This is a genomic window from Kocuria rosea subsp. polaris, assembly GCF_001483755.1.
In the GTDB taxonomy this organism is placed as follows: domain Bacteria; phylum Actinomycetota; class Actinomycetes; order Actinomycetales; family Micrococcaceae; genus Kocuria; species Kocuria cellulosilytica.
On sequence record NZ_LQBK01000004.1, the window covers coordinates 55687 to 109109 of the forward strand.

Here is a 53423-nt window from a genome sequence, read left to right on the forward strand (position 1 = left end):
CGACCGGACTCCGAACGGACCCGCTCAGGGCGGCCCGGCCGGCGGCGGGCGCCCGGACGGGCAGCCGGGCGCACCGGGGGCGGCGGACCGTCCCGGCGACGTGCCCGGCACCGGGGGACCGGACCGGGGCCCCCGCCACTGAGCGGGTCCCCGGGCCGCACCGGACCCCGCCCGCCGTGCGCTCGGAGCACGGCGGGCGGGGTCCGTCGTCGTCCCGGAGTTCTCAGCGCACCAGGGACGCGTAGACCACGTAGTTGTCGTCGAACTCCCCGGTCGCCGGGTCGTAGCCGTCGCAGGTGATCAGCCGCAGCTCGGGCCCCTCCGTGTTGCCGTAGACCTCCAGGGTGGGGAAGTCCTCCTTGCCGTACTGCTCCCCGCGGTCGACGGCGAAGACCGCGGTGGTGCCGTCCTGGCGGGCCACCTCGATCCTGTCCCCGGGCTGAAGGGCGCGCAGGTCCGCGAAGACCCCGGGGCGGCCGCCGCCGGTGGCGTTGACGTGGCCGAGCAGCACGGCCGGGCCCCGCTCCCCGGGGGCGGGCGAGCCGGTGTACCAGCTCGCCGGGGCGCCGGGTCCTTCGGGCGGGACCTCGAGCGAGCCGTTGTCCCGCAGACCCAGGTGCAGCAGCTCGGACGCGGCGCCGATCGCGGGGATGGTCAGGGACCGGGGGGCGGCGACGTCCGGCGCCGGTGCCGAGGTGGTGGGGGCGGCCGCCGGAGCCGTCCGGCCGGCGGACGACGGACCGCTCGCCGGGGCGGGGGCGGTCCGGGCGGCCGGGGAGCTCGCCGCCGCGGACGGCGCCGGGGCGGTGGCCCCTGCCTCGGGGGCGGCGCCGCCGGCGCACCCGGAGAGCAGGAGGGCGGTGGCCGCCGCGCAGGTCAGCAGGCCTGCGCGGCGGCCGGTGTCGGAGCCCGTCATGGGAGGTGATGCCTCTTCGGGGTCGCCGGCCGGGGTCAGGCCCGGGCGCGGCGGCGGGCCGCCAGCGCGGAACCGGCCAGGGCCAGGGCTCCGGCGCCGGCCACGGCGATGCCGGCGGCAGCGCCGTGCTCGGAGGCGGTCTCCACCCCGGTGTCGGCCCCGCCCTCGGGCATGGCCCCCATCTGCGAGGCGGCCAGGGTGCCGCACGCCGCCGGGAGGGTGGCGGCCAGGGGCAGCTCCTCGTTCAGCGAGCTCATCTTCTCGGCGGCGGCGGCCGGCAGCTTCGCCGGGTCCACGCCGTGGACGACCACGACCGCGGTGCCGTTCTGCAGGGACTCGGCGGTGGCCGGGTCCAGCTCGAGGGTCCGCTCGTAGGTGTAGGCGGACCCGCCCGGGAAGCGCTCCACGGCCAGGGCCGAGTCGGGGCCGGTGTCGCCCTCGGTGGTCAGGGACGTGCCGATCATGCCGTAGAACGGGTGGCCCTCCGGGGTGGAGACCACGCCGTCGCCGTCCGTGTCGGCGCTGGGGGGCGGGCACACGCCCTGGGCGGCGATGTGGATGTGCTGGGCGTGCGGGAAGGGGCCGTCCATGAACGTCTCGGCCGCGCCGGACACGTTCATGGTGACGGTGGCCTCGGTGCCGTGGACGTCGACCATCACGTCACCGGTGGTGCCGGAGCCGTTGAGGGATCCCAGGGCGGCCTGGCCGGACCACATGTCGGCATCGTGGGCGGAGGCGGGGGCCGCGGACATGGTGAGGGCGCCGAGGGCCAGGGTGGGGACTGTGAGGAGCATGGACTTGCGCATCAGATTCTCTCCTGTGTCGTACCGGGGGTCGTGCCGTGTGCGCACTTTCGGTGTGTGCACGGTGAGTTCGCCGCCGGACGCAGCCCGGACGGGTGCCGCGGGAAAAAACTTTCCCCGCGCGCCGGGACGGGTCGTGGACCCCGTCCGCTGCCCGCCCCGCGACGAACAGGAGTCGTGGAGACAGCGAGTGTGTCGGGCGCACCACCCCCGCCCGGTGTGGCAGGGTGCAGTGCGACACTGCACCCGCCCGGGTCCCGGGCGCGGTGCTGCTCCCCGAGTGGACTGCGAGACCGTGTGAGCGACAGACCCACCGGCCGGATCGGCGGCGCCCCGGTTCCCGCCCCCGGGCGGGCCGAGGAACAGGCCGAGCTGCTGCGCCGTGCCGCGGACGGGGACGAGGACGCCTTCGCCCGGCTGTACGATGCGACGTCCGGGACCGTCCACGGTCTCGTGCTGCGGCTGGTCCGCTCCCCGGAGCTGGCCGCCGAGGTGGTCCAGGAGGTGTATCTGATGGCCTGGCAGCAGGCGGGGCGCTTCGACGCCGCCCGCGGCACGGCCCTGGCGTGGCTGTGCACCATGGCCCACCGCCGCGGGGTGGACCGGATCCGGCAGCACCAGCGGGACCGGGACCGGGACCAGCAGTACGAGTCCCGCCGGGCCGAGACCCCGTCCGACTCGACCTGGAGCGAGGTGGAGCAGTCCCTGGACTCCGAGGAGGTGCGGGCTCGGCTCGGTGAGCTCAGCCCGCTCCAGCGGGAGGCCGTCTGTCTGGTGTACTACCGGGGGTACAGCCACCGCCAGGTCGCGGAGCACCTGGCCGTCCCGCTGGGCACGGCGAAGGCCAGGATCCGGGACGGGCTCAACAATCTCAGATCGGCACTGGGGGTGCGGCAGTGAAGGACGGCCAGGGGGACGACCGGACGGACGACGTCCACGGCGAGGTCCGCGGTGACGTCCACGGTGACGTCCACGCCGACGTCCACGCCGACGCGGCGCTCTACGCCGTGGATGCCCTCGAGCCCGGCGAGCGGGCCGCGTTCGAGCTCCATCTGCGCGGCTGCGCGGCCTGCCGGGAGGAGGTGGCCGCCTTCGGCGAGGTCGGGGCGCACCTGGCCTCCGCCGTCGCCGAGCCGCCGCCGGCGGCGCTGCGCGCGAACGTCCTCGCGGCCGTGCACGGGACGCCGCAGGAGCAGCGGTCCGGGCACCGTGCGGCGGACCCTGCGGACCCTGCGGACCCGGAGGACCCTGCGGATCCGGGCGCCGGGGACACGTCCCCGGGCACGGTCGTGCCCCTGGCCCCGCGGCGCCGGCGCCGCTGGCTGGCCGCCGCCGCGGCCGCTGTGCTCCTGCCCGGTGCCGCCCTGGGCGGCTGGGCCCTCGGCACGCAGTCCGAGCAGCGGGAGCAGCAGCTCGTGGCCCAGGAGCAGGACCGGCAGGCCCGGCTGCTGAGCGCCCCGGACGTCACCACCCGCCAGCTCGAGGTGGACGGCCGTCCGGCCACCCTGGTGGTCTCGGCGCAGGAGGACGCGGCGCTGTTCGTGGCCTCCGGTCTCACCGGGCCGGGGGAGGGCCGGGAGTACCAGCTGTGGCTCGTGCAGGGCGGGACGCCGGTGCCGGACGTGCACTTCGGCGGGGGCGACGTGCAGGTCTGGCTGGACGGGGACGTCGGCGGTGCCGCGGCGGTGGCCATGACCGTGGAGCCCGCCGGGGGCTCCGAGACGCCCACGCCGCCCGTCCTGGCCACCGCGGAGATCTGAGGCGGACATCGGTCCGCCTCCTGCCAGAATGGAGCCATGACCGCGGCAGAGGCATCCGGCAACGACAGCAGCAGCAGCCACGACGGCAGCAGCTACGACGGCCACGACGGCGAGGACGGGGTGCGCGCGGGCGTGTGGGCCACCCTCGGCGAGGCCCGGACCGTGCTCGCCCTGGAGCGCGCCGGCTTCGACTGGGTGGGCGTCGACGCCCAGCACGGCCACTTCGACGACGCCGCCGTCCGCGGTCTCTTCGCCCTGCGGCGCGCGCCGTCCGCCCCGGTGCTGGTCCGGGTCGCCGCGAACGACCTCACCCTGATCGGCCGGGCGCTGGACGCCGGCGCCGACGGCGTCGTCGTGCCGCTCGTCCAGGACGCGGCCCAGGCCGAGGCCGCTGTCGCCGCGGCGCACTTCCCGCCGCGGGGCGCCCGGAGCTGGGGGCCGCTGCCCGGCTCACGGGACGCCGCGGGCGTGGCGGACCTGCCCCGGCCGCTGTGCGCGGTGATGGTGGAGACGGCGTCCGCGGTCGCCGGGGTCCGGGCGATCGCGGCGGTCCCGGACCTGGACATGGTCTTCGTGGGGCCCTTCGACCTCGCGCTCGCCCTGGGCCGGGACGTCGACGAGCTTCTCGCGGACACCGCGGCGGACGCGCCCCTGCCCACGATCGTGCGGGCGTGCCGGGAGGCCGGCGTCCTGGCGGGCGCCTTCGCCGGCTCCCCGGAGCGTGCCGCCGCGCTGCGGGCGCAGGGCTTCTCCTGGATCGCGGTCACCACCGACGCGGGAGTCCTGCAGCTCGGCGGCGAGGCGGCCCGGGCGGCCCTGGCGCGCTCGTCATGAGCACCCGTCCGGGAGGACGGCACCGGCACCCCCTGCGGTGGGTGCTGTCCCGGGAGCTGGTCCGCGACTGGCTGCGTTCGTTCCGGACCAGCCGCAGCGCCCTGTACTTCCGGGTCCGGAACCGCTGCTCGGCCGCGCCCGTGCGGGGGGACGCGCCCGTGGTCGTGAGCCTCACGTCCTACGGGAGCCGGATCCGGACGGTCCACCTGGCCGTGGAGTCGATGGCGCACGGCACCGTCCGCCCGCAGCGGCTGATCCTGTGGCTGCGGGAGGCCGACGTCGTGGCCGATCCGCCCCCGCCGCTGGCCCGGCTGGTGCGCCGGGGCCTCGAGCTGCGGTGCACCGAGGACTGGGGTCCCCATCAGAAGTACTACCCCTATGTGCGCTCCGTGGCCCACCACGAGCTCCCGATGGTCATCGCGGACGACGACGTGCTCTACGGCGAGACGTGGCTCGAGGAGCTGCTGGCGGTCCACGAGCGGCACCCCCGGGACGTGATCGCCCACCGTGCGCACCGGCTGGGCGTCGGGAACGGGCGGATCCTGCCCTACGCCACCTGGAGCCCCGGCGCCCCCGCGGAGGCCTCCTACCGGACCTTCGCCACGGGCACCTCCGGGGTGCTCTATCCACCGCACCTGCTCGACGCCCTGCGGGACACCGGGAGCGGGTTCACGGCCTGCGCCCCCATGGCCGACGACGTGTGGCTGCACGCCGTCGCGCTGCGCCACCGGACCCGGACCCGGCCCGTCGACGACGGCCGCACCAGCTACCGCCCCATTCCCCGGATGCTATTCACGGGCCTCAGGACCACCAATGTGCTGCGCGGAGGCAACGACATGCAGATCGCAGCCACGTATTCGGCCTCGGACGTGGAAGAGTTGGAGCGTGCACGGGCGGCCGAGGGCCCCTGAGCACGAGTGGACGGGCAGTTCCCCCGCTTCCCGCCCACCGGCCGTCCCCCCACGGCCGCTGTCCGCGCTCCCATCCCCCCAGGAGTTCCCATGCCGAACGAGCACCGCCGCCCGCACCCGCCCTACCACGCCGGCACCGACGGGCCGCGAGCAGCAGAGCACTCGATCGTCTTCGACTCGCCGGCCGAGCTGGCCGCCTACACCCGCCACGACCGCCTGGTCAGCGACGGTCCCCTCCTGCTGGCCCGCCGCGCCGGCTACCACCCCGACGGGTCCTGGCCCTGCTCGGCGCTGGAGTCCGCCCGGAACGTCCTCGCCACCCGGGCCCGCACGATGATCGAGATCGAGCTGCGCACCACGGTCGACGGCCGGTGCGTGGTCCTGCACGAGGCCGTCATGGGGCACGGGAGCACCGGCGCCGGCCCCGTGAGCGAGCAGTCGGCGGACTACGTGCTCAGCCAGCACCTCGTGGACAACTACGGCGAGGTCACCCGGTTCCCCATCCGGGAGGCCGCGGAGTTCCTCACCTGGGCGGTGCTGGCCGGCTCGGTGCTGTGGCTCGACGTCAGGAACGTGGCCCCGGAGGCCGTCGTCGAGCTCGTCCGCACGCACCGGGCCGAGAGCCAGGTGGTGGTCGGCGTGAACGGCCTGACGGAGCTGGCCGTCTACCGCAGGATCGCGCCCGACCTCGTCTACTTCGTCCCCACCCACCCCGACGGCCTGCCCACGGTCGACGACGTCCGGCGGGAGGTGCCCGACCTCCGCCGGGTGGTCGGGTTCGCCGGCCACTACGTCCCGGACATGGAGGAGAGCCTGCGGATGCGGAGCTGGAACGTGCCCATGCGCCTCGAGCTGCACCGCTACGACGAGAACCTGCCCGCCGACGCCCTCGACGTGCACTACTACCGCCGGGCGGTCGAGGCCGGCTTCGGGATCCTCTCCACGAGCCACTACCGCGAGGTGGCCGACCTCCTCGGCCTGTCCGGGTGGGCGCCCAAGGACGGCGCGGGCGCGCAGCACCGCTCCGGCGGGGACGCGCGCCGCCGGAGCTGACCCCGCCGGGTGTGGCGCGGCGCGGCCGCCTCGCCTACTGTCGGGGACCACAGCGGGTGCGCCCCGGCGGTCGGGAGGCGCGGCCCGCGCAGGACCGGCGGACCGAGGAGGCGCACCGTGGCACACGTCCAGCTGCTCGGCACCGGGGGCACCATCGCCTCCCGGGGCGCCGGTGACCAGGGCTCGGTGGCCACGGACACCGCCGCCGACCTCGCGCAGGACCGCTACGGGGAGCTGACCGTCACCGCCCGGGACGTGCTGACCACCGGCAGCTACCGGCTCACCCTGGGGCAGCTGCGGACGATCGCCGAGGCGGTCCGGGACGCGCTGGCCGATCCGGCCACCGACGGGGTGGTGGTCACCCACGGGACCGACACCCTCGAGGAGACCGCCTTCCTGCTCGACCTCGTGCACGACAGCGCGAAGAGCACGGTCCTCACCGGCGCCCAGCAGCCCGCCGACAGCCCGGCCCCGGACGGGCCGCGCAACGTGGGCGAGGCGGTGCTGGCCGCCGCCGACGAACGGCTGCGCGGCTGCGGGGCGCTGATCTCCTTCGCCGGCACGGTCCGCTCCGCCCGCGGCGCCCGCAAGGCCCACACCCTGGCGGCCGACCCGTTCGCGGGCGGGGTCGAGGTCGCGCACCTGGCCGGGGACGAGCTCGTCGTCACGGCCGCACCGGTCCGGCGCCCCGCCCTGCCCCCGCCGCCGCCGGCCTTCGACACGACGCGCGTCGAGATCGTCACGGCCCACCCCGGGGCGACCCCGGAGCTCTTCGACTTCGCGGTGCGCTCGGGGGCGCAGGCCGTGGTCCTCGCCGGCTCGGGCACCGGCAACGCGGGCCCCGGTTTCGCGGAGGCGGTGCGCCGGGCGGTCGGGGCCGGGTGCGCCGTGGTGCTCGCTTCCCGTGTCCCCTGGGGGCCCGTGCTGCCGGTCTACGGCAACGGCGGCGGCGTGGACCTCGTGGCCGCCGGCGCGGTCCCGTCCGGGGACCTCAACCCCTTCCAGGCGAGGATCCTCGCGGCGCTGCTCGTCGCCCACGGCACCCCGGTCCACGAGTTCCCCGAGGCCTTCCGGCCGTACTGCTGAACACCGACCCACCAGGAGGAAGCATGTCCAAGAAGATCTATGTCTCGGTCGGCATCGACGTGGACGCCGTCGGCGGCTGGCTCGGCTCCTACGGCGGGGAGGACTCCCCGGGGGACATCTCCCGCGGCCTCTTCGCCGGCGAGGTCGGGGTGCCGCGGCTGCTCCAGCTGGCCCAGCGCCGGGAGATGCCGGTGACCTGGTTCTGGCCCGGGCACTCCGTCGAGACCTTCCCCGAGCAGTTCGACGCGACCGTGGCCGCCGGGCACGAGATCGGCGTGCACGGGTACTCCCACGAGAACCCCATCGCGATGACCCGGCAGCAGGAGACCGAGATCCTCGACTACTGCACCGATCTCATCGAGCGGCGGTCGGGGAGGAAGCCGGTGGGCTACGTGGCCCCGTGGTGGGAGTTCTCCTCGGTGACCAACGAGATCCTGCTCGAGCGCGGCTTCCTCTACGACCACTCGCTGATGCACGACGACCACACCCCGTACTACGTGCGCGTCGGGGACACCTGGACCAGGATCGACTACGAGGCGGCCTCGGCGAAGGAGTGGATGAAGCCGCTGGTCCGCGGTGAGGAGACGGACCTGATCGAGATCCCGGCCTCGTGGTACCTGGACGACCTGCCGCCGATGATGTTCATCAAGTCCAGCCCGAACAGCCACGGCTTCGTGTCCCCGCGCGACGTCGAGCAGCTGTGGCAGGACCAGTTCGACTGGGTCTACCGCGAGATGGACTACGGCGTTTTCCCGATCACCATCCACCCGGACGTCTCGGGGCGGCCGCAGAACCTGCTGATGCTCGAGCGGCTCTTCGACCACATCGCCGGCCACGACGGGGTGGAGTTCGCCTTCATGGAGGACGTGGCCCGCGACTTCGCGGCCCGCCACCCCCGCACCTCCGGGTGAGCGTGCGCGCGGAGCGCTCCGGGGACCGGCCGGTCCCCGGGGCCCCGGGCACGCCCGCGGCGTGACCGCCCGGAGCCCGCGCACGAGGACGCCGGGCGTCCCGGTCGGGGCGCCCGGCGTCCTGGTGCGGGGGTCAGTCGTCGCCCGGCGCGTCCGCGGGGGCGTCCCCCTCGGCCTGGGAGGGCTTGTTGTCGTCCGGGTCGACGGCCGGCTCCACGCTCTGGTCCTCGGGCAGGTCCCCCTCGGCCTGGGAGGGCTTGTTCTCGGCCGGGTCCGGGGTCGTCTCGCTCATGCCGCTCCTCGTGTGCTCAGCAGGGTGCTGGTCCCGGCTCACGCTACGCCGCGCCCGGAGCCCCGACAAGGGATCGGGCCGCGCTACGCGGCCCGTCCGGCGCGGATCGCGGCGTAGAGCCGCGCGGGGATCAGCCCGGCCCGGTGGGCGCGCTCGACCGCGGCGAAGCCCTCCTCGGTCTCCTCGTACGGGAAGTGGAGGAGGTCCGCCGCGAGCTCCCAGTGGTCGATCATCCCGCCGGCCCACAGCTGGCAGATCGCCCACGGGGTGTCCGCGGAGAAGGTCGGGACGTCGGGCAGGACGTACTCGCCGGCCGGTACGCGCCAGGCCTCGAGACTGTCCAGGTCCGCGGCGAGTTCCTCGAGGGTGTCGTAGTGGCCCGCGCGGTCCGGGTCCACGGAGCCGTTGGCGTTGGCCAGCTCGACGTCGTAGCCGCCCTCGGCCGCGGCGAACACGGTGGTGGGCCCCGGCTCCCCGCCCACGCCGGCGTCCAGGGGCAGCTGGGACGGCAGCCACTCCCAGCCGTCGCCGAGCTGGTCCATCTCCAGGTCCCGGTAGGCCACCCAGCCGCGGGCGACGAGCAGCTCGTGGGCGTCGTCGTCCCACGTGCCCTGCTCGGCGCCCTCGACGTCGACGGTGCGGGCGCCGGCGGCGGCGTGGAACTCCCGCCGCTGCTGCTTCTTCTTGGCGGCGGCCTTCTTGCGGGGCTTGCTCTTGGGCACGGGTCCTCCTGACGGGCGGGGACGCACGCGTGAGCGGTCCCTCGGACCTCCCATGATGGTCCATGCGGCGGGATCCCGGGACGCCGGCACCGTTGGCGTCCCGGCCGGGGCCGACGACGAGGAGCCGGCGGCCCCGGCACCGCAGGGCTGCAGAGCCCGCCGGCCGGAGCGGGACCGTGCTTGTCCCGCTCCCCGCCCGGGAGTAGCTTGCGGGCATGACCAACGGCAGCACGGACGTCGTCCGGCGGCTCTTCGCCGCCTACCTCGCGCAGGACGAAGCGGCGGCCCGCGAGCTCGTCGGGGACGGGTTCCGCTTCACCTCCCCGCAGGACGACCGCATCGACCGGGCGGCGTACTTCGAGCGATGCTTCCCCACGGCGGGCCGGGTCGCCCGGCAGGACCTGCTCCAGGTGGTCGAGGCGCAGCCCGGACTGGTGTTCGTCCGCTACGAGTACGAGCTCAGGACCGGCGGGATCTTCGAGAACATGGAGGCGATCACCGTGCGGGACGGGCGCGTGCTGGAGGCCCGGGTCTATTTCGGCGGGCCGCCGCGACCGTAGACTCCGAGGACCATCCGACGCCCAGGAGGCTCGCCATGAAGCACTACCTGCTCAGCATCGAACAGCCCGACGGCGGGCCGGCGGCCCCGGAGGTCCTCGAACCCGTGATGCGGGACGTCGCGGCCTTCAACGAGGAGCTCAGGGCGGCCGGGGCGTGGGTCTTCGCCGGGGGCCTGGACCGGGCGGAGGCGTCCGTCGTCGTGCGCTTCCACGGGGACGACGTGGTGACCACGGACGGCCCGTACGAGCGGGAGGACGAGCACGCCGGGGGCATCTGCATCGTGGCCGCGCCCGACTACGACGCCGCCATCGAGTGGGGGCGGAAACTGGCGCGGGCGACCACCCTCCCCGTGGAGGTGCGCGAGTTCCAGGGCGAGCCGGCGGAGCACCTGGCGTAGCCTCCGCCCGCGGTCCCGGTGTCCGGCGTGTCCTGTCCGTGGGGTGCGACCCGACTCCGTGAAGCACAGCAGCGGATGACCCGGAAGCTCCTCCCAGTGCTGCTCGGCTTCGTCGAGTGCTTGCTGTGGATGATGCTGGACCCGATGCTGGCCGGTGCCGCCCCGGACGCGGCGGCTCACCGGCCGATCTGCTCGGCCTGCGCCTCCCAGGCGGCGTGGGCGTCCCGCGGCCGGGCCGGCCGGCGGGTCTCCCGCAGGGCCCGGAGCGCGGCGTTGCGCTCGCGCGCCAGGCAGTCCGCGGCCGCGCGGGCGGCCGCGTCCTCGCGGACCTGGGCGCGGACGGCGGTGATGGTGCCCATGATGGTCTCGACGGCCTGCGACCCGCCCGCCAGGTACGCGGCCCGGACCGCGCGGTCCGGGTGGTAGAGGTACTGCTCGTCGGTCTGGCCGCGGTGGGTGTCGAACTCCTCGTCGGTGAGCTCCGAGATCATGGCGGCGACCCGGTCCAGGCGCGCCTCGAGCTCCCCGTGCAGGGGCGTCCGGGCGGACGCGTCCCGGACGCACCACAGCGCCTGGCCGTGCCGCCGGAGCCGCGTCGCGTCCCAGTCCGCGTGCGGGACCTCGGCCAGCCGGGCGGCGACGAAGGACGCGTCCCCGCGCCGCTGCTGCGGCGGGAGGGTGCCGAGCTGCCACCGGATCCAGGCCGTGCGCATGTCCTCCACGGCGCTCCGCCGGGCCTGCTCGGCGGTCTTCGCGACCGACTTTCCGCTGCTCCTCCGAGGGCTCTTCCTCGGGTTCCTCGCAGCGGTCCGGCCGGCCGGCCGCGCACCGGGGCCCGCACCGGACCGTGCGGGGCTCCGCGGCGTGCCTCGCAGCCATGCCCGCGCGCGCTCCGCCAGGGAGCGGGCGAGCGCCCGCAGCAGCACGCCGAGCAGCCACAGGGCGGCCGCGGCCAGCAGGAGAAGGATCGTGCCCAGGTTGACGAGGACGAACGAGACCACGGACAGGACGACCGCCCCGGCGACCAGGAGCGTGATCCCGGAGACGTCCTTGTTCTCGGTGTTCTGCATGGCGGATCCTCCCGAACCCTGACACCACTGGACATCCACTCTAGCCGCCGGGGCCGGATCTGTGACCGGTCCCACAGGAAACTCCCGGGGTCCCGGAGGGCCGCGCAGGAGCGGGAGTCCGGGGCCGCCCCCGATATCCTGGGCCCATGAGATCCGCCGTGCTGTCCGCGTCCGCCGCCGTCCTGCTCCTCGTCTCCGGCTGTGCCGGCGGCGGCTCCGCGCAGGACGCCCTGCTGCGGGAGCACGGGCTCGAGGGCGCGAGCACCCAGGAGGTGGTCGAGCAGCTCGACCGCACGCACGAGGACCGCGCCGCCGGACTCGCCGGCTCGGTGACCTACGACGAGGTGGTCCTCAGCGACGGCAGCACCGAGACGGCCCTGCCCATGCCGGAGGATCGCTTCTACCTCGCGGTGGCCCCGTGGATCACCACCACGCACGAGTGCTTCTCCCACAGCCTCTCCGGGTGCCAGGGCGAGCTCGTGGGCGAGGACTTCGACGTGCGGATCACCGACGACTCCGGGGCCGTGCTCGTGGACGAGACCGTGACCAGCTACGAGAACGGGTTCGTGGGCTTCTGGCTGCCCAAGGACATCACCGGCACGCTGGAGATCGGCTCGGAGCGGGGCACGGCGGTGGAGGAGTTCGCGACCTCCCCCGACAGCCCCACGTGTCTCACGACCGTGCGGCTCGCCTGAGCCCGCCCCGAGGGAAGGAGAGCGGATGAGCATCAGCATGGCCGTGACGTCCCGGGCCGTCCGCCTGCGCACGCGCCTGCAGCCGTGGACCCCGGTGGAGCAGCTGCACGGACGCCGGTATCCGGAGCCGGCCAGGGTCCCGGCCGGCCTGCGGCGCTCGCACGCCGTGGAGCGCACCGAGGTGGCCGGGCGCCCGCTGCTGCGGCTGACCCCGCGCGCCGGGGCGGACGGGTCCCACCTGATCTACCTGCACGGCGGGGCGTTCGTGAACCCGCTGCTGCCGGCGCACTGGTGGATCGTCCGCGAGCTCGTGCAGGACACCGGGACCACGGTCACGGTCCCGCTCTACCGGCTGGCCCCGGAGGGCCACGTGGACGAGGGCTACGACTTCCTCGCCGCCGCCTGGGCCGATCTCGTGGCCCGGCCCGGCACGGATCGGGTCGTGGTGGCAGGGGACTCCGCGGGCGGGTGCCTGGCGATCGGGCTGGCCATGCGCCTGCGGGACGCCGGGCAGCGGCTGCCCGACCACGTGGTGGGCTTCTCCCCGGCGGTGGACGTCTCCGCCACACATCCGGCCGTGCGGGAGATCGACCCGCACGACCCCATGCTGAGCACCGACCAGGTGGTCCCCATGGCGGCGGCCTGGGCGCGCGACCGCGAGCTCACGGACCCGCTGGTCAGCCCGCTCTACGGGGACGTGGCCGGGCTGCCGCCGGTGCACGTGGTGCAGGGCGGCCAGGACATCCTCGCCGCCGACGCCCTGGCCTTCGCCCGGGACCTGGCCCGGGCGGGCAACGCCGGGAAGCTGCTCTACGAGCCCGGCGCCTTCCACGTCTACGTGGGGGCCTGGTGGACCCCGGAGGCCCGGCGGGCGGTCCGGCACGTGCGCTCCCTGCTCCGGGTGCCGTCCCCGGCGGTGGACCGACCGGGGACGGGCCCGTCCCGGGCCTGAGAATTCCGCCCCGGCGAGGCAGCGGGAAGACGGTGGTGAGGCATCATGGAAGCCTGTGCTTCCCGGGTGCGGTGGAAACCCATCCGGTGCCGTGGCGAGGAGAGGATCCCCCGTGGAATCCGAGGTGTCGTCCATGGAGCTGACCACTGCGATCGCCCACGTGCAGCGGATGCTGCTGGACGCCCCGGCGGCCACCGCCGCGGTGGCCCAGCTGGCCGAGGTCGCCCGCGATCTGATCCCGATGGCCACCGGGGCCGGGGTCACCCTGGTGGACGAGCACGGGCGGCCGAGGACCACCGCGGCCACCGACCCGGCCGTGGAGGCCCTGGACCGCCTCCAGTACGAACTGGGCCAGGGACCCTGCCTCACGGCGTGGGACACCGTGAGCATGCAACGGGTGGACGACACCGCGGAGGACACCCGGTGGCCGGACTGGGCCAAAGCGGCGGTCGCCACCGGGCTGGGCTCGGTGCTCAGCACTCCGCTCGTCTTCCGCGGGCAGGAGGTCGGGGCGATCAAGGTGTACGCCTCCGGCCCCCACGCGTTCACCGAGCACGAGGAGCACCTGCTGGACCTGCTCGCCGGAGCCGCGGCCACGCTGCTCGGGGCGGCCCAGGAGCCGGGCGAGATCCACCGGCTGTCGACCTCGCTGACGTCCGCGCTGGCCGACCGGCAGGTGATCCTCATTGCGGTGGGGATCCTCATGGAACGCCACCAGATCGACCGGGAGGCGGCGCACCGGCTCCTGCTCGCGGAGACCCGCCGGCGGAAGATGCCCGTCATCGTCCTCGCCGCGTGCGTGGCGGGCCACGCCGACGACCCGCGGCTGTAGAGGGTGCCAGTGGTGGACGAGGTGACGGTCACCAGGGCGCCGGCGTGCGGCCGGTGCCGGAGCGCGGCTCCGATCCCTTCCCGCAGCCGGCACCCCGCCGGCGCCCCGCCGGTGCCCGGGCCGCGGCCGGAATAGTCCGGGGCCGTCACCCGTTCCGCAATTGGTGATACATCAACCAAGGAGGGGCGTGGCATGCGGGTCGTGGTCATCGGGGCGGGGCAGGCCGGACTCTCGGCCGCCCACCACCTGCAGCGCCGGGGCCTGGTCCCCGAGGAGGACTTCGTGGTCCTGGACGCCAACCCCGGGCCCGGGGGAGCGTGGCGGCACCGCTGGCCCTCTCTCACCTTCGGCGGCGCGCACGGGATCCACGACCTGCCCGGGCTGCCCCTCGGGGAGCCGGACCCGACCGAGCCGGCCTCCGCCGTCGTCGCCCGCTACTACGGCGAGTACGAACGCCGCTTCGGGCTCCCGGTCCACCGCCCCGTCGCGGTGCGCCGGGTCGAGGCGGAGTCCGACGACGGACCGCTCGAGGTGGTCACGGACGCCGGCACCTGGCGGACGGACCTGGTGATCAACGGCACCGGCACCTGGGACCGCCCGTACTGGCCGTACTACCCGGGGCGGGAGTCCTTCCGGGGGCGCCAGCTGCACACCCACGACTTCCGGTCCGCGGAGGAGCTCCGCGGCCGGCACGTGGTGGTCGTGGGCGGCGGCACATCGGCAGTGCAGTTCCTGCTCCAGCTGGCGGAGGCGGGCGCCACCACCACGTGGGTCACCCGCCGGGCGCCGCGCTTCACGGACCGGGAGTTCGACCCGGACTGGGGGCGGGACGTCGAGCGCCGGGTCGGCGCGCGGACCCGCGCGGGGCTGCCGCCGGCCAGCGTGGTCTCGGCCACCGGCCTGCCCCTGACCCCGCAGTACCGGGCGGGGATCGACGCGGGGATCCTCGTCTCCGCGGGACCGTTGCGGGCGGTGACGCCCGAGGGCGTCCTGCTCGCCGACGGCCGTGCGGTCCGGGCGGACGCGATCCTGTGGGCCACCGGGTTCCGCCCCGCCCTCGACCACCTGTCCCCCCTGGGGCTGCGCGAACCGGGCGGCGGCATCCGCACGGACGGGGTGCGGGTGCTCCGGGAGCCGCGGGTGCTGCTGGTCGGCTACGGCGCCTCGGCCTCGACCCTCGGCGCCACGCGCGCGGGACGGGCGGCCGCCCGCGAGGCGGTGCGGCTGCTGTCCACGGCTCCGGCCGGGGCCGTAGGCTGAGGGCACCAGCCCTCCCGACGAAGGAGCCCCCAGTGAGCGAGCAGCCGACCTCCGGCCCGGATCCCATCGAGGACGCGGCCTCCAACGACGACGCCGACATGTCCACCGAGATGACCCCAGTGCCGCACGAGCACGGGGACGCCAAGAACGAGGAGTCCGACCAGCAGGACTGAGCCCGTTCCGGGCCCCGCGGTTCGAGGCGGGCCCCCGGTCACGGTGGAGCACGGACGAGCCCCGGCGCAGCGGTGCGCCGGGGCTCGCGCATGGGTGCCGGGCGTTCCGTTCCCGTCCCGCCCGCGACGTGACGCGCGCTCGGGACGCCGGATCCCTGCTGCCGGCACGGGGAAGTGCGGGTGGTCGGACCGATATGCGCGGTGGGAGCGGTTCCATATGCAGACCGTGCGGAACGGCCCTGCCAGAGCTTCTCCCTCTATCAATATCTATCGTCATAGGTCAATTCTCGTGCTTGACAATGTGGTGCACCTCACGCACAGTAGGCACACGGGTGAGAGCGCTCCCACACAGTGGGCGCCGCTGTCGACCGGCACGTGCGGGGCCGCGGGAAGCAGCCTGTGCGCCGTCCGGTGCCGGCAGGACCCGTCCCGTTGACGATGAAGGAGTCACCTGTGCGCACCAGAGCACGCACCACCGCCCTCTCGGCCGCAGCGGCCTGCCTGACCCTGACGCTGACCGGCTGTGGTGCCGGGGCCGCCTCCGAGGACGCCGGGGTGGACGGCGAGACCGGCACCGAGGACGTGACCCTCACGGTCGCCACGTTCAACGAGTTCGGCTACGAGGAGCTCTTCGAGGAGTACGAGGCCGAGAACCCGAACGTGACCATCGAGCACAAGAAGGCCGCGACCTCCAACGAGGCCCGCGACAACCTCACCACCCGCCTGGCCGCGGGCTCGGGCCTGTCCGACATCGAGGCCATCGAGGTGGACTGGCTGCCCGAGCTGATGGAGTACCCGGACCAGTTCGCCGACCTGACGGACCCCGAGGTCGAGGGACGCTGGCTGGACTGGAAGACCGAGGCCGCCACCACGACCGACGGCCGGCTGATCGGCTACGGCACCGACTCCGGCCCGGAGGCGGTCTGCTACCGCGCGGACCTCTTCGAGGAGGCGGGCCTGCCGAGCGACCGCGAGGAGGTCGCCGAACTGCTCACCGGGGACTGGGAGAACTACTTCTCGGTGGGCCGGGACTTCGTGGCCCAGAACGAGGACGTGGCCTGGTACGACTCCGCCGGGGCCACCTACCAGGGCATGATCAACCAGGTCCAAAACGCCTACGAGGAGGAGGACGGCACGGTCATCGCGGCCGAGAACCCCGAGGTGAAGGCCGTCTACGAGCAGGTCCTGGAGGCCTCCACCGAGGACGACCTCTCGGCGCACCTGGGCCAGTGGAGCGACGACTGGGCCGCCGGCTTCCAGTCCGACGCCTTCGCAACCATGCTGTGCCCGGGCTGGATGCTCGGCATCATCGAGGGCAACGCCGCCGGCGTCGAGGGCTGGGACATCGCCAACGTCTTCCCCGGCGGCGGGGGCAACTGGGGCGGGTCCTACCTGACGGTGCCCACCCAGGGGGAGCACCAGGCCGAGGCGAAGAAGCTGGCCGACTGGCTGACCGCCCCGGAGCAGCAGGTGCAGGCCTTCACCGCGAAGGGCAACTTCCCGAGCCAGGTCGAGGCGCTGGAGAGCGAGGAGCTGCTGAGCCAGACGAACCCGTTCTTCCGCGACGCGCCCTCGGGGGAGATCTTCGCCGAGCGCGCCCAGGCCGTGGAGGTCACCCCGTTCAAGGGGCCGAAGTACTTCCCGATCAACGACGCCATGCAGCAGGCCCTGACCCGCGTGGACGTGGACCGCACCGACGACGCCGCCTCCTCGTGGGACAAGTTCGTCACCGCGGTGAACGCGCTCTGACCCGTGGCTGTCACCGATCTCCGACCTGCGCCCCCCGCCCGGCAGCGCCGGCCGGAACGGCCCCCGAAGGCCGTCCGGCGCCTGGCGTTCTCCCAGCGGATGTCCCGGTGGGACGTCAAGCTCTCGCCCTACCTGTACATCTCGCCGTTCTTCGTCCTGTTCGCCCTCACCGGGCTGTTCCCGCTGCTCTACACCGCGTGGGTGTCCCTGCACGACTGGGACTTCATCGGCGGGCAGGGCACGTTCACCGGCCTGGAGAACTACCAGTTCGTCCTCGCCCAGCCGTTCTTCTGGAACGCCCTGGGGAACACGTTCAGCATCTTCGTGCTCTCCTCGGTGCCCCAGGTGGTCCTCGCGCTGACCATCGCCGCGGCCCTCGACGCGAACCTGCGCGCCAGGACCTTCTGGCGGATGGGCGTGCTCGTCCCCTTCGTGGTGGCGCCCGTGGCGGTGGGCCTGATCTTCAACAACCTCTACGCGGACCAGTTCGGCCTGGTCAACGAGCTGCTGACGAGCGTGGGGCTGGACCCCGTCCGGTGGCACTCCGAACCCCTGGCCAGCCACTTCGCCATCGCCACGATGGTGAACTTCCGCTGGACCGGCTACAACGCCCTGATCTTCCTCGCGGCCATGCAGGCGATCCCGCGGGATCTCTACGAGGCGGCGACGATCGACGGCGCCGGGCGGCTGCGCCAGTTCCTGTCCATCACCGTGCCGATGCTCCGGCCCACCATCATCTTCGTGGTCATCACCGCCACCATCGGCGGGCTGCAGATCTTCGACGAGGCCCGGGTCTTCGACCAGTACGGCCTGGGCGGGGCGGACCGACAGTGGCAGACCCTGACCATGTACATCTGGGAGCTGGGCTGGGGCCAGCGCGACTTCGGAAGGGCCTCGGCCGTCGCCTGGCTGCTGTTCCTGCTGATCGTGCTGATCTCCCTGGCCAACTTCCTCATCACCCGGCGGATCGCCCACCAGGGAGGCCGAAAATGAGCACCTCTTCCCCCGAAGCACCGCTCGAGCGCATCGCGGGCGGCGACGCCGTGCGCGGCGCCGCCCGCGGCCTCCGCGGCCGGGGCCCCCGCGGACGCGGACGGCGCCCCGGCCCGGGAGCCGGGATGCGCCGGCCCGGGTTCCTCACCTACGGCTTCCTGGGCGCGGTGGTCCTGGGCGCCCTCTTCCCGCTGTACTGGTCCCTGCTGGTCGGCAGCCACGACAGCACCGTGCTGAGCCGGGGCGTGCCGCTGGTGCCGGGCGGGAACTTCCTGGCCAACGCGGCCCAGGTCATGGACAGCATCCCGTTCTGGAAGGCCATGGGCAACAGCGTCCTGGTCTCCACGGTCACCGCGGCGTCGGTCGTGCTGTTCTCCACACTCGCCGGGTTCGCCTTCGCCAAGCTCCGCTTCCGGGGCAGCAAGGGGCTGCTGGTCTTCGTCATCGCGACCATGGCCGTGCCCACCCAGCTCGGCGTGGTCCCACTGTTCATCGTCATGGCGAAGTTCGGGTGGACCGGGTCCCTCTGGGCCGTGATCGTGCCCGGCGTCGTCACGGCCTTCGGGGTGTTCTGGATGACCCAGTACCTGCGGGACGCGCTGCCGGACGAGCTCATCGAGGCCGTCCGGATGGACGGCGCGTCGATGATCCAGGCGTTCTGGCACATCGGCCTGCCCGCCGCCCGGCCGGCGGCGGCGATGCTGGCCCTGTTCACCTTCGTGGCCACCTGGACCAACTTCTTCTGGCCCTTCATCGTGCTGGACCCCTCCAACCCCACCCTCCCGGTGGCCCTGCAGCTGCTGCAGTCCGCGCACTTCGTGGACTACTCGGTCGTCCTGACCGGAGCACTGCTGTCCACCGTCCCGCTGCTGCTGCTCTTCGTGGTCGCAGGCCGTCAACTCGTTTCCGGAATCATGCAAGGAGCAGTCAAAGGATGAGCACCACACCGCTTACGTTCCCCGAGCACTTCGTCTGGGGCGCCGCCACCGCCGCCTACCAGATCGAGGGCGCCGCCCACGAGGGCGGCCGGCAGGACTCCATCTGGGACGTCTTCGCCCGGGTCCCCGGGGCCGTGGCCGACGCCCACAACGGGGACGTCGCCTGCGACCACTACCACCGCTCCGCCGAGGACGTGGCCATGATGCAGGAACTGCACCTGCAGGCCTACCGCTTCTCCACGTCGTGGGCGCGGTGCGTGCCGGACGGCGTCACGCCCAACCCCGAGGGCATCGCGTTCTACTCGCGCCTGGTCGACCAGCTCCTCGAGGCCGGGATCCAGCCGTGGCTGACCCTCTACCACTGGGACCTCCCGCAGGCTCTCGAGGACCGGGGGGGCTGGACGAACCGGGAGACCGCCCACCGGTTCGCCGAGTACGCGGCCGTCATGCACGAGGCCCTCGGGGACCGCGTGCGGATCTGGACGACCCTCAACGAGCCGTGGTGCTCGGCCTTCCTGGGCTATGCGGCCGGCGTGCACGCCCCGGGCCGGCAGGAGCCGCGGGCGGCGCTCGCGGCGGCCCACCACCTGCTGCTCGGGCACGGCCTGGCCGTGCAGGAGCTGCGGCGGCGCGACCCCGAGGCCACCCTCGGGATCACCCTGAACCTCACGGTGCCCGATCCGGTGGACCCGGCCAGCGCCGCGGACCGGGACGCCGCCCGCCGCATCGACGGGCAGTTCAACCGCATCTTCCTGGACCCGCTGTTCCGGGGGAAGTACCCGGCCGACGTCCTCGAGGACGTGCGCCACCTCGGCCTGGCCGACCACGTCCGGGAGGGCGACCTCGGCGTCATCGCCGCACCGCTCGACGTGCTGGGCATCAACTACTACCACGGGGAGGCCCTGACCACGGCCGCGCCGGACGCCCCCTCCGCGCCGGAGGGCCACACTCCGCCGAGCCGTCCCGTCTCCTCCCCGTACGTCGCGGCCGACGGCGTGCGCTCGGTGCCGCGGGGCCTGCCGGTCACCGGGATGGGCTGGGAGGTGCAGCCCGAGGGACTGCGCCGGCTGCTGAACCGGGTGCAGCAGGAGTACACCGGTCCCGCCGGCATCCCCGTGTTCATCACGGAGAACGGCGCGGCCTACGACGACGCCCCCGACGCCTCGGGGTTCGTGGACGACCAGGACCGGCTGCACTTCTTCGACGCCCACCTGCGGGCCGTCAAGGACGCCATCGACGACGGCGTGGACGTGCGCGGATACCTCGCCTGGTCCCTCATGGACAACTACGAGTGGGCGTGGGGCTATCACCAGCGCTTCGGCCTGGTCCGGGTCGACTACGAGACCCAGCGCCGCATCCCGAAGGCCAGCGCCCGCTGGTACGCCTCCGTGGCCGCGGCCAACGCGGTGCCGGCGGCGGCCTCCCAGGAGCCCGCGACGCCGGCGGGTGTCGTATCGTCTGCATGATGAACACTGAGCGGATCCGGCCGGGCCACGCCGGCGCGGGGCGGTCCAGCCCCACCCTGGAGGACATCGCCACTGCGGCGGGCGTGTCCCGGTCGACCGCCTCCCGCGCCATCAACGGCGGGGACCGGGTCAGCCCGCAGGCCCAGGCGGCCGTGGACGCCGCCGTCGTCGAGCTCGGCTACACGCCCAACCGCGCGGCCCGCAGTCTCGTCACCCGGCGCACCTCCTCGATCGCGCTGGTCATCCCGGAGCCGGACATCCGGATCATGGCGGACCCGTTCTTCGCCGTGATCATCACGGGCATCACCGACGCACTCCGGGAGACCGACGTGCAGCTGGTCCTGCTCATGTCCCGCATCGGGGACGACTCGGGACGGGCGCTGCGGTACCTCCGCGGCGGCCACGTGGACGGCGCCATCGTGGTCTCCCACCACGAGGCCGACCCCTGGTCCACGTCCCTGCCGGGCACGGGCCTCCCCACGGTGTTCGTCGGACGCCCCTGGGACGCCCAGCCGGGCGTCACCTACGTGGACACCGACAACTACCAGGGCGGCCGGCTGGCCGCACGGCACCTCGCGGCGCAGGGCCGCTCCCGGGTCGGTACGGTCGCCGGCCCCCCGGACATGACGGCGGCCGCGGACCGGCTCGCCGGGTGGCGGGAAGGACTGCGCGAGGCCGGTCTGCCCGAGGGACCGGTGGCGCACGGGGACTTCACCACGGCCGGCGGCAGGGCGGCCGCCCTGCGGCTCCTCGAGGAGGCTCCCGAGCTCGACGGCGTCTTCGCCGCCTCGGACCTCATGGCCCTCGGGGTCATCGAGGCCGTGCGCGAACAGGGCCGGTCGGTCCCCGAGGACGTCGCGGTGGTCGGCTACGACGACCACGCCCTGGCGGCGACCGCCGTGCCTCCGCTGACGACCGTCACCCAGCCCATGCAGGCCATGGCCGCCAAGGCCTGCGAGATGCTGCTCGAGGAGATCGACACCCCGGGGGTGCACCCGGCGCCGTGCGTCTACCCTGCCCAGCTGGTCGTGCGGGAGAGCAGCGGCGCAGCGCCGGCCCCCGCCTCCTGAGCGGGCAGGGTGCGGTCCGGGCGCGGCGACGTCCTCGTGCCCGGACCGCGGGCGGACCGTGCCCGGGGACGGGCGAGCGGGTCCCCCCGGTCAGGCGGCCGTCCCGAAGAGCGAGGCGCGGAGCTGGGACAGCGGCGGTGCGTGCTCGGCCAGCTCCTCGAGGTAGCCGAGATCGTCCAGGTCGCCCAGGGCGGCGGCGAGCTCCTCGCGGGTCAGCTGGGTGTTCTCGGCGACGGCGTCGAGGGCGGGGGCCTCCTCGGCGGTGACGTGCTCGGCCAGGGCGTCGAGGACGACCACGGCGTCGACGCTGACGTGCTCGTCGTGGATGGCCTCGGCGAGCAGTCGCTCGGCGGCGTAGAGCGGCGCGGCGAACATGTGGGGGACCGGGGTGTGCATCGAGGACTTCACTGCCGGAACACTACTCCGGGTTCATAAGAGTTCGCTGAGACGGCACGGGCCGCCGCGGGCCCAGGGCATCACCGGGAGATCGGCAGCGTCCCGTCGCGGCGCTCGCCGTGGGCCCGGCACCGCGCCCGGAGGGTCCGGCCGAGCACCAGCAGGAGCACGACGACGACGATCGGCGCGACCACCCACGGCTGCTCCAGCCACGCCCAGACGACCGCCATGCCCACGGTGCCGTAGACGACTCCCCAGATGAGGGTGCCCACGAGCATCGCGGGGATCCAGCGGCGCAGGGGCATGCCCGTGACGGCGGTGGTGAGGATGACGGCGGTCTGCAGGCCCACGGTCAGGAAGCACGCCGGGACGGCCAGGACGCCCCAGCGGTGCACGAGCTTCTGGGCCCGCCGGTAGACAGCGGTGTCCATGAGCCCGCGGACGCGGTCGGAGCGCCGGCTCCCGCCGGTGGCGGCGGCGCGGCCCAGGGCGAAGATCATGGTGGTCCGCACGACGGCCCCGGCCCAGAAGAACAGGATCGCGGCGCCGAGGGGGAGGGACTCCAGCCAGGCCTGCACCCGTCCAGTCTAGGGAGGGGCCCTGACACCCGCTGACGACAGGTTGTCACTGCGAGCGGGGTCCGCCCGGGCCGGGGAGGGGCGGATCCGGCCCGCCGAGGAGGGTCGGCTCCGGTCCCGCCGCGGCGGCCGGGGGTACTCTCGCCCTACGTCCGGCCGGCTCCGCAGCGCCGGAGACCCGACCGAGGAGGACGCATGAGCGTGGAGATCGACGAGCACGGGACCGTGACCGCCAACGGACGTCCCGTGGACTACGCGACGGCCTACGCCTGGTGCGTCGACTCGCCCGAGACGATCACCGAGCTGGTCCAGGACACGAAGGCCTTCGCCACGGTGATCGCCGCCGCCGAGCACGCCGGCCCCGAGGAGCAGGCCGAGGCCGTCCGGCAGGCCTTCGTCGCGGGCGTGCCCCGGGAACCGGGCGCCTCGTGGACCGACGCGGTGCCGCCGGAGCCGGCCACCGGAGAACCGGCCGCCGACGAGCCGACCGCCGGAGAGTCGACCACCGACGAGTCGACCACCGACGAGCCGACCACCGATGCACCTTCCGCCGATGCACCGTCCACCGGGGAGTTCGGTCCCACGGGCGGCGACCCCGTCCCGACGTCCTCGGGACCGGAGTCCTGACCGGGCCCGCAGGAGCAGGAGCGCCGGTGGGCCGGGACGGTGGCCTCAGCCCCGTCAGCCCCGGACCAGGTTGACGGCCAGGGCGAGCATCACCAGCCCGATCACCAGGTCCACCACCCGCCAGGTGCGCGGGCTGCTGAGCACTCCGGACAGTGCCCGGGCGCCGTAGCCCAGGGCCGAGAACCACACGACGCTGCCCACCACGGCCCCTGCCGCGAAGACCCACCGCGTGTCGGGGCCGTGCTGGTTGGCGAGGCTGCCCAGCAGCACCACGGTGTCCAGGTAGACGTGGGGGTTGAGGTAGGTCAGGGCCAGGGTGGTGGCGACCACCGATCCGCGGGACCGCGGGGCCTCGGCGGTCAGGGACGACGGCTTCACGGCGGAGACGAAGGACCGCACGGCCCACCACGCCAGGTAGGCGGCGCCGCCCCACCGCAGGACGTCCAGGACCCCCGGGAACCGGGACACCAGTGCTCCGATCCCGGCGGTGCCGCCGAGGATCAGCACCGCGTCGCTGACCATGCACAGCGCCACCACCACGCCCACGTGCTCGCGCCGGATGCCCTGGCGCAGCACGAAGGCGTTCTGCGCGCCGATGGCGATGATCAGTGCCAGGCCGCTCATCAGCCCGGTGCCCCAGATGCTCCACATGGCCTCGACGCTAGTGAGCCCCGCGGGTTCAGACAAACGAATGATTTGACGGGTGCGTTAGCTTTGCTTCATGAACCTCGAGCACCTGCGCGCCCTGACCGCGATCGTCGACGAGGGCACCTTCGAGGCCGCGGCCGACGCCCTGCGGATCAGTCCCTCGGCGGTCAGCCAGCGGATCAAGGCCCTGGAGACCTCCGTGGGGCAGGTCGTGGTGCGCCGCGGCGTGCCCTGCGTCCCCACCGAGGCGGGAGCCGTGCTACTGCGCACCGCCCGCCAGATGCAGGTCCTCGAGGCGGAGGCCCTGCACGCCCTGGGCCACGGCGCCTCCTCCCGGACGGTCACCCCGGTGGCCGTCAACGCCGACTCCCTGGCCACCTGGTTCGTGCCCGTCCTGCACGAGGCCGCCGGCTGGTCGGACACCACCCTGGACCTGCACGTGGAGGACCAGGACCACAGCAGCCGGCTCCTGCGCCAGGGCGACGTCATCGGCGCCGTCACCTCCGATCCCGCGCCCGTCAACGGGTGCCGGCTCGAGCGGCTGGGGTTCATGCGCTACATCCCCGTGGCCGCCCCCGCACTGCGGCGGCGGTTCAGCACCGAGGCCGGCGTCGACTGGGCGGCCATGCCCGTGCTCCGGTTCAACGCCAAGGACGACCTGCAGCAGCACGCCCTGCGCGTCCGCGGCGTCGACCGGCTCCCGCCCACGCACACGGTCCCGTCCGCCGAAGGGTTCCTCGCCGCCGTCCGGGCCGGCCTGGGCTGGGGCATGCTCCCGGAGCTGCAGCTGGGCACGGACCTCGCCGACGGGTCCCTGGACCTGCTGGAGGACCACGCGCACCACGACGTCGCGCTCTACTGGCAGAGCTGGACCCTGGACTCGCCGCGGCTGCACCGCATCACCGAGTGCGTCCGCCGGGTCGGCCGCGCGCACCTGCGCGGCAGGGACCAGGACGGCTGAGCGGCTGCGCCTCCCGCGGCGCGGACCGCCTCGACGGCGGCGGCCGCGCCGTCGGGATCGGGGTCGCACTGGTGCGGCGGCGGGGACGGACGGGTCAGGCGTCGTACTGCGCGAGGGGGTCGACCTTCACCGGCGGCTCGCGGAGCGCCAGCTCCCGCGCGATGGCCGGGATCTCGGGATCGGCGAGGAACCCCTGGTAGTCCTCGAGCTCCCAGTCGAAGAGGACCCACACCCGGTGCGGGTCATCGGGATCCCGGAACACGTGGGCGCCCCGGCACCCGTGCTGCCTCCGCTTCTCGACGCCGATGGTCGAGAAGGTCCTCAGGAACTGATCGAGGTCGGCGACCTCGGCGACGGTGGCGAACACGGCCCTCTCACCTTCTCCTGCGGGGGGGACCGCTGCCGGGGTGCCCGAGCGCGGGCGGCCCCGGGGCTCGGTCCGGCGGTCCGGCTACATCTTCTCGCCGGGCAGCCCGGCGGCCTGCTCGATCCAGGACCGCAGCCGGGCCTCGTCCAGCTCGTCGGTCTCACGGATGTCGAGGTAGCGGACCTCAGGGTGCTTGGAGGCCTTGGGCGGCGGCGGCTCCAGTGCGGCTCCCTTGAAGAACTGCACCTGCACGTAGTGCGTGTAGCACCGGAAGGCCAGGAACCAGCCCTCGTCCTGGAGCCCGTAGAACGGCTGGTTCCACTTCACGGCCTTGTGCACCTGGGGGACGGCGCGCACGATCAGGTCGTCGAGGCGCCGGCCGAGGTCCCGTTTCCACCCCGGCATGGCCGCGATGTACTCCTGCACCGGGCCGTCCCCCTCGCCCTTGGGGATCTGGGGGTTGCCTCCCGAGAGCAGCTTCGGTCCCGCGTCGTCCTGGTTGCGGTCGGTCATCGGATCACGCCCCTCGAAACGGTTCGTGGCAGCCGCCGAGCTGTTCCGCAGCTGCCTCGACGCCACCCAGTGTAGTCCCGGGGTCCGCCTCGGCTCAGTTCGCGAAGACGTCCTGGAGCCTGTCCTCGTCGGTCCACAGGGCGACGGAGTCGCCGCCGTTGTTGAGCACGGACCCCGTTCCGCCGTTGTAGTAGGCGCTGCCGGTGTCGGTCCCGGGCCCGGTGTGCACGCGCAGCTGCGCGCCCGGGGCCAGGGCGTAGCCCTCGCCCACCACCAGGGCGTTGTTGGCGGCGTCCCGCAGGAGCCATCCGCTGACGTCCACGGTGCGGTTCCCGGTGTTGGTGAGCACCACGTGCTCACCGGTCTCGGGCTGGACGTCGTTGCCCGGGACGTCGTTGACCGCGTCGGTGATCTGCACCCCGTGGTCGGCGGGGTAGGGGTCCTGCCCGTCGAGGTAGCGGTCGGTCTGGATCGGGAAGTCCCCGGTGATCATGTCCACGCCGAGATCGATGACGTGCTGGACGGCCTCGGGCGAGTTCACGGTGTAGACCCCCAGATCCAGGCCGGCGGCGTCGACGCGGGCGACGCCCGCGGCGTCCAGGGCCCGGTAGTTGGTGCCCACGGAGTCCACGAACCCGGCCCACCGTTCCAGCGTCGCGGAGTCGGGAACGGTGCCGGTGAGCTGCTGCAGGGGCACCTCGGGGGCGAGCTCGGCGAAGGTCCGGTTGGAGGTCTCGTCGAAGCCGATGACGGTGACCTTGCCGGCCTCGAGCAGCTTCGCCCAGTCCTGGTCCTGTTCCAGCGCGTCGGCGACGACCTGTTCGATGCCCGGGGAGTGGGTGGGGGACTTGATCTCGATGTAGACGCCGGTGTTGACGGTGGCGATCCTCGCGGCGTCGTCGAGGTGCGGGATCCGCTCGCCGGCGAACTTCCCGTCGAAGGAGGAGCCGGCGTCGAGCTGCTGGAGCTCGGCCCAGGTGAAGGACGTGATCGGGTCGTGCTCACGGCCGGGGAAGACCTCGGCGACGTCCGTGGTGCGTGCCGGGGTGTTGTCGTGGAACAGGAAGGGCACCCCGTCGGCGCTGAGCTGGACGTCGATCTCGAGGTAGTCGACCCCGGCGGCGCGGGCGTCCTTGAACGCGGACACGGTGTTCTCCGGCGCGGTGCCGGCAGCACCCCGGTGGCCGATGACCAGAGGGCGGTCCTGCGTGGTGGTGGAGGCGGCCGGGGGCTCGGCGACGGCGGGCCCGGTGGGGGCGGCCGCAGCGGGGGCCGCCACGCCGAGCAGGCCGGCGGCCGTCAGGGCGCCGGCGGCAGCGGCGTGGAAGGGGCGGAACGCGGGGCGGGGGATGCTCATGGGGGGTGTCTTTCCGGTCGGCAGTGGTGGCACAGCCAGCCAACGGGACGGAGAAGACAGCAGGATCAACGCGAGGTGAAGCGCAGACGAGGTCCGGGCGACGTCGATCCGACGAGCAGGCCGGGCCCGAGCGGTGGGACGAGCGGGCCGGGCCCGAGCGGTGGGACGAGCGGGCCGGGCCCGAGCGGTGGGATCAGGCGAGGACGACCACGACGTAGAGGCCCAGGCAGCCGAGCACGACCGTGGCCGCCGTGACACCGAGCACGCCGCGGACGTCGGCGGCGACGCGTTCGGTGGTGATTCCCGAGGAGCTGCGGGCGTAGCGGGCCCGCTGGGTGAGATAGATCGCCGTGCCGGTGAGGACGGCGACGGCGAAGAGCGCCAGGACGAACGGCCCGTGGTGGGAGACCCAGCGCAGGCAGACGGCGGCGGCGGTGATCAGCGCCAGCACGGTGCGCCCCCAGGCCAGGACGGTCCGTTCGGGCTGCAGGCCGGGGTCGTCGTGCGCCGGCGCCGGTGTCCGCGTGCCCGGGGACTGCGGGGAGGAGCTGATCATCGAGTGGTCCCGGTCAGGTCTGCAGGACGAACACGACCAGGGCCCCGGAGGCGATGGCCCCGCCGATGCCCAGCAGGGGCGCGATCAGCGGCAGCGGCAGGGGCGTTCGGCGTCGCAGGCTGCGCTCCACCCCCACCCAGCGCCAGGCGGCGCCGGCGCTGATGAGCACCCCGAGCAGCAGCAGGACCACGGCCAGGGAGGTGCGCATCGGTTCGGGGAAGAGATCCTCCGTGAACGCCTCCACCGCGATGCCGCCGGCCAGGAACGCCAAGGAGGTGCGGATCCAGGCCAGGAAGGTGCGCTCGTTGGCCAGGGTGAACCGCGGATCCGGTTCCGTCCCGCCGCCCAGCACGCGTGCCGAGAAGCGGGGGCGTTCTGCCACGGACTCATCCATGCGATGCCTCCCCGGCTCGTGCTGGACGCGACGTCCGCGCCCGGGGGACCAGCAGGAGGCGCATCAGCTCGTCCGGGTCAGCGGCGTCAAGCGCAGGGGCATGCGGGCGAAGCCGCGCAGCACGTTGTGGACCCACGGGGAGGGCTCGCCGGTGAGCTCGATCCGGTCCACCCGCTTGGCCAGTGCCTGCAGGACGAGCTCGATCTCGATACGGGCGATCGGCTGCCCCACGCACTGGTGCAGGCCCATGCCGAAGGCCACGTGACCGGAGGCGCTGCGGTCGAGGTCGAAGACGTCGGCGTTCTCACCCCACTTGCGGGGATCCCGGTTGGCCGCGCCCATGAACAGCAGGATCTTCGCGTCCGCGGGGATCCGGACCCCTCCGATCTCGGTGTCGACCGTGGACGTGCGGTGGAACATCTGGAACGGGGACTCGACGCGCAGGGCCTCGTCGACGGCGAACTTGGCCAGCTTGGGGTCGGCCTTGAGCTTCTCCCACTGCTCGGGGTGCCGGGCGAGGCTGTAGAGGGTGTTGCCGATGCCGAACACCGTGGTGTCGACTCCTGCCGAGAGCAGGGCGCGCACCAGCAGGGTGGCCTGCTCCGGGGCGATGCGCCCCTCCTCGGCGACCTTCCAGATGTCGGCGCCCAGACCGGTGATCGACAGGTTCTCGCGGGCGCAGCTGTCCATGATCCAGGCGGCGACCTTCTCGCCCTCGGTGAAGGCCTCCGCGCGGATCTCGTTGTCCGCGCCGAAGGCGTTGAACACCATCGCGCCGTAGGGGAGCAGGTTCTCCCGGCCTTCCGGGCGCAGGCCGACCGCGTCGGGGAACACCTTCAGGGGGTAGGGCTCGGCGATGTCCTTGATGCCGTCGACGTCGCCCCGGGCCACCACCTGGTCGGCGAGCTCCTCGGCGAAGGGGCTGAACTGTTCCCGCAGCCGGCGCATGGTGGACGGGGAGATGACTCCGGCCAGGCCCCGGCGCATCACGGTGTGCGTGGGCGGGTCGGACTCCAGGATCGAGGGCGGGCGCCACTCGGCTTCCTTGCGGATGTCCTTGGGGCCGAGTCCGCCACTGGAGCAGTAGGACTCGAAGTCGGTGAGGATCTCGTAGACCCACTCGTAGCGGGTCACGGCGTAGCAGTCGTACTTCTCCAGCCAGACCACGGGACCGGCGTCCCGGAGCTTCTCGTGCAAGGGGTAGGGGTCGGAGATGTTCTCGACGGAGAAGGGGTCGTCGGGCAGGGACACGGCCTCGTGCCTCGTGGCGGTGACAGTCATGGTGGCTCCTGTGGTGGGTCGGTGGTTCAGAGTTCCAGGGTGAGCTTGCGGCACCCGGCGGCGGCTCGGGAGACGCAGATCATCATGGCGTCGCCGGAGTGCTTCTCCTCCTCGTTGAGGATGGCGTCCCGGTGCTCGACCTCCCCTGACACCACACGGGTCTCGCAGGTGCCGCACACCCCGGCGCGGCAGGAGGAGAGCACGCGGACCCCGTGCTCCTCCACCACGTCCAGGACGGTGCGGTCCGGGGGCACGGTGACGGTCCTGCCCGTGTCGGTCAGCTCCACCTCGAAGGGCTCGGCGCTGGCCCCGGCATCGAGGTTGGCCGCGACGAAGCGCTCCAGGTGCAGAGCACCCGGGGGCCAGCCCATGCAGTAGTCCTCGATCACGCGCAGCAACGGATCGGGACCGCACGCGTAGACGAGCATCTTCGCCCGGGGCAGGGCCAGCAGGCCCTCCAGGTCGATGCGGCCGACCTCGTCCTCCGGGTAGAGCAGGACGCGGTCCCCGTACCTGGCCACCAGCTCGTCGGCGAAGGCCATCGACGCCCGGCTGCGTCCGCCGTAGGCCAGGCGCCACTCGCGGCCGGCGGCCTCTGCGGCCTCGATCATCGGCAGGATCGGCGTGATGCCGATGCCCCCGGCCACGAACAGGTACTTGCGGGAGTCGAGGAAGGGGAAGTTGTTGCGGGGGCCGTTGATGTGGACGGTGTCGCCCTCGGCCAGATCCTCGTGCACGTAGGCGGAACCACCACGGGAGTCCCGGGTGCGCAGCACCGACACCTGGATCCGGCTGCGGTCGGCCAGCGGCGAGCACAGGGAGTACTGGCGCATGTGGTGGGGCAGGATCAGGTCGATGTGCGAGCCGGGTTCCCACTGCGGGAAGTCGGAACCGTCGGGCAGGCGCAGCGTCACGCGGCGGACGCCCTCCGCCACGGTCTCGAGCCGGTCGACGAGGACCTCCTCGACCTCGTGCCGGTAGCCGTTCGCGGGCTGACCCCCGGTGACGGGGCTGGGAACGGTGTTCACGGTGGTCATGATTCCTCCACTCAGGCGGTCACGGACAAGGACGCGGCCACAGCGCGGTGCGCGCTCAGGCCGCCGTCCACGCAGACGTCGGTGCCGTTGATCCAGGCGGCCTCCGGGCCGACCAGGAAACCGATGGTGCGGGCGATGTCGGCCGGCTGACCGGCACGGCCCAGCAGGGCGACGGCGCCCTCGACCTTGTCCCGGCCGTGGTCCGTCTTGAAGTCCTCCAGGATGGGGGTCTGGACGGGACCGGGGCTGACCGAGACGACACGCACCGTCCCCAGGGCGGAGGCGGCGGCCTCCAGGGTCAGCCAGCGGACGCACTCCTTGGAGAACCGGTAGGAGTTGCCGGTGACCTCGGGGTCCGCGCCGGCCAGGTCGAGGGCCGCCTCCCGGTTCTCGGCGGCGGTGAACGCCATGATCTGCTCGCGGCGCTCCGCCCAGCCGCTGGCCACGTTGGAGGCCAGGTTGACGACCACACCGCCCTGGACGAGCTTGGGCAGCAGGGCCCGGGTCAGGTCGCGGACGCCGAAGACGTTGACGGACAGCACGAGGCGCCACGGGGCGGTGCCGGGGACGCCGGCGATGTTGAGCAGGCCGGTGATGCCCTCCGGGATCTGCCCGGCGGCCGCGGCGACGCCCTCGGCCGTGGAGAGGTCCGCCTGGACGAAGGCCCCCGGGAAGTCGGCGGCCGTGTTGCGGTCCACGCCGATCACCTCCGCACCGGCATCGCGCAGCAGGGCTGCGGTGGCAGCACCGATGCCGGAGGCGGCGCCGGTGACGACGAAAGTCTGTCCGTCGAGAGTCATGGACGTGGTCCTTCCAGGAGGGTGGCCCCGCAGGCTCGAGAGGTCCGTCGCGTGCGGTTCGGCTGTTCTCCTCCACTATGTGGCGTGGCGCACCCCGGTTCATCTCTGCTTTTCACTGGGTGGAAGATGGCGTGTGTCCGGTCACAGGGGAGCTCGATGCTGGAGACAGGGAAGTCCGTCCGCCGGCCGGTGGGCACTTCCGGAACACGATCGAGAAGGAGATCCGGTGCCTGCCACCTACGAAGTCATCGACCCGGCCACGCTGGACCCTGTCGGAGAGGTGCCTCTGCACCGGCCCGAGGACGTCGAGCGGGCCATTGCCGCCGCGGCCACGGTCTCCCGCCCCTGGGCCGCGGACCGTGAGGCCCGCCGTGTCGCACTGCGCCGGGCCTCCGAGGCCGTGCTGGCCGAGGCGGACGACCTCGGCCGGATCCTGTCGCTGGAGCAGGGCAAGGTCTGGGCCGAGGCCACCCAGGAGTTCAAGGCCGCGGCGGGGCTGCTGCGCCACTACGCCGACCTCGACTGGGACCTGGTCGAGACGCTGCCCCAGCGCGACGGCCGCTCCGTCCAGGTCCAGTACGCCCCCGTGGGGCTGGTGGGCGCCATCACCCCCTGGAACTTCCCGATCTCCCTGCTGGCGGTGAAGCTGGCCCCGGCGCTGGTGGCAGGGTGCACCGTGATCGCCAAGCCGTCCCCGTCCACCCCGATGTCCACCCGCGCGCTCGCCGAGGTGCTCAACCGGTTCCTGCCCGAGAACGTGCTGCAGGTCGTCACCGGCCGCGGTGTCCTCTCGAAGGCGCTGTCGGAGCTGCCGGGGGTGCGGAAGATCTCCTTCACCGGGTCCACGGAGATCGGCGCCGCCATCATGGCCCAGGCCGCACCGACCGTGAAGAAGGTGACGCTGGAGCTGGGCGGCAACGATCCGGCGATCGTGCTCCCGGACGCGGACCTCGAGCTCACGGCCGCCCGGATTGCCGGTTCGGCCTTCCGCAACGCCGGCCAGGTGTGCATGGCGGTCAAGCGGGTCTATGTCCCGCGTGCGCAGGCGGCGGCCCTGACCGAGGCCCTCGTACAGGCGGTCTCCGCCCTGCGGGTCGGCCACGGTGTGGCCGAAGGGACCACCATGGGGCCGATGCACACGAGCGGACAGCAGCAGCTGGTGAAGGACTACGTGGCGCGGGCCGTGGCCGAGGGCGGGCGCATCGCCCACGGCGGGGACCAGGGCACCGATCTGCCGGGGTACTTCCTCGAGCCGACCGTCGTGGCCGACGCCCCGCAGCACACGGATCTGGTGGCGTGCGAGCAGTTCGGCGCGGCGCTGCCGGTGGTGGCCTACGACGACCTGGACGCCACCGTGGACGAGCTCAACGCCCAGGAGTTCGGTCTGGGGGCCTCGGTGTGGTCCCCGGACCTGGAGCGCGCCCACGAGGTGGCCTCACGGCTCGAGGTCGGCACGGCGTGGATCAACCAGCACACCGTCGTGGAGTTGGACGCCCCCTTCGGAGGGTGGAAGGGCTCCGGCCTGGGGCGTGAGCGCGGCCGGTGGGGGCTGGAGGAGTACCTGGAGCCCCGCACCGTCAACGCCCGCCCGCACGCCGGCTGACGCCGGCGGCACGGACGACGAAGGGGCCCCGCACCGTTCCCGGTGCGGGGCCCCTTCGTCGGACGGGGCCGCTCAGGCCTCGATGCCCAGCCGGAGACGCTGCTTCTGCTGGTTGACGAATGCCAGGGCGAGCACGCCGAAGACCGCCAGCAGGACGGCCGTGACCTGGAAGGCCAGCCGGTAGCCGTCGGCCGGGGTGGCGGCTCCGCCGATCAGGAAGCCGCCGACGGCCGGGGCGAACACGCCGCCGGTGGTCAGCACGGCGTTGGCCACGTTGAGGTGCCCGCCGCGCTGGGAGATGGTGGTCAGCTCGCCCACGACCAGGTAGGTGATGGCGAACATGGCCGGCGCGGTGCCGAAACCGATGCTCATGAGCGCCACCCCGAGCACCGGGGAGGAGACGAACGTGGAGGCCAGCAGGGCTGTGCCGGCACCGGCCCCGGCCAGGCCCAGGGTCCACCCGCGCGAACGGCGGCTGGGCACGCCCCGCTGGTCCATCCGCTGGATCAGGATGCTCAGGCCGATCGTGGCGACGACGCCCCAGGCGGCCGGCAGGGCGATGAGGGAGCCGGCCTGCTGCCCGCTGAAGCCCATGACGTTCTGGAAGTACGCCGGGCCCCAGGACATCGCCAGGGTGAAGGTCCAGTAGGCGAAGAACGAGGCCATGACGGCGAAAATCCACGTCGGGTTCATGATGCTGCGGAAGAAGGGGACCTTCTCCTCGTTGACCCGGGAGGCCCCGGGTGCGGAGACCGCGATCTCGGTGCCCTCGATCTCGCGCTCGGCCGCCAGGGAGGTGTACGGCCCTTCCTTGCCGAGGATCATCCACGCCGTGCACCACACCACGCCCACCACGGCCAGGGCGACGAACGCCGTGCGCCACCCGTGCTGGGCGATGACCCAAGCGAGCACCGGCGCGAACGCCACGATGCCCAGCGTCACTCCGGAGGAGGCCACCGCGGCCGGGGTCGCCCCCTTCTTCGAGGGGAACCACTTGTAGACCGCGTGCATGAGCACCGGAGCGAGCGGGCCCTCACCGGCGCCCAGCGCCAGCCGGGAGACCCACAGCGCCGGCAGGGTGGCGAAGACCACGACCGGCATCACGGACAGCGACCAGATCAAGCACAGGACCAGCAGGATGCTCTTGGCCCTGAACTTGTTCGCGAGCGGGGCGGCCACGAGTTGGGCGAGCCCGAAGGTGAGGAACATGGCGCTGGCGACCAGGCCGAACTGCTCCGGGGTGATGTCCAGCTCCTCCATCAGCGGCACCGCGGCCAGGCCCAGGACGGCCTTGTCCGCCCAGCTGAGCATCATGAGGAACAGCAGGAGGAACGTCAGCATCCAGGCGTAGCGGGAACGCTTCTTGCTGCTCCAGCGGCTCGGGTCCTTGGGGTCGATGCCCGCTCCCGGCGGGGCCGGCTGGGCGGATCGAGGTGCGGCAGTGGTGGTCATGGTGGTGATCTCCCGTCGTGCACCCACAGGAGTGCGGGCCGTGGTGAAGTGTCCCTGCGAATCTAGGAGCCTGTGAACTGGAGCACATAGGACGTTTTCCGGTCAGTGAAAATCCCGCATTTCCCCGCCCCGGTGGCTCGGGCAGAGTGGGACCACTTCGCCTGCCCGTCCGTGCAGGACGCGTCCCGATCGGAAGGCCCCCCATGACTGACCGCGCTGCCCTCGACACCCCTCTCGACCAGGCCCGCGGGCTGCACGTGGTCACGCTCGGAACGGCCGCCGGGCCCGCGATCCGTTCGGAGTGCCCCGGCATCGCGACCGCCATCGTGGTGGACGGCCGGTTCTACCTCGTGGACTTCGGTCTCGGGGTCACCCGGGCCGCCCATGCGGCGGGCCTGCGCGGCGAGAACCTGATGGCCTGCTTCGTGACCCACCTGCACTCGGACCACGTGGCCGAGATCCCCGCCTACCTGCTGTGGAACTGGGGCCGGCCCGTGCAGGGCTTCACCGGGCCGGTGCAGATCCTCGGCCCCGGCCCGGCCGACCCCCGGGCCGGGGCGGTCGGGATCGCGGGTCTCGTGGAGCACGTGCTGCAGGCCTACTCCTACGACATCGACGTCCGCATCGTCGACGAGGGCCGTCCGCCGCTGTACGACCTCGTGCAGGTCGAGGAGATCGAGCTCCCGGCCTCCGCGGCCGGGGCCGACGGTGAGCACACCCCCGAGATGGATCCGTTCGTGGTCTACGAGGACGAGTTCGTGCGGGTGAGCGCCATCCTCGTGGAGCACCCGCCGATCTTCCCGGCCTTCGCCTTCCGCTTCGACACCGCCTACGGGTCGGTGGTGGTCTCCGGGGACACGACGGAGAGCCGGAACACCGCCACGCTGGCCGACGGCACGGACCTGCTGGTGCACGAGGCCGTCAACCTCGACTTCTACCGGGCCCGGGACTTCGGCCCGGAGTTCCTCAACCACCAGGAGATCTCGCACACCACCCCGGCCGGGGTGGGCCGGGTCGCCGCCCGTGCCGGGGCCGCCCGGGTGGTCCTGTCCCACCTGGCCGGGGTCGCCACCGACGCGGAGTGGACCGCCGGTGTCGCGGCGGAGTACGCCGGGCCCGTGAGCGTGGCGCGGCCGGGCGAGGTCTACGCCGTCGTGCCCGCCGAAGCCCCCGCGACCAGTTCTGCCTGACCCGCCGGGCGGGGTGTCAGGCGGGGACGCCCAGCGAACGGGTGATCGCCGCGGACGCCACCTGCAGCGCAGGAACGACGCGCTGGGAGTCCTTGATCCGCGCCAGGGTGACGATGCCCAGAGCGGCGATCACGTCGCCTCCGGCGTCCCGGACCGGCACCGCGAGGCCGTGCGCACCGGGGGAGTGCTCCCCGTCGGTCGTCGCGTAGCCGCGTTCGCGCACCGAGGCCAGCTCCTGCTCCAGCCGGGAAAGGTCCACGATGCTGCGCGAGGTCTCCCGCACGAGCGCCTGGGTGCAGGCATCCCACAGCTCGGCGGGCCCGTAGGCCAGCAGCACCTTCCCGCCGGCGCTGGTGTGCAGCGGCAGCTTGTCCCCGGGGCGGGCGATCGGAGCGCCGACGTGGGTGCCCGCGATCCGGTCCAGGAGCAGCGCCTCCGTGCCGTCCAGCACGAAGAGGTTGACGACCTGGCGCGTGGCGAAGAGGACGTCCTGCATGTAGGGAGCGGCCACCTGGCGGAGCCCCCGCTGCATCGGGGCGAGCATCCCCAGCTTGGCCAGGCGGGGCCCCACCGTGTACGTGCCGTCCGGCCGGCGGCTCACCGCCCCCCACCCGGACAGCTCCTTGAGGAGCCGGTGGCAGGTGGCCACCGGAATCCCGCTGCGCCGTGAGATCTGGGACAGGGTCTGCCTGGTGTGCGTGGGATCGAAGGATCCGAGCACCTCCAGGACCCGGGAGGTGACGGAGCGACCCGGGGTGTCCGCGTTCCCAGCCATGCTTTCCTCTTCCACTGGATGGAAATCTGGGGCCAGTCTAGTGCGGCACCCGCCCACAATGAGCCCCATGGACCTGCAGACCGCCACCGACGCCGTGGCCGCCGTCGCGGTGCCGCTCTTCGCGGTCACCAGCATGGTCGCCGTGGGCCTGGGGCACACGGTCCAGCAGTTCCTCGCCCCGCTCAAGGACGTGCGGCTGGTGCTGGCGGGCATGGCGGCGAACTTCGTCGTCGCCCCGGCCGTGGCCTTCGGCGTCGTCTCCGCACTCGGCATCCCGGACGAGGCCCGTATCGGGCTGATGGTGCTGGCCTGCGCCGCCGGGGCGCCGTTCGTGCTCAAGCTGTCGAAGCTCGCGCGCGCGGACATGGCCGTGTCCTCGTCCTTGCTGGCGGTCATGCTGCTCGCCACGATCGGCTACATGCCCGTGGCACTGCCGGTCCTGCTCCCCGGTGTCGAGGTCGCCCCGGGCGCCATCGCCTCCGTGCTGCTGCTGACCATGTTCCTGCCCCTGGTCGGGGCGGTGCTGCTGCGCCAGTTCACCCCGGCGGCCGCTCGCCTGGCGCAGGGGCACGTGGGGCGGCTGAGCCTCGTGGCCATGATCGTGATGCTGGTCAACCAGTTCGTCGCCGACCACCGCGAACTGGCCGGTCTGGCCGGCACCGGGACCTTCGCGGCGATCCTGGCCTTCATCGCCCTGAACTTCGGGCTCGGGTGGGTCCTGGGCTCCTGGAGGTCGGGCGGTGGGGCTGTCCTGGGCATCTCCGCCTCCCAGCGGAACATGGGCGCGGCCACCGTGGTGGTGCTCGCCAACTTCGAGGACTCCCTGGCGGTGCCGACGGTGGTGCTGGCCGGCTTCCTCGCCCTGATCGTGCTGGTGCCCGTGGCCCACTGGCTCGGGCGTGGCGCCGAGCCGCCGGTCGGCGAGGCGCTGGCCGCTCACTGAGCGAGCCGTCCCGAGCGTCCGTCCGCAGGAGCGCCGCCGGCTTCCCGGAGGAGCGCAGGAGGCGCCGGCCGCGACACTGGTCACTCGCAGGCCAGGCCCTCGACCCCACCCCGGTCCAGCGCGGGGCGGTAGCCGGGCTGGTCCGAGCGCAGCGGGGCCGCGCCGGCCGCGCGCACGGCGGCGCAGTCCGCGTAGTAGACCTCGTCCGTGGCCGGGGACCCCGTGGCCGGGGACCCCGTGGCGGTGGATCCCGCGGCGGAGGACCCCGTGGCCGAGGCCTCCGCGGCGGACGGCTCCGCCGGGGCAGCGTTCCCGGCGGGCGGCGTGCTGCCGGGCAGCTCCTGCTCCTGGCAGCCGGCCAGCACGTCCGCCATGGCGTCCCGCTCGGCGACCGTCACGGACAGTTCGTAGCGGGTCTTGACGGCGATCTGCGTGGCCACGTACTCGCAGCGGAACGCATCGTGCGGCGGCAGCCACTCGGCGGCGTCGGAGGCGGACTTCTCCCCGTTGGTCGGCCCGTCCACGGCCCGCAGGTTCAGGGGGTCGTTGGCCAGGGCCGTGCGCCCGTCCGGGTCCAGCCGGTCGGCCCCGGAGACCCACGCGTTCCGCAGCGCCACCACGTGGTCGATCTGCACGTCGGAGGAGGTCAGAGGACCGCGCTGGAACGCGATCGTCCGGCCCGTGTAGGGGTCCTCGAGGGTCCCGGAGAGGACCGTGCACCCGTCGTCGTCGACCACGTCGCCGGTCAGGTCCCGGGCCAGGACGTCGTTGCGGGCGTCGCAGCCGTTGCCGTCCGGATCGGCCCAGTCCCCGAACTGGTCGAGCCGGTCGTAGTCCTCGCCGCCGGCGGCGTCCTCGACGGACAGGGCGGCGAGCGCGCGCTCGGCGGGGGAGGAGCCCTGCGGGGCCGGCGGGGTGCACCCGGCCAGGACGCCCACGGCGAGCGCGAGCGGGACGAGCACCGCCCTCCGGGTACGGGGCTGCGGGGCTGCGGTCCTGCGCACGGTGCTCCCTCCGCTTCGGCCGGTGCTGTCGGGTCTCCCATTCTCGCAGGTCAGCGTGCAGGGTAGATTGCAGCATCGGAGGGGGGGCAGGAATGAGACGAGGCTTCGCCGCGGCCCGCGTGCTGGCGGGCCTGGCCCTGCTCGCGGCCGTGGCCGGGCGGCTGCAGGCCTATCTGCGGTTCTGGATCGAGCGCGGGGACCAGGCCCTCGCGGTCGACGTCGCGAACTTCTTCTCCTACTTCACGATCCAGACGTCGCTGTTCCACGCCGTGGTCTTCGGGATCGGGGCGTGGTTCCTGCTCGCCCGGCAGGGCGCCGAGCCGGGCCGGTTCGCCGCCCTGCGGGCCGCGGCCACGACGTACACGGTCACCACCGGGGTGGTCTACAACGCGCTGCTGCGCAGCCTGCCGCAGGAGGTGGGCCTGGAGCAGCCGTGGGCCAACGAGGTGCTGCACACGATCGTGCCCGCCTACGCGCTGCTGGACTGGCTGTTCGCGCCGGGCCGGAGCCGGGTCCGGTGGCGCACGGTCGCGGGCATCGTCGTCTACCCGGTGCTGTGGGCGGTCTACACCCTGGTGCGGGCGCCGTGGGTGCTGGACGAGGGCACGGGCAACCCCTGGTGGTACCCCTATCCGTTCCTGGACCCCAACGAGGCGGCCGGCGGCTACGGGGCGGTGGCGGTCTGGATCGCGGTGCTCGCGGTGGCGATCACGGCGACGGCCGCGGTCCTCGTCGGCGTCTCCCGGCGCGGAGCACCGGCTGCCGACGGCCACGAGGACGACGGGGGCGGACGCCGCCGCTGACGGACCGGGCTGCCCAGGCCCCGCCCGCACTGGGTCACAGCTGCGGCACGCACTCCCCGGCGCCCAGCTCGGCGAGTCCGGCCCGGTCCCCGGCCGCGAGCACGGTGGCCCCGCCCCCCGGGTGCATGAGCTGGGCGGGGTCGTCGACGTGGGTGAGCCCCACGACGTGTGCGAGCTCGTGCACGATGGTCGCGCGGACGTGGGCCGCGCCGTCCGGGCGGTCCAGCACCTCCGTCAGCCCGGGGGCGTCGAGGGTGACCTGGCCGGTGACGTAGACGAACGGCCGCCCGGGCGCCTGCCGGGGCGTGCTGCCGCCCAGCCCCACCACGTTCCCGGCCAGGTCCGGGACCTCGGTGGCGTCGGACCACGTGATGAGCACGGGCGCCCACTGCCGCCCGTAGCGGTCCGGCTGATAGGGGGCGCGCTGGGCGGACGGGGCCTCCGTCGTCGTCCCGTCGGCGACGAACCGCAGCCCGGTGGCCGCGGAGATCTCGGCTACGGCCTCCTCGACGAGCCGCTGACCGCCCGGCGGGGCGCCGTCCGGGCGCACGACGTAGTGCACGGGGCGGCAGGGGTCGTAGGCGACCATCGGCTGGCCGGGGTCCGGGGAGTCCATGAAGCGGTAGCCGCCGGTGTCCGCGACCGCCGGGGGCGTGCCGAGCGGCGCCCGCGCGGCCTCGACGCCGGGCGGGGGCGCCGACGCGCCGGGGAAGTACGGGCGGAGGACCGGCAGCGCGTAGTCCTGGAAGAGCCCGGGCGTGAACCAGAGCATCAGCAGCACCACCACGCCCACGGCCGGCGTGGCCCGCCACGCCCTGCTGCGGCTCCGGGGCACCTTCGCCCAGCGGCGGGCGGAGCGCCGGGCGGCACGGGCGGCGCGCCGCGCCCGGCGCCGCCGTGCGCCCGGGCTCAGCAGGGCCTGCTGCCGCTGCTCCAGGGCGTCGTCGAGCACCCACTGCGGGGTGCGCCCGCTCGGTGACGTCCGGAGGCGTGCGCCGGCGGTGCGCTCGTCGCGGTTGCGGGGCGACGCTCCCCGATGCGGCGTGGCGCCACCGGGCTGGGGCATGCTTCCTGGCTTCTGTGCGCGGGCGGGCGGTCGTGCCGGCCGTTTTGAAGTGTACGAAAGCAAATAGACAGGAGCACCCTCTCCGCGCTCTGTGACGGGGATCCGCCTGTCCACACTTCTGCCTACACTGGCCCGACGCAGCCCCGACCGCGAAGGAGCACCGCAGTGCAGACCACCCCGCACCAGAACGTCAGCTTCCCCTCGGCCGGCGGGCAGGCCCACGGCTACCTGGCGCTGCCGCCCGCCGGACGGGGGCCCGGGGTGATCGTCATCCAGGAGTGGTGGGGGCTGACCGACCACATCCGGGACGTGGCCGACCGGCTCGCCGCCGAGGGCTTCGTGGCCCTGGCCCCTGACCTCTACGGCGGGTCCGTCACCCACGACGGCGAGGAGGCCGCCGAGATGATGTCCCGGCTGCCCGAGGCCGAGGGCGTCCGGCTGCTCGCCGGGTCCGTCGACTTCCTGCTGGGCCACGAGGCGGTCACCAGCTCCACGGCGGGGGCCATCGGCTTCTGCATGGGCGGCGGCTTCGTCCTCGCCCTGGCCGCCGACCAGGGCGGGCGGATCGGCGCCGCGGTGCCGTTCTACGGGGTCGGCCAGGGCGTGCCGGACGCCTGCCACGGGGTGCGCGCGGCGGTGCAGGGCCACTACGGCCGGGAGGACACGGCCTACCCGGTGGAGCAGGCGGAGGCGCTCGAGGAGCAGCTGCGCCGCGAGTCCTCCGCGCCGGTGGTGGAGTTCCACTACTACGACGCCCCGCACGCCTTCCACAACGACCGGAACCGGCCGAACCACCGCCCCGAGGCGGCGACCGCGGCCTGGGAGCGCGCGGTCGCCTTCCTCCGGGAGCACGTGCGGTAGCCGACGACGACGCCGGTCCCCGCCGGCCGGTGCGGGCGCGGTCCCGGCGGCGCCGAGGCGCGGTCCTGGCGTAACCGGGCGCGGAGCCGGCGCGGCCCGGCCGTTCCCAGGGCGGGCCCGCCCCGGTAGCGTGCGAGGCACGGCCCTGAGCTGAGCGGAGGCGGCATGACCGAGATCTGGCCCGTGGTCCACGCCGAGCGCCGGGCGCTGGCCCGGGACCTGGCGAACGTCCCGGCCTCGCGGTGGGCCACCCCCTCGCTGTGCCCCGGCTGGGACGTGCACGACGTCCTGGCCCACCTCGTCGACGACGCGAGCACCACGCGCCTGGGCTTCCTCCGCCGGCTCGCGGCCGCGGGCTTCGACTTCGACCGCTGCAACGCCCGGGGCATCGCGCGGGAGCGCCGCGCCGACCCGCGGGACACGCTGGCCGCGTTCCGTGCGGTGAGCGGCCGCACGACGAGCGCGCCGGCGCCGCCGGCCACCCGGCTGGTCGAGGCGTTCGTGCACGGGGAGGACATCCGGCGCCCGCTCGCCCTGACCCGCCGATATCCGGCCGGGCCGGTCCTTGAGGCCCTCCGGCACCAGCTGCGGACCGGCGGCAGGCTCGGCGGCGGCAGGGACCGGGCGGCGGGGTTGCGCCTCGTGCCCGCCGACGCCGACCCCGGCGCCGTCCTGGGCGGCGAGATCGGCATCGGGACCGGCCCGGAGGTGCGCGGCAGCGCCCTGGCGCTGCTGCTCGCGGTCTCCGGTCGCCCGGTGGACCCCGGGGAGCTCACCGGCCCCGGGGCCGGTGAGCTGACGCGCTGAGCACCGGCCTCCCGACGCCGCAGCCGGACGACACACCACACCCGCTCCCGAGTGTGATCCTTGACACCCGCACCGGGATGTCCCTACTCTCCTAACACGTGTCAGGAACCTGACACGTGTTAGTTCAGCAAAGTGAGGACACGCGGATGACTGCAGCGAGCAGCATGACCCGTCGCGCGCTACTGGGGGTCGGCGGCGTCGCCCTGGCCGGAGCCACGGTGGGGGCGTGGCCGCGGCTGACCGGCTCCGACATCCCCGGCCGTGGTGAGGACGTCCTGACGATCGCGATCCAGGGCACGTCCCAGGACGCCGCGAAGCGCCAGCAGCTGGTGGACGAGTTCCGGGCCGAGCACCCGGACATCCCGGTGCGGATCCAGGCCGTCCAGAGCGCCGACTGGGGAGACTTCTTCTCCAAGATCCTCACCATGGTCGCGGCCGGCCAGGCGCCGGACCTGGTGTACGTGGCCACGGAGGGCACCCAGCTGTTCGCCGACCGGCTCGCGGTGCCCCTCGACAGCTTCGTCCAGCGGGACGCCGCCACGATGGGCGAGTACTTCCGCGACGTGCACCCCAGCCTCGTGGAGGCCTTCATGTACAAGGGGAACCTGTACCAGCTGCCGCTGGAGTTCAACGCGGCCAACATGTACCTCAACACGGCGGCGCTGCGCCGGGCCGGGGCGGAGCGGCCCGCCGACGACTGGACCAAGGACGACTTCACGGGGCTCATGCGCGCCATGCAGCGCTCCAACGAGGGCTCCTTCCGCCCCTACTACTGGACGAACCGCCTGTTCGGCGGCGTGGTCCCGTGGCTCTACGCCAACGGCACCAGCTTCCTCACCGAGGAGAAGGCCCCGGGCGGCGGCTGGCTGTGGAACAGCTTCTACGGGGACCACCCGGCGGGTGCCGACCGCAGCGGCGGCTACCTGTGGACGGGCTCGAACGTCCGGGACGAGCGGGTCACGGAGACGTTCGACCACCTGCGGGAGCTCGTGCAGGAGGACCTCGGCGTGCGCCCCGAGGAAGGCGGCGGCAACGCCCTGATCGGCCTGTTCGCCTCCAACCGCGTGGGCGCCACCCCGGCCGGCGGGTACTGGGCGCAGGGGCTGAACGAGGCCGGGATGGGCCCGGAGGCCTTCGACGTGCAGTTCTTCCCGCGCTGGCGCACGCAGCGGCACCAGTTCGGCGGCGCCGGCTACGCGCTGATGAAGACCTCGGAGCGCAAGGACCAGGCGTGGGAGTGGATCAAGTTCACGGCCCGCAAGGAGTCGATGCAGCTGGCCATGCCCCACCCGAACACCACCCCGAGCCGGCGCTCCATGGTCACCGCGGACTTCTACCGCGGGGCCGGCCCCGAGCACTGGCAGGTCTTCTACGACACGCTGGACCGCTTTCCCAGCACCGGGCCCATACCCGCCCCACCGCAGCAGGCCGCCGTCGAGTCCGCGCTCATGAAGCACGTGGCGGTCGCCATGGGTGGCGGGGCCGGCCAGATGACGACGGCCCTCGACCGGCTCGACACCGAACTCGCTCTCATCCTCGGGGAGGACGCATGACCACCATCGCACCGGCGCCGGCACCGGACGTCGCACGGAAGACGGCCTCCGCGCCCGCGCCGCCACCGCGGCGGACCCGGTCCCGGGCCGAGAAGTGGATGACCGTCGCCTTCCTGGCCCCGACCGTCATCGGGATGGGCGTCTTCACGGTGCTGCCCATCCTGGCCTCCGTCGTGCTCGCCTTCTTCCAGTGGGACATCATCTCCGCACCCGAGTTCGTGGGGCTGCGCAACTTCACCGAGCTCGTCACGGACCGGACCGTGCGGGTCTCGTTCCTCAACACGATCGTGTTCGTGGTGGTCGCGGTGGCCCTGCAGCTGTCCCTCGCGATGACCCTCGCCGTGCTGGTGCAGGGGAGGATGCCGGCCTGGCTGCGGCTGTTCTTCCGCTCCACGTTCTTCTTCCCGCTGATCCTCTCGGCGGCCAGCGTCTCGATCTTCATGCGCTACATGTTCAACGAGCAGTTCGGCGTCGTGAACTGGCTCCTCGGCACCGTCGGCCTGCCCGCGGTGCCCTGGCTGACCACCACCACCGGGGCCTCGCTCGTGGTGGTGCTCGTCTACGTGTGGCAGAACTTCGGCTTCACGTTCCTGATCCTGCTCGGCGGGATCGCGTCCATCCCGAAGGAGCTCTACGAGGCGGCCGACCTCGACGGCGCCAAGGGCTGGTCCAAGTTCCGCAGCGTGACCCTGCCCCTGGTCAGCCCGACCCTTCTGGTGGCGTCCGTGACGGCGATCATCACGGCGCTGCAGGTCTTCGACCAGCCCTACGTGCTGACCCGCGGCGGACCCGGGGACTCGACCCGTTCCGCCGTGATGGTCGTCTACCAGACGGCGTTCCAGCAGCTGGAGTTCGGCAAGGCGTCCGCCGTCGGGCTGGTGCTCATGGTGCTCATCATGCTCGTCACCCTCGCGCAGTTCCGCCTCTCGCGGCGCTACGTCCACTACCAGTGAGCTCTCCCGACCGACGAAGGAACATCTCATGTCTGCACCCGCTCACACCCCGCCCCGGACGGCCGGTCCGGCGCCCCGCCGACGCCGGCGCCGGGCGCTGCCCACACCGGGACGTGTCGCCGGTCTCCTCTTCCTGCTGGTCGCCACCGTCGCGGTCCTGGGCCCCGTCATGTGGACCCTGTCGACGTCGCTGCGCAGCCCCAGCGAGGCCTTCGACCTCCCGCCGAAGTTCCTCCCGACCGACCCGGACACCACGGCCTACGCCGAGGTCGCCCAGCAGATCGACCTGGTGCGGCTCGTCCTCAACAGCGCACTGGTCACCGCGCTCATCGCCGCCGGGCAGATGCTGACGGCGGCCATGGCCGGGTACGTCTTCGCCCGCATGCGCTTCCGGGGCTCCGGGCTGATGTTCGGCGTGGTCCTGGCCACCATGATGGTCCCGGTCCAGGTGACGATCGTGCCCGTGTTCATGCTGGTCCGCGGCATGGGCCTGGCCGACACCCTCCTGGCGCTGATCATCCCGGCCGTCCCCACCGCATTCGGCACGTTCCTGATGCGCCAGTACTTCATGGGGCTGCCGAACGACTTCGCCGAGGCCGCCGCCCTGGACGGCGCGAGCCCCTGGCGGACCTTCTTCTCCATCTACGCGCCGCTGTCCCTGCCCGGCATGGCCATCGTGGGCATCCTGGCGTTCAACTACCACTGGAACGAGTTCTTCCGGCCCCTCATCCTGACCATCTCGGAGCAGAACTTCACCCTCCCCCTGGGCCTCGTGTCCCTGCAGGGGAACCTGGGCACGGGCTCCATCTCCGTGGTCCTGGCCGGCGTCGTGATCTCCATGATCCCCGCACTCATCGTCTTCGTCTTCGGGCAGCGCTACCTGCGCGAAGGCCTCACCGCAGGAAGCAGCAAATGACCCTCTCTCCCAGCACCGCCTCCTCCGTCCTGCCCGCGAGCCGGGCCTTCCCCCGGACGCACCCCCGGCCCGCCCGGGGCTGGCTCAACGACCCCAACGGGCTGTGCCGGGTCGACGGCACCTGGCACGTGTTCTTCCAGTACAACCCCGGCTCCGCCCGGCACGACGCGATCCAGTGGGGACACCTCTCCTCACCGGACCTGGTGACCTGGCAGGAGGAGCCGGTGGCCCTGCGCCCGCAGCAGCACGGCCCCGACGCGTTCGGCTGCTGGTCCGGGGTGGTCACCGTCGACGACGGGCGCCCGACCGCGGTCTACAGCGGTGTCGAGGCCGGCGACGACCGGTCCCGGGTGACCCTGGCCACCGGCTCGGAGGACCTGCGGTCCTGGCGGCAGGAGGGCGTCACGGCGGCGGAGATGCCCGCGGACCCCGGCGTCGTCGCGGTCCGCGACCCGTTCCTCTTCCGCTGGGCGGGGCGGCGGTACGCGCTGCAGGGCGCGGGGCTCGCCGACGGCCGGGCGGCGATCCTGCTCTACGACGCCGCCGACCTGGAGCACTGGTCCTACCTGGGCGTGTGGCTGACCTCGGACCACCCCGTGCTCAGCGCGGACCTCGACGCTTCGATCTGGGAGTGCCCCCAGCTCTTCGAGGTGGTCGAGGGCGAGGTGTCCCGCTGGGTGCTGATCGTCTCCCGGTGGATGCGCCAGGAGGACGGGACGGGCCGGCTCCAGGACGTGCGCTACGTCGTCGGGCACATGGATGAGGACCCCGACAACGACGACGACGGGGGCCGGGTCCGGGGGGCTGCACCCCGCTTCACCCCCGAGGCCTGTGGCGCCGTGGACACGGGGCCGGCCTTCTACGCGCCCCAGGTGCTGGCGCTGGAGGACCGCACCCTCCTGTGGGGCTGGTCGTGGGAGACGCGCCCGGAGGAGATCAGCGACGAGGAGGGGTGGGCCGGCCTGCTCACCTGGCCGCGCGAGCTCCGCCTGGACGGCGACGTCCTCGTTGCCGCCCCCGCCGCCGAGTGCACGGGGCACCGGGGCCGGCCCCTCGAGCTGACGTCCGCGGACGGGACGATCGAGCTGCCGGACGCCGCCGAGCTCCGCGCCACGGGCCCGGACGCCGCCGTGCGCCTGCTGCTGCGCGGTCCCGCCGGCGAGCGCGAGGTCTGGTCGGGGCGCGCGGGGACGGTCGTGGTCGACGGCTCCGTGGTGGAGCTCTACGCCCAGGACGGTCCGTCCCACACCCTCCGGGCCTATCCGCAGGACGGCGAGACCTGGTGCGCGGTGGTCGAGCCGGGCGCGGTCACCGGGTGGGCGCTGGGCCCGTCGACGCCCTGACGATCAGCGGGCAGTCGATGCGCTCCACGGCGGGCGGGACCTCGAGGCCTTGGAGCTGCTCCAGGAGCAGCTCCACGGCGCGGGCCCCGATCCGCTGGTGCGGCAGGGCGACGGTCGTCAGCGCGGGGACGAGCTGATCGGCCACGCTCTGCTGGTCGTCGACCCCCACGAGGGAGAGGTCCTCCGGGACCCGCAGGCCCGACGCCGCCGCGCAGAGCAGCACGCCGGTGGCGGTGCGGTCGTTGGAGGCCAGGATCGCCGTCGGCGGCCCGGGGCGGGCGAGCAGGTGCTGGGCCGCCCGGTAGCCGTCCTGGATCTCCCAGCCGGTCGGCTCGACCGTGAGCCGCAGGCCGTCCCGGCCGAACTCCTCGCAGGCCGCCTCGAAACCTTGACGGCGCAGCGGCGTGGCCGGCGAGTCGGACGTGCCGGTCAGCAGCGCGATCCGGCGGTGCCCGAGGCCGAGCACGTGCTCCGTGGCGCGGCGCATCCCGGTGACCTCGTCCGGGATCACCGCGGGAAGGCGCTCCTGCGGGTCGTAGCAGTTGGCGAGCACCGCGGGGCGGTGCAGCAGCGGCTCGGGCGGGTCCAGCTCCACGAGACCGCCCGTGGCGTAGACCAGCCCGTCGACGTGCCGGTGGATCAGGGCCTCGGCGAGCTCGAGGTCGCGTCCGGGCACGCCCTCCGTGTCGGCCACGGTGAGCACGTAGCCCGCCGGGCGGGCGACCGAGCCGGCGCCGCTGATGATCCGGCCGGCGAAGGGGCTGGTCACGATCTCGTCGGTGATGACGCCGATGGTGCTGGTGCGCTGGCTCTGCAGGGCGACCGCCACCGCGTTCGGCACGTAGCCCAGCCGCTGCACGGCATCCCGAATCCGCTGCTGGGCCGTCGGCGACACGTTGCCGTCGGCGTTGTTGTTGAGCACCATCGACACCGCGCTCCGGGAGACCCCGGCCTCGCGCGCGACGTCGGCGGCAGTGGGGTTGCGGGCCATGTTCCTCCGGCAGTAGCACCGGTCTCGAACCGGGTCGGTGTGCGGCCCTCAGTCTATCGGGGACGGCCCGCCCGGCGCCGGGGAAACCGCCGTGGTGCGGTCTCCCCGGCGCCGGGGGCGCAGCGGACTCAGCGGACCAGGGCGAAGAGGATGCCGCTGATCGCCACGAGCCCGGCGACGGTCACGAACACGTTGGACAGCTGCCCCCGGTAGGGCGCCAGGGCGGGGATCCGGCGCACGGCGTACATCGGCATGAGGTACAGGATCACGGCGATGACGGGCCCGGCCAGGGACTCGATCAGGGACAGGATGCTCGGGTTGAGCACCGCGGCCGCCCACGTGGTGAGGAAGATGAACACCGCGATCCCGCGGCGCAGCGTCCGCTCCTGCGGCTGACGGGCCTGCGCGGGCAGCATGCTGCGCACGATGCCCGCCGCGCCCTCGGCGGCGCCCAGGTAGTGGCCGAAGAACGAGGAGACGATGGCCACGATCGCCACGGCCGGGCCGAGGTAGCCGATCCAGGGGCTGTCCTGCACGTTGGCCAGGTGGGAGAGCACCGGCAGGTTGGCGTCGCGGGCCTCCTGCAGCCCGGTGGTGCCCAGGGACAGCACGCAGGACCAGACGAACGCCATGGTGAACAGCACCAGCAGCACCGTGGTGCGGCGCAGCACCCGGGACGCGGCCTCCGGCGCGCGCACCCCGTGCTCGCGCTGCATGGCCAGGGAGAACTGCGAGATGGCCGGGGAGTGGTTGAACGCGAACACCATCACCGGGATGATCAGCCAGACCGACAGCGTGAGCTCGCCGGCGGACGGCACCACGGCGAGGTCGCCCAGCTGCCAGGTCGGCACGAGGTAGACCGTCACGCCCAGCAGGGCGAGGATCAGCGGGTAGACGAGCCACCGGGTCACGGCGAGCATGAGGCGCTGGCCGGCGACCATGACCAGCATCATCAGGGCGATGAGCACCCCGGAGAGCAGCACGCGGGGCACCGGGGGCAGGCCCAGCTGGTTGACCAGCAGGCTGTCGACCGTGTTGGTGATGCCCACCCCGTAGATCAGCACGATGGGGTAGATCGCGAGGAAGTACAGGACGGTGATGACCCGCCCGGCGCCCTCCCCGAAGTAGTCGCGGGCCACGACCGTGATGTCCTCGCCCTGCTTCGGGGAGGCGCACACGAAGCGGGCGAGCGCCCGGTGGGAGAGGTAGGTCATCGGGCCGATGAGGACCGTGACGACGAGCAGCGGCCACAGGCCGCCGGCGCCCGCGTTGATCGGCAGGAAGAGGATGCCCGCGCCGATGGCGGTGCCGAACAGGCCGAGCATCCAGCCGGTGTCGACCGCGGAGGGCCGACTCCGGGGCGCAGCGGGCGCGGCCGGGCGGTCCTGGGCAGGGGTCGTGGTCGTCGGGGAGAGGGCGGTTTCTGCATCGGCGGAGATCGTCCGCGGGGCAGGGGAGCGCGACATGGTGGTCCTCGCTGGATGTGCACAGTGGGGTGGACCACAGGGACGATACCAGCCGGACAGGGCCGCTCCGGGCCTGCGGCGACCGCCCGGAGCGCGACACGGGCGCCGGGTGCCGCCCGTGGACGGCCGCCGTGCCTACGGTGAGCGCATGAGCGATCGTGAAGCACCCGGCAACGAGCTGTTCGTCCTGGGCATCGCCCTCGGCCCGGCGTTCGGCGTCCTCCTCGGCGTGCTGATCGGCAACGTCGGTCTGGGCGTGGCCGTCGGCGTGCCCGCCGGACTGATCCTCGGGCTCATCGGCCAAGCCGTGGTGCAGAACCGCCGCCGGGACGACGACGGGGAGCCCGTTCCGCCCGAGTGACGCACCGGGGGCTGCCGCCCCGGGGAATCAGTGCTGCCGCAGGGTGCGTCCCACGATCCCGGTGGAGACCGCGAAGTACGCGGCGGCCGCGAAGAGCAGCGTGGCCCACCCGTAGGCCTGGGAGCCCAGGGCCAGGACGGCGCCGTTGGCGACGAACAGCATGACGGCCGCGACCGTCAGCCACTGTGCCACCTGATTTCCGCGGACCTCTCGTACCCCTGCCACTGTCTTTCCCTCCGTCGTTGCTCCACCGGCCTGCTGCTGCAACCGGGTGAGCCCAAGTTAGGTGCCGGGCGGGGCATATGTCTGGGTACTTAAGTCCAGACCTCCACGCCGCCGCGGAAACATCGCACCTGGTCAGGAGCGGGAACCGAACATGACGAAAGATGGCGCCGCCGGCACCCGGCCGAACGTCCCGGAACGGGCCGGGGCGGGGACGTGGTGTCCACGTCCCCGCCCCGGCTCGCGAGGTCCCGGTCACGGTGCCGCCGGAACCGCCCCGGCGTCGGCGCCGGTCACGCCCGGCTCCGCGGCCGCGCCGGCGCCCGCCTCACCGGTGCCGGTCTGGCCGCTGTCCAGCTGCTGGCCGCCCGTGGCCGGGAGCTCCTCGCCGGACGTGCTGCCGTCCCCGGTCACCGCTCCTGCCGTGGGGGCCACCTCACCGGGCGCGACCTCACCGGGGGCCGCGGGGGTCTCCGCGGTCGGGGCGGTGCCCTCCGCGGGGGCGACCTCGCCGGTGCCCGCAGCCGGGTCCTCGGCCGGGGCCGGGGTGGCGGCGCTGCGCACGGCGATCGACTCGCTGCCGGTCACGGAGCGCTGGATCGTGCCCGTGCCGCCGGACAGCTCCGTGCCGGTGAGCGCCTGGACGCCGAAGACGGCCGCGACCGCCAGGCCGAGGATCACGCCGGTGCTGACCAGCAGCGGCTTGAGGCGGGGGCGCAGGGCGCTCCAGCGGCTGCCGCCGGTCACCGCGGTGCTGCCGTCCGAGCCGGAGGCGTCCAGGCCCGGGCGGGCGAGCACGCGCTGGGCCACGGTGGTCTTCACCTTCTTCAGCCCGTGCCGGCTCCTCTCGAGGGAGGTGGAGTAGACGACCACGGCGATGCCGGAGACGATGCTGGTCAGTGCCGCGCCGAGCACGGTGCCGACCACGCTGAGGTGGCCGCCGATCACGGACATGGTCGCGGCGGTGGCGGCGCCGGCGAGCAGGCCCGGGATGTTCAGGGCCGGGCTCTTCTTCTCGGGCTGCTCCTCGGCCTCGGCCGGGACCGGGGCCTGGGTCTGGTCGTCGGGCGCGGGCGCCTCGGTGCGTGGTCTTTCCAGAGTCATGCTGTCCTGCTTCGTTTGCGGGGAAGGGGGTGCTGTTCCCCGCGACGCTGCTCGGGCCAGCCTTCCCCATTATCCGGACGGACCGGGCAATGCCCAGGCCGAGTGGGCACTCTCACACCCGGCGGTCCCGCTCCGGCGCAGTGTGACGTCGGGGGACCCGGCCACCGCCCGGCCGGCGGCGAGCGGGAGATCCCGCTCAGCGCAACGGCAGCCGCATGAGGACGCGCGGGAACGTGTTGAGCGTCGAGGCGGTGTCGGCGGCCTTGCTGAAGCCGGCGCGCTCGAACATGGCGCGCGTGCCGACATAGGCCATGGTGGTGTCGACCTTCCGGTCCCCGTTGTTCACCGGGTACCCCTCGACGGCCGGCGCGCCGTGGCCGCGGGCGTGCTCCACGGCGCCCTCGAGCAGGGCCTGGGCCACACCCCGGCCCCGGTGGCCGCCGCGCACCCGGAAGCACCACACGGCCCAGACCGGGAGATCGTCGACGTGCGGGATGGTCCTGCCGTGCGTGAAGGCGTGCAGCTCGGCCCGCGGGGCGACACCGCACCAGCCGACCACCGTGTCGTCGTCGTAGGCGAGGACGCCCGGCGGGATCGGCCGGGCGCAGAGCTCCCGCACCACCCGGGGGCGCTCCCGGGCGGCCAGGGCGCGGTTCTCCTTCGACGGGAGCCGGTAGGTGAGGCACCAGCAGACCGCCGAGTCGGGGTTCCGCGGACCCAGGACGGCGGCGACGTCGTCGAACCGCTCGCTCGTCGCCGGTCGGATCGTGAACGGGGTGGACGTCATGGTCGTTCCTCGGTGCGAGATGGGGCCGACTGGGACTCTCAGCCTAGGAAGAACCGGGTGCACGGACCACCCCGGGGACGGCGCCGGCGTGACGCGGCGCGGCGGCAGCCGTAGCGTGGTGGGTGCACGGACTGCTCGAGACGGAGGAGGTCCCGTCGTGAAGATCGTGGTCACCACACCCACAGGGCACGTCGGCTCCCGGGTCGTGCGGCTGCTGGTGCAAGCCGGGCTGCGGCCCACGGTCCTGGTGCGCAGAGCGTCCCGGCTGGACCCGGCCCTGCGGTCCCGCTGCGAGGTGGTCGAGGGTGACCAGGGGGACCTCGCCACCGTGCGCCGGGCGACGGCCGGCGCCGACGCCCTGTACTGGGTGGACCCGCCCACCGGCGAGGGCGACCCCGTGGCCGGCTACGCCCGGATGGGCGAGGTCGCCGCCGCCGCGGTGAGCGAGGACGCCGTGCCGCGGGTGGTCTTCCAGAGCAGCGTCGGGGCCGAGGCCCGCGGCGGCTTCGGGGAGATCGACGGTCTCGCCCGCACGGAGGAGCTGCTCGATGCCACGGGCGCGCACGTCACCCACCTGCGCTGCGGGTACTTCTTCACCAATCTGCTGCTGGACCTCGAGTCGGTGCGCTCAGGGGTGCTGAGCACCACCCTGCCGGTCGACCACCGGATGCCCTGGGTGGACCCGCGGGACATCGGGGACGTCGCCGCCGTCCGGCTGCTGTCCGGCGACTGGACCGGCCGGCACACGCAGGGGGTGCACGGCCCCGAGGACCTCTCCTTCGCCGAGGTCGCTCGGATCGTCGGGGAGGCGCTCGGACGCCCGGTCACCGCCGTGCAGGTGGCCGAGGACGAGGTCGCCGCGGCCCTGCGCGCGGCCGGCTTCACCGACGCGCAGGTCGAGGGGGTGCTGGGGATGTCCCGGGGACAGCGGGGCTTCACGCCGGAGGACCCGCGGGGGCCGGCCACCACGACGCCCACGCCGCTGGGCGCCTGGGCCCACGCCGTGCTCCGGCCCGCGCTCGCGGCCTGAGCCGGTCCTCGGTCCCGCGCTTCCCGGGCGTTGCCGGATCGAGACCGACGGGCCCTGGCGTCCTCTGACCGTGCGTACGAGAATTTGACCATGCGGTCAGAACGGGGGGCGGGCGCGGCGGAGGCCGGACCGGGAACGTTCACGGAGCGGGCCCGCCGGGAGCAGATCCTGGCATGCGCGGTCGAGGCGATCGCGGAGCTGGGCTTCGGCCGGGCCTCTCTCGCGGAGATCGCCCGCCGGGCGGGGGTCAGCAAGGGCGTGGTGTCCTACTACTTCCCCGGCAAGAAGAGCCTGCTGGAGCAGGTCGTGGCCGACGTCTACGCCCGGGCCGGAGCCGCCGTCGCCGCGGCGACGGCCGGCCGCACCGGGGCCGCGGCCCTGCGGAGCTATCTCGAGGCCAACCTCGGCTTCCTCGCCGCCCACCCCGCGGGCATCCGCGCGGTGACCGAGATCGTGCTGAACCTGCGCGGACCCGACGGCGCGCCACGCTTTGCCCCGACGGGGGAGGACCCCGTGCTGGGGCATCTGGAGCAGATGCTGCGGGACGGCCAACAGGCCGGGGAGTTCCGCGACTTCGACCCCCGCAGCATGGCCGTGCTGCTGCGCGGGGCGATCGACACGGCCTCCGGCCGACTGGTCACCGATCCGGGGTTCGACCTCGCCGCCTACACCCACGAGCTCGTGACCACGGCCGAGCTCGCCACCCGCGGAGCGCCCTGAGCGCACCGTGGTCGAGGAGGACGCCATGAGCAGGAGGACCCCATGAGCACGGCACGAGCTGCCCGTCCCCGCGGCGGACCGGACGCCGGCGCCGACGGGACCACGCACGGGCGCGGCAGCGCGGCCGGATGGCTGGGCGTGGACCTGGTCCTGCCGTTCGTCCTCTACTACGGCTCCCGCCTCGCCGGGGCCGATGCGTGGACGGCGCTGATGCTCGGGGCGGTCGGTCCCCTGGCGCGGGTGGTGGTCACGGCCGTGCGCGCCCGGCGGCTGGAGCGGCTGGGCCTGTTCACGCTCACCGTGCTGGGAGCGGGCACCGTCGTCGGGCTCCTGAGCCCTGATCCGCGGTTGCTGCTCGTCCGGGAGAGCTGGCTGACGGCCCTGGTGGGCGCGTGGATCCTCGCCTCCCTGCTGGGGGAGAAGCCGGTGCTCTACGAGGCGACGAGGCGCCTGATGCCCGCGGCCGCCGCCGAGGGGTGGCGCCGGGACTGGGAGACCCGCCCGGCCTTCCGCC

At 73.6% G+C, this 53423-nt stretch carries 61 protein-coding genes (2 of these 61 only partly in view); 36 read left to right on the plus strand and 25 right to left on the minus strand.

The window, feature by feature from the left end:
* On the plus strand, positions 1–142 hold the final stretch of the coding sequence (locus AVL61_RS02715; protein ID WP_058872819.1) for an antitoxin. Its footprint begins 233 nt before the window's first position; the window shows 142 of its 375 coding nt (coding positions 234–375); its start codon lies off the left edge, out of view; its stop codon occupies positions 140–142.
* Positions 143–223: 81 nt separating this feature from the next.
* Here the strand turns inward: AVL61_RS02715 and AVL61_RS02720 are convergent, their stop codons facing one another.
* Both AVL61_RS02720 and AVL61_RS02725 read right to left on the minus strand, forming a co-directional pair.
* Positions 224–916: a class F sortase gene (locus tag AVL61_RS02720; protein ID WP_058872820.1), complete on the minus strand. Its 693-nt coding sequence runs from the start codon at positions 914–916 to the stop codon at positions 224–226.
* 35 nt (positions 917–951) lie between these two features.
* Positions 952–1722, minus strand: coding sequence for a hypothetical protein (locus AVL61_RS02725; protein ID WP_058872821.1), 771 nt, complete (start codon positions 1720–1722; stop codon positions 952–954).
* Positions 1723–2016: 294 nt separating this feature from the next.
* Here AVL61_RS02725 and sigK point away from each other — a divergent pair, with 294 nt between their 5' ends.
* The 7 genes from sigK (at position 2017) to AVL61_RS02760 (ending at position 8274) form a co-directional block, all read left to right on the plus strand.
* A complete protein-coding gene (gene sigK / locus AVL61_RS02730; RefSeq protein ID WP_231738258.1) occupies positions 2017–2619 on the plus strand; it encodes an ECF RNA polymerase sigma factor SigK in 603 nt (200 codons plus the stop codon).
* Positions 2616–3479 carry an anti-sigma factor gene (locus tag AVL61_RS02735; RefSeq protein WP_058872822.1) on the plus strand — a complete coding sequence of 288 codons (864 nt, stop codon included), beginning with the start codon at positions 2616–2618 and terminating at the stop codon, positions 3477–3479. The genes sigK and AVL61_RS02735 overlap by 4 nt, the downstream gene beginning before the upstream one ends.
* 36 nt (positions 3480–3515) lie before the next feature.
* On the plus strand, positions 3516–4313 hold the full coding sequence (locus AVL61_RS02740) for an HpcH/HpaI aldolase family protein (RefSeq protein WP_058872823.1): 798 nt from the start codon (positions 3516–3518) through the stop codon (positions 4311–4313).
* Positions 4310–5224 carry a glycosyltransferase gene (locus tag AVL61_RS02745; protein WP_157571261.1) on the plus strand — a complete coding sequence of 305 codons (915 nt, stop codon included), beginning with the start codon at positions 4310–4312 and terminating at the stop codon, positions 5222–5224. The genes AVL61_RS02740 and AVL61_RS02745 overlap by 4 nt, the downstream gene beginning before the upstream one ends.
* A 90-nt stretch (positions 5225–5314) precedes the next feature.
* Positions 5315–6277: a PI-PLC domain-containing protein gene (locus AVL61_RS02750; RefSeq protein WP_058872825.1), complete on the plus strand. Its 963-nt coding sequence runs from the start codon at positions 5315–5317 to the stop codon at positions 6275–6277.
* A 117-nt stretch (positions 6278–6394) separates the two neighbouring features.
* Positions 6395–7363 carry an asparaginase gene (locus tag AVL61_RS02755; protein ID WP_058872826.1) on the plus strand — a complete coding sequence of 323 codons (969 nt, stop codon included), beginning with the start codon at positions 6395–6397 and terminating at the stop codon, positions 7361–7363.
* A 23-nt stretch (positions 7364–7386) separates the two neighbouring features.
* Positions 7387–8274: a polysaccharide deacetylase family protein gene (locus AVL61_RS02760; RefSeq protein ID WP_058872827.1), complete on the plus strand. Its 888-nt coding sequence runs from the start codon at positions 7387–7389 to the stop codon at positions 8272–8274.
* A gap of 133 nt (positions 8275–8407) precedes the next feature.
* Here the strand turns inward: AVL61_RS02760 and AVL61_RS17735 are convergent, their stop codons facing one another.
* Complete coding sequence (locus AVL61_RS17735; protein ID WP_157571262.1) at positions 8408–8566, minus strand: hypothetical protein; 159 nt, start codon at positions 8564–8566, stop codon at positions 8408–8410.
* A gap of 83 nt (positions 8567–8649) precedes the next feature.
* Positions 8650–9288 carry a hypothetical protein gene (locus AVL61_RS02765; protein WP_058872828.1) on the minus strand — a complete coding sequence of 213 codons (639 nt, stop codon included), beginning with the start codon at positions 9286–9288 and terminating at the stop codon, positions 8650–8652.
* A 215-nt stretch (positions 9289–9503) separates the two neighbouring features.
* Here AVL61_RS02765 and AVL61_RS02770 point away from each other — a divergent pair, with 215 nt between their 5' ends.
* Positions 9504–9848 carry a nuclear transport factor 2 family protein gene (locus AVL61_RS02770; RefSeq protein WP_058872829.1) on the plus strand — a complete coding sequence of 115 codons (345 nt, stop codon included), beginning with the start codon at positions 9504–9506 and terminating at the stop codon, positions 9846–9848.
* Positions 9849–9883: 35 nt separating this feature from the next.
* Positions 9884–10246, plus strand: a complete 363-nt coding sequence (locus AVL61_RS02775) for a YciI family protein (protein ID WP_058872830.1) — start codon at positions 9884–9886, stop codon at positions 10244–10246.
* A 176-nt stretch (positions 10247–10422) separates the two neighbouring features.
* On the opposite strand, the gene AVL61_RS02780 is transcribed toward AVL61_RS02775, so the two are convergent.
* A complete protein-coding gene (locus AVL61_RS02780) occupies positions 10423–11316 on the minus strand; it encodes a hypothetical protein (protein WP_058872831.1) in 894 nt (297 codons plus the stop codon).
* Positions 11317–11462: 146 nt separating this feature from the next.
* Between AVL61_RS02780 and AVL61_RS02785 the strand changes: the two genes are divergently transcribed.
* From AVL61_RS02785 to AVL61_RS02825, 10 genes are all read left to right on the plus strand, one after another.
* Positions 11463–12011: a CueP family metal-binding protein gene (locus AVL61_RS02785; protein ID WP_058872832.1), complete on the plus strand. Its 549-nt coding sequence runs from the start codon at positions 11463–11465 to the stop codon at positions 12009–12011.
* 25 nt (positions 12012–12036) lie between these two features.
* On the plus strand, positions 12037–12963 hold the full coding sequence (locus AVL61_RS02790) for an alpha/beta hydrolase (RefSeq protein WP_058872833.1): 927 nt from the start codon (positions 12037–12039) through the stop codon (positions 12961–12963).
* Between the two features lie 112 nt (positions 12964–13075).
* Positions 13076–13795 (plus strand): GAF and ANTAR domain-containing protein, encoded by a 720-nt coding sequence (locus AVL61_RS02795; RefSeq protein WP_058872834.1) that lies wholly within the window; start codon positions 13076–13078, stop codon positions 13793–13795.
* A 192-nt stretch (positions 13796–13987) separates the two neighbouring features.
* Positions 13988–15055 (plus strand): FAD-dependent oxidoreductase, encoded by a 1068-nt coding sequence (locus tag AVL61_RS02800; protein ID WP_058872835.1) that lies wholly within the window; start codon positions 13988–13990, stop codon positions 15053–15055.
* A gap of 32 nt (positions 15056–15087) precedes the next feature.
* Positions 15088–15228 carry a hypothetical protein gene (locus AVL61_RS17740; protein WP_157571263.1) on the plus strand — a complete coding sequence of 47 codons (141 nt, stop codon included), beginning with the start codon at positions 15088–15090 and terminating at the stop codon, positions 15226–15228.
* Positions 15229–15666: 438 nt separating this feature from the next.
* On the plus strand, positions 15667–16977 hold the full coding sequence (locus AVL61_RS02805; protein ID WP_408669407.1) for an ABC transporter substrate-binding protein: 1311 nt from the start codon (positions 15667–15669) through the stop codon (positions 16975–16977).
* 3 nt (positions 16978–16980) lie between these two features.
* The gene (locus AVL61_RS02810) at positions 16981–17970 is read left to right on the plus strand and encodes a carbohydrate ABC transporter permease (protein ID WP_058872837.1); all 990 of its coding nucleotides are present in this window, start codon (positions 16981–16983) and stop codon (positions 17968–17970) included.
* Positions 17967–18908, plus strand: coding sequence for a carbohydrate ABC transporter permease (locus AVL61_RS02815; RefSeq protein ID WP_058872838.1), 942 nt, complete (start codon positions 17967–17969; stop codon positions 18906–18908). The genes AVL61_RS02810 and AVL61_RS02815 overlap by 4 nt, the downstream gene beginning before the upstream one ends.
* Positions 18905–20374, plus strand: coding sequence for a GH1 family beta-glucosidase (locus tag AVL61_RS02820; RefSeq protein WP_058872839.1), 1470 nt, complete (start codon positions 18905–18907; stop codon positions 20372–20374). The genes AVL61_RS02815 and AVL61_RS02820 overlap by 4 nt, the downstream gene beginning before the upstream one ends.
* Entirely contained in the window at positions 20374–21444 is a 1071-nt protein-coding gene (locus tag AVL61_RS02825) for a LacI family DNA-binding transcriptional regulator (protein ID WP_058873209.1), read from the plus strand. The genes AVL61_RS02820 and AVL61_RS02825 overlap by 1 nt, the downstream gene beginning before the upstream one ends.
* Positions 21445–21534: 90 nt before the next feature.
* Here the strand turns inward: AVL61_RS02825 and AVL61_RS02830 are convergent, their stop codons facing one another.
* Both AVL61_RS02830 and AVL61_RS02835 read right to left on the minus strand, forming a co-directional pair.
* A complete protein-coding gene (locus tag AVL61_RS02830) occupies positions 21535–21840 on the minus strand; it encodes a hypothetical protein (RefSeq protein WP_157571264.1) in 306 nt (101 codons plus the stop codon).
* A gap of 80 nt (positions 21841–21920) precedes the next feature.
* On the minus strand, positions 21921–22418 hold the full coding sequence (locus AVL61_RS02835) for a DedA family protein (protein ID WP_058872841.1): 498 nt from the start codon (positions 22416–22418) through the stop codon (positions 21921–21923).
* 195 nt (positions 22419–22613) lie between these two features.
* On the opposite strand from AVL61_RS02835, the gene AVL61_RS02840 reads away from it, so the two are divergent.
* Positions 22614–23045, plus strand: coding sequence for a hypothetical protein (locus AVL61_RS02840; RefSeq protein ID WP_058872842.1), 432 nt, complete (start codon positions 22614–22616; stop codon positions 23043–23045).
* Between the two features lie 54 nt (positions 23046–23099).
* On the opposite strand, the gene AVL61_RS02845 is transcribed toward AVL61_RS02840, so the two are convergent.
* On the minus strand, positions 23100–23696 hold the full coding sequence (locus AVL61_RS02845) for a LysE/ArgO family amino acid transporter (RefSeq protein WP_058872843.1): 597 nt from the start codon (positions 23694–23696) through the stop codon (positions 23100–23102).
* 70 nt (positions 23697–23766) lie between these two features.
* Between AVL61_RS02845 and AVL61_RS02850 the strand changes: the two genes are divergently transcribed.
* Complete coding sequence (locus tag AVL61_RS02850) at positions 23767–24654, plus strand: LysR family transcriptional regulator ArgP (protein WP_058872844.1); 888 nt, start codon at positions 23767–23769, stop codon at positions 24652–24654.
* Between the two features lie 94 nt (positions 24655–24748).
* On the opposite strand, the gene AVL61_RS02855 is transcribed toward AVL61_RS02850, so the two are convergent.
* The 8 genes from AVL61_RS02855 to AVL61_RS02890 all read right to left on the minus strand — a co-directional run bounded on the left by AVL61_RS02855 (position 24749) and on the right by AVL61_RS02890 (position 30959).
* Positions 24749–25021, minus strand: coding sequence for an antibiotic biosynthesis monooxygenase (locus tag AVL61_RS02855; RefSeq protein ID WP_058872845.1), 273 nt, complete (start codon positions 25019–25021; stop codon positions 24749–24751).
* Positions 25022–25105: 84 nt separating this feature from the next.
* Positions 25106–25534, minus strand: a complete 429-nt coding sequence (locus AVL61_RS02860; RefSeq protein WP_058872846.1) for a DUF1801 domain-containing protein — start codon at positions 25532–25534, stop codon at positions 25106–25108.
* A gap of 94 nt (positions 25535–25628) precedes the next feature.
* Positions 25629–26891 (minus strand): glycerophosphodiester phosphodiesterase family protein, encoded by a 1263-nt coding sequence (locus tag AVL61_RS02865; protein WP_058872847.1) that lies wholly within the window; start codon positions 26889–26891, stop codon positions 25629–25631.
* A gap of 193 nt (positions 26892–27084) precedes the next feature.
* Positions 27085–27447: a DUF202 domain-containing protein gene (locus AVL61_RS02870; RefSeq protein WP_058872848.1), complete on the minus strand. Its 363-nt coding sequence runs from the start codon at positions 27445–27447 to the stop codon at positions 27085–27087.
* A 13-nt stretch (positions 27448–27460) separates the two neighbouring features.
* Entirely contained in the window at positions 27461–27841 is a 381-nt protein-coding gene (locus AVL61_RS02875) for a YidH family protein (protein ID WP_058872849.1), read from the minus strand.
* A 63-nt stretch (positions 27842–27904) separates the two neighbouring features.
* A complete protein-coding gene (locus AVL61_RS02880) occupies positions 27905–29122 on the minus strand; it encodes a cytochrome P450 (protein ID WP_058872850.1) in 1218 nt (405 codons plus the stop codon).
* A gap of 26 nt (positions 29123–29148) precedes the next feature.
* Complete coding sequence (locus AVL61_RS02885) at positions 29149–30159, minus strand: PDR/VanB family oxidoreductase (RefSeq protein ID WP_082696917.1); 1011 nt, start codon at positions 30157–30159, stop codon at positions 29149–29151.
* 11 nt (positions 30160–30170) lie between these two features.
* Complete coding sequence (locus AVL61_RS02890; protein WP_058872851.1) at positions 30171–30959, minus strand: coniferyl-alcohol dehydrogenase; 789 nt, start codon at positions 30957–30959, stop codon at positions 30171–30173.
* A gap of 226 nt (positions 30960–31185) precedes the next feature.
* On the opposite strand from AVL61_RS02890, the gene AVL61_RS02895 reads away from it, so the two are divergent.
* The gene (locus AVL61_RS02895) at positions 31186–32562 is read left to right on the plus strand and encodes an aldehyde dehydrogenase family protein (protein ID WP_058872852.1); all 1377 of its coding nucleotides are present in this window, start codon (positions 31186–31188) and stop codon (positions 32560–32562) included.
* Between the two features lie 72 nt (positions 32563–32634).
* On the opposite strand, the gene AVL61_RS02900 is transcribed toward AVL61_RS02895, so the two are convergent.
* Positions 32635–34014: an MFS transporter gene (locus AVL61_RS02900; RefSeq protein ID WP_231738260.1), complete on the minus strand. Its 1380-nt coding sequence runs from the start codon at positions 34012–34014 to the stop codon at positions 32635–32637.
* A 203-nt stretch (positions 34015–34217) separates the two neighbouring features.
* Here AVL61_RS02900 and AVL61_RS02905 point away from each other — a divergent pair, with 203 nt between their 5' ends.
* Positions 34218–35204 (plus strand): MBL fold metallo-hydrolase, encoded by a 987-nt coding sequence (locus AVL61_RS02905; RefSeq protein ID WP_058872854.1) that lies wholly within the window; start codon positions 34218–34220, stop codon positions 35202–35204.
* A 16-nt stretch (positions 35205–35220) separates the two neighbouring features.
* Here AVL61_RS02905 and AVL61_RS02910 read toward each other — a convergent pair whose 3' ends face one another.
* Positions 35221–35979: an IclR family transcriptional regulator gene (locus AVL61_RS02910; protein ID WP_058872855.1), complete on the minus strand. Its 759-nt coding sequence runs from the start codon at positions 35977–35979 to the stop codon at positions 35221–35223.
* 67 nt (positions 35980–36046) lie between these two features.
* Here AVL61_RS02910 and AVL61_RS02915 point away from each other — a divergent pair, with 67 nt between their 5' ends.
* Complete coding sequence (locus AVL61_RS02915; RefSeq protein ID WP_058872856.1) at positions 36047–36922, plus strand: bile acid:sodium symporter family protein; 876 nt, start codon at positions 36047–36049, stop codon at positions 36920–36922.
* A gap of 80 nt (positions 36923–37002) precedes the next feature.
* Here the strand turns inward: AVL61_RS02915 and AVL61_RS02920 are convergent, their stop codons facing one another.
* Positions 37003–37926 carry a GmrSD restriction endonuclease domain-containing protein gene (locus AVL61_RS02920; protein WP_231738261.1) on the minus strand — a complete coding sequence of 308 codons (924 nt, stop codon included), beginning with the start codon at positions 37924–37926 and terminating at the stop codon, positions 37003–37005.
* 92 nt (positions 37927–38018) lie between these two features.
* Here AVL61_RS02920 and AVL61_RS02925 point away from each other — a divergent pair, with 92 nt between their 5' ends.
* Positions 38019–38729 (plus strand): Pr6Pr family membrane protein, encoded by a 711-nt coding sequence (locus tag AVL61_RS02925; RefSeq protein ID WP_058872858.1) that lies wholly within the window; start codon positions 38019–38021, stop codon positions 38727–38729.
* A 34-nt stretch (positions 38730–38763) separates the two neighbouring features.
* Here the strand turns inward: AVL61_RS02925 and AVL61_RS02930 are convergent, their stop codons facing one another.
* Positions 38764–39795 (minus strand): M10 family metallopeptidase domain-containing protein, encoded by a 1032-nt coding sequence (locus tag AVL61_RS02930; protein ID WP_231738262.1) that lies wholly within the window; start codon positions 39793–39795, stop codon positions 38764–38766.
* A gap of 165 nt (positions 39796–39960) precedes the next feature.
* On the opposite strand from AVL61_RS02930, the gene AVL61_RS02935 reads away from it, so the two are divergent.
* The 6 genes from AVL61_RS02935 (at position 39961) to AVL61_RS02960 (ending at position 46228) form a co-directional block, all read left to right on the plus strand.
* Positions 39961–40656, plus strand: a complete 696-nt coding sequence (locus AVL61_RS02935) for a dienelactone hydrolase family protein (protein ID WP_058872859.1) — start codon at positions 39961–39963, stop codon at positions 40654–40656.
* Between the two features lie 165 nt (positions 40657–40821).
* Positions 40822–41463: a maleylpyruvate isomerase family mycothiol-dependent enzyme gene (locus AVL61_RS02940; protein ID WP_058872860.1), complete on the plus strand. Its 642-nt coding sequence runs from the start codon at positions 40822–40824 to the stop codon at positions 41461–41463.
* Positions 41464–41609: 146 nt separating this feature from the next.
* On the plus strand, positions 41610–43016 hold the full coding sequence (locus AVL61_RS02945) for an extracellular solute-binding protein (protein ID WP_058872861.1): 1407 nt from the start codon (positions 41610–41612) through the stop codon (positions 43014–43016).
* Positions 43013–43969, plus strand: a complete 957-nt coding sequence (locus AVL61_RS02950) for a carbohydrate ABC transporter permease (RefSeq protein WP_082696920.1) — start codon at positions 43013–43015, stop codon at positions 43967–43969. The genes AVL61_RS02945 and AVL61_RS02950 overlap by 4 nt, the downstream gene beginning before the upstream one ends.
* A 28-nt stretch (positions 43970–43997) precedes the next feature.
* A complete protein-coding gene (locus AVL61_RS02955) occupies positions 43998–44885 on the plus strand; it encodes a carbohydrate ABC transporter permease (protein WP_157571266.1) in 888 nt (295 codons plus the stop codon).
* Positions 44882–46228: a glycoside hydrolase family 32 protein gene (locus AVL61_RS02960; RefSeq protein WP_058872862.1), complete on the plus strand. Its 1347-nt coding sequence runs from the start codon at positions 44882–44884 to the stop codon at positions 46226–46228. The genes AVL61_RS02955 and AVL61_RS02960 overlap by 4 nt, the downstream gene beginning before the upstream one ends.
* Here the strand turns inward: AVL61_RS02960 and AVL61_RS02965 are convergent.
* Both AVL61_RS02965 and AVL61_RS02970 read right to left on the minus strand, forming a co-directional pair.
* Entirely contained in the window at positions 46194–47219 is a 1026-nt protein-coding gene (locus AVL61_RS02965) for a LacI family DNA-binding transcriptional regulator (protein WP_058872863.1), read from the minus strand. The two genes, AVL61_RS02960 and AVL61_RS02965, sit on opposite strands and share 35 nt — an antisense overlap.
* A gap of 128 nt (positions 47220–47347) precedes the next feature.
* The gene (locus AVL61_RS02970) at positions 47348–48685 is read right to left on the minus strand and encodes an SLC5/6 family protein (RefSeq protein ID WP_058872864.1); all 1338 of its coding nucleotides are present in this window, start codon (positions 48683–48685) and stop codon (positions 47348–47350) included.
* A gap of 148 nt (positions 48686–48833) precedes the next feature.
* Between AVL61_RS02970 and AVL61_RS02975 the strand changes: the two genes are divergently transcribed.
* Positions 48834–49046, plus strand: a complete 213-nt coding sequence (locus AVL61_RS02975; protein ID WP_157571267.1) for a hypothetical protein — start codon at positions 48834–48836, stop codon at positions 49044–49046.
* Positions 49047–49073: 27 nt separating this feature from the next.
* On the opposite strand, the gene AVL61_RS17745 is transcribed toward AVL61_RS02975, so the two are convergent.
* The 3 genes from AVL61_RS17745 to AVL61_RS02985 form a co-directional block, all read right to left on the minus strand.
* The gene (locus AVL61_RS17745) at positions 49074–49238 is read right to left on the minus strand and encodes a hypothetical protein (protein WP_157571268.1); all 165 of its coding nucleotides are present in this window, start codon (positions 49236–49238) and stop codon (positions 49074–49076) included.
* Between the two features lie 285 nt (positions 49239–49523).
* A complete protein-coding gene (locus tag AVL61_RS02980; protein WP_058872866.1) occupies positions 49524–50372 on the minus strand; it encodes a hypothetical protein in 849 nt (282 codons plus the stop codon).
* A 196-nt stretch (positions 50373–50568) separates the two neighbouring features.
* Positions 50569–51159 (minus strand): GNAT family N-acetyltransferase, encoded by a 591-nt coding sequence (locus AVL61_RS02985; RefSeq protein ID WP_058872867.1) that lies wholly within the window; start codon positions 51157–51159, stop codon positions 50569–50571.
* A gap of 157 nt (positions 51160–51316) precedes the next feature.
* Here AVL61_RS02985 and AVL61_RS02990 point away from each other — a divergent pair, with 157 nt between their 5' ends.
* From AVL61_RS02990 to AVL61_RS03000, 3 genes are all read left to right on the plus strand, one after another.
* The gene (locus AVL61_RS02990) at positions 51317–52189 is read left to right on the plus strand and encodes an NAD(P)H-binding protein (protein WP_058872868.1); all 873 of its coding nucleotides are present in this window, start codon (positions 51317–51319) and stop codon (positions 52187–52189) included.
* Between the two features lie 90 nt (positions 52190–52279).
* Positions 52280–52909, plus strand: coding sequence for a TetR/AcrR family transcriptional regulator (locus AVL61_RS02995; protein ID WP_058872869.1), 630 nt, complete (start codon positions 52280–52282; stop codon positions 52907–52909).
* A gap of 42 nt (positions 52910–52951) precedes the next feature.
* Positions 52952–53423, plus strand: partial view of a VC0807 family protein gene (locus AVL61_RS03000; RefSeq protein WP_058872870.1) — the 5' portion only. It continues 251 nt past the right edge of the window; the window shows 472 of its 723 coding nt (coding positions 1–472); the start codon lies at positions 52952–52954; its stop codon lies off the right edge, out of view.

What these genes read in the sequence shown, in the direction of transcription:
- AVL61_RS02720 (WP_058872820.1), bottom strand. Translation starts at nt 916, where the DNA reads ATGACGGGCTCCGACACCGGCCGCCGCGCAGGCCTGCTGACCTGCGCG.
- AVL61_RS02725 (WP_058872821.1), bottom strand. Translation starts at nt 1,722, where the DNA reads ATGCGCAAGTCCATGCTCCTCACAGTCCCCACCCTGGCCCTCGGCGCC.
- AVL61_RS02740 (WP_058872823.1), top strand. Translation starts at nt 3,516, where the DNA reads ATGACCGCGGCAGAGGCATCCGGCAACGACAGCAGCAGCAGCCACGAC.
- AVL61_RS02745 (WP_157571261.1), top strand. Translation starts at nt 4,310, where the DNA reads ATGAGCACCCGTCCGGGAGGACGGCACCGGCACCCCCTGCGGTGGGTG.
- AVL61_RS02750 (WP_058872825.1), top strand. Translation starts at nt 5,315, where the DNA reads ATGCCGAACGAGCACCGCCGCCCGCACCCGCCCTACCACGCCGGCACC.
- AVL61_RS02760 (WP_058872827.1), top strand. Translation starts at nt 7,387, where the DNA reads ATGTCCAAGAAGATCTATGTCTCGGTCGGCATCGACGTGGACGCCGTC.
- AVL61_RS17735 (WP_157571262.1), bottom strand. Translation starts at nt 8,566, where the DNA reads ATGAGCGAGACGACCCCGGACCCGGCCGAGAACAAGCCCTCCCAGGCC.
- AVL61_RS02770 (WP_058872829.1), top strand. Translation starts at nt 9,504, where the DNA reads ATGACCAACGGCAGCACGGACGTCGTCCGGCGGCTCTTCGCCGCCTAC.
- AVL61_RS02775 (WP_058872830.1), top strand. Translation starts at nt 9,884, where the DNA reads ATGAAGCACTACCTGCTCAGCATCGAACAGCCCGACGGCGGGCCGGCG.
- AVL61_RS02780 (WP_058872831.1), bottom strand. Translation starts at nt 11,316, where the DNA reads ATGCAGAACACCGAGAACAAGGACGTCTCCGGGATCACGCTCCTGGTC.
- AVL61_RS02785 (WP_058872832.1), top strand. Translation starts at nt 11,463, where the DNA reads ATGAGATCCGCCGTGCTGTCCGCGTCCGCCGCCGTCCTGCTCCTCGTC.
- AVL61_RS02790 (WP_058872833.1), top strand. Translation starts at nt 12,037, where the DNA reads ATGAGCATCAGCATGGCCGTGACGTCCCGGGCCGTCCGCCTGCGCACG.
- AVL61_RS02800 (WP_058872835.1), top strand. Translation starts at nt 13,988, where the DNA reads ATGCGGGTCGTGGTCATCGGGGCGGGGCAGGCCGGACTCTCGGCCGCC.
- AVL61_RS02805 (WP_408669407.1), top strand. Translation starts at nt 15,667, where the DNA reads ATGAAGGAGTCACCTGTGCGCACCAGAGCACGCACCACCGCCCTCTCG.
- AVL61_RS02815 (WP_058872838.1), top strand. Translation starts at nt 17,967, where the DNA reads ATGAGCACCTCTTCCCCCGAAGCACCGCTCGAGCGCATCGCGGGCGGC.
- AVL61_RS02820 (WP_058872839.1), top strand. Translation starts at nt 18,905, where the DNA reads ATGAGCACCACACCGCTTACGTTCCCCGAGCACTTCGTCTGGGGCGCC.
- AVL61_RS02825 (WP_058873209.1), top strand. Translation starts at nt 20,374, where the DNA reads ATGAACACTGAGCGGATCCGGCCGGGCCACGCCGGCGCGGGGCGGTCC.
- AVL61_RS02830 (WP_157571264.1), bottom strand. Translation starts at nt 21,840, where the DNA reads ATGCACACCCCGGTCCCCCACATGTTCGCCGCGCCGCTCTACGCCGCC.
- AVL61_RS02840 (WP_058872842.1), top strand. Translation starts at nt 22,614, where the DNA reads ATGAGCGTGGAGATCGACGAGCACGGGACCGTGACCGCCAACGGACGT.
- AVL61_RS02845 (WP_058872843.1), bottom strand. Translation starts at nt 23,696, where the DNA reads ATGTGGAGCATCTGGGGCACCGGGCTGATGAGCGGCCTGGCACTGATC.
- AVL61_RS02850 (WP_058872844.1), top strand. Translation starts at nt 23,767, where the DNA reads ATGAACCTCGAGCACCTGCGCGCCCTGACCGCGATCGTCGACGAGGGC.
- AVL61_RS02860 (WP_058872846.1), bottom strand. Translation starts at nt 25,534, where the DNA reads ATGACCGACCGCAACCAGGACGACGCGGGACCGAAGCTGCTCTCGGGA.
- AVL61_RS02865 (WP_058872847.1), bottom strand. Translation starts at nt 26,891, where the DNA reads ATGAGCATCCCCCGCCCCGCGTTCCGCCCCTTCCACGCCGCTGCCGCC.
- AVL61_RS02870 (WP_058872848.1), bottom strand. Translation starts at nt 27,447, where the DNA reads ATGATCAGCTCCTCCCCGCAGTCCCCGGGCACGCGGACACCGGCGCCG.
- AVL61_RS02875 (WP_058872849.1), bottom strand. Translation starts at nt 27,841, where the DNA reads ATGGATGAGTCCGTGGCAGAACGCCCCCGCTTCTCGGCACGCGTGCTG.
- AVL61_RS02880 (WP_058872850.1), bottom strand. Translation starts at nt 29,122, where the DNA reads ATGACTGTCACCGCCACGAGGCACGAGGCCGTGTCCCTGCCCGACGAC.
- AVL61_RS02885 (WP_082696917.1), bottom strand. Translation starts at nt 30,159, where the DNA reads ATGACCACCGTGAACACCGTTCCCAGCCCCGTCACCGGGGGTCAGCCC.
- AVL61_RS02890 (WP_058872851.1), bottom strand. Translation starts at nt 30,959, where the DNA reads ATGACTCTCGACGGACAGACTTTCGTCGTCACCGGCGCCGCCTCCGGC.
- AVL61_RS02900 (WP_231738260.1), bottom strand. Translation starts at nt 34,014, where the DNA reads ATGACCACCACTGCCGCACCTCGATCCGCCCAGCCGGCCCCGCCGGGA.
- AVL61_RS02905 (WP_058872854.1), top strand. Translation starts at nt 34,218, where the DNA reads ATGACTGACCGCGCTGCCCTCGACACCCCTCTCGACCAGGCCCGCGGG.
- AVL61_RS02910 (WP_058872855.1), bottom strand. Translation starts at nt 35,979, where the DNA reads ATGGCTGGGAACGCGGACACCCCGGGTCGCTCCGTCACCTCCCGGGTC.
- AVL61_RS02915 (WP_058872856.1), top strand. Translation starts at nt 36,047, where the DNA reads ATGGACCTGCAGACCGCCACCGACGCCGTGGCCGCCGTCGCGGTGCCG.
- AVL61_RS02925 (WP_058872858.1), top strand. Translation starts at nt 38,019, where the DNA reads ATGAGACGAGGCTTCGCCGCGGCCCGCGTGCTGGCGGGCCTGGCCCTG.
- AVL61_RS02930 (WP_231738262.1), bottom strand. Translation starts at nt 39,795, where the DNA reads ATGCCCCAGCCCGGTGGCGCCACGCCGCATCGGGGAGCGTCGCCCCGC.
- AVL61_RS02940 (WP_058872860.1), top strand. Translation starts at nt 40,822, where the DNA reads ATGACCGAGATCTGGCCCGTGGTCCACGCCGAGCGCCGGGCGCTGGCC.
- AVL61_RS02945 (WP_058872861.1), top strand. Translation starts at nt 41,610, where the DNA reads ATGACTGCAGCGAGCAGCATGACCCGTCGCGCGCTACTGGGGGTCGGC.
- AVL61_RS02950 (WP_082696920.1), top strand. Translation starts at nt 43,013, where the DNA reads ATGACCACCATCGCACCGGCGCCGGCACCGGACGTCGCACGGAAGACG.
- AVL61_RS02955 (WP_157571266.1), top strand. Translation starts at nt 43,998, where the DNA reads ATGTCTGCACCCGCTCACACCCCGCCCCGGACGGCCGGTCCGGCGCCC.
- AVL61_RS02960 (WP_058872862.1), top strand. Translation starts at nt 44,882, where the DNA reads ATGACCCTCTCTCCCAGCACCGCCTCCTCCGTCCTGCCCGCGAGCCGG.
- AVL61_RS02965 (WP_058872863.1), bottom strand. Translation starts at nt 47,219, where the DNA reads ATGGCCCGCAACCCCACTGCCGCCGACGTCGCGCGCGAGGCCGGGGTC.
- AVL61_RS02970 (WP_058872864.1), bottom strand. Translation starts at nt 48,685, where the DNA reads ATGTCGCGCTCCCCTGCCCCGCGGACGATCTCCGCCGATGCAGAAACC.
- AVL61_RS02975 (WP_157571267.1), top strand. Translation starts at nt 48,834, where the DNA reads ATGAGCGATCGTGAAGCACCCGGCAACGAGCTGTTCGTCCTGGGCATC.
- AVL61_RS02980 (WP_058872866.1), bottom strand. Translation starts at nt 50,372, where the DNA reads ATGACTCTGGAAAGACCACGCACCGAGGCGCCCGCGCCCGACGACCAG.
- AVL61_RS02985 (WP_058872867.1), bottom strand. Translation starts at nt 51,159, where the DNA reads ATGACGTCCACCCCGTTCACGATCCGACCGGCGACGAGCGAGCGGTTC.
- AVL61_RS02995 (WP_058872869.1), top strand. Translation starts at nt 52,280, where the DNA reads ATGCGGTCAGAACGGGGGGCGGGCGCGGCGGAGGCCGGACCGGGAACG.